The sequence below is a fragment of the Aquimarina sp. MMG016 genome (assembly GCF_018100805.1).
Classification (GTDB): domain Bacteria; phylum Bacteroidota; class Bacteroidia; order Flavobacteriales; family Flavobacteriaceae; genus Aquimarina.
Genome location: NZ_JAGJEA010000002.1, coordinates 346,030 through 403,700, shown reverse-complemented (window position 1 = coordinate 403,700; position 57,671 = coordinate 346,030). Strand labels below are relative to the sequence as shown.

Sequence of the window (57,671 nt, the reverse complement as noted above, 5' to 3'; positions counted from 1 at the left end):
TTCAAAGCCCAATATGATAATTATATTGGAGGAAAATGGACAAGCCCAGTTAAGGGTGAATATTTTGATAACATTTCGCCAGTTGATGGAACCAGTTTTACTAAAGTAGCACGATCGACTAGTGAAGATATTGAACTCGCTATAGACGCCGCCTGGAAAGCCGCGCCAGAATGGAATAACTCCTCTGCTACTTTTCGGAGTAATTGTTTATTAAAAATTGCAGACGTTATTGAAGAAAATTTAGAAGAACTGGCCAGAGCTGAGACCTGGGACAACGGAAAAGCTATTAGAGAAACTCTTGCGGCTGATATGCCGCTGGCTATAGATCATTTTAGATATTTTGCAGGAGTCATTCGTGCAGAAGAAGGTTCCGCAAGCGAAATAGATAATAATACTTTATGCCTTAATATACCTGAACCACTTGGTGTAGTAGGACAAATCATCCCTTGGAATTTTCCTATATTAATGGCTACCTGGAAAGTAGCTCCTGCACTAGCAGCAGGAAATTGTGTTGTATTAAAACCTGCAGAACAAACACCTGTTGGTATTATGATTTTAATGGAACTGATTGAAGGTATATTACCTCCCGGTGTGCTTAACGTAGTAAATGGTTTTGGTATAGAAGCTGGGAAACCACTGGCGTCTAATCCACGTATTAAAAAAGTAGCATTTACAGGAGAAACTACTACCGGACAATTAATCATGCAGTATGCATCAAAAAATATTACTCCGGTCACTCTAGAATTAGGTGGAAAATCTCCTAACATTTTCTTCGAAAGTATCATGGAAACCGATGATGACTTCTTTGATAAGTGTTTGGAAGGAGCAGTTATGTTTGCTTTAAATCAAGGAGAAGTTTGCACTTGCCCATCAAGAATTCTAATACAAGAAAGTATTTATGATCAATTTATTGAACGTGTTATTGAACGTACGGAAGCAATTAAACTAGGGCATCCTCTTGATCCCGAAACTATGATGGGAGCACAAGCATCAAATGATCAATTTGAAAAGGTTATTAACTACATCAATATTGGAAAAGATGAAGGATGTGAGGTTCTTACCGGTGGTAAGGCTGCTTATGTAGAAGGTTTAGAAAATGGATATTATGTGCAACCCACATTATTAAGAGGAAATAACAAAATGCGTGTATTTCAAGAAGAGATTTTTGGGCCTGTAGCGTGTGTCACTACTTTTAAAGATGAAGCCGAAGCTATAGAAATTGCTAATGATACGTTATATGGACTAGGTGCTGGAGTATGGACACGTGATACACATCAAGCATATCAAATCTCTAGAGCAGTCCAAGCAGGTCGTGTTTGGGTAAATTGCTATCATAATTACCCTGCGCATGCACCTTTTGGAGGTTATAAAAAATCTGGTATAGGTCGAGAAAATCATAAAATGATGCTCAATCACTATCGCCAAACCAAAAATATGCTTATATCCTATGATAAAAAGGCACTTGGATTTTTCTAAAAACTAATATTATGATATTGCGTGTAACGGTTACCGATGCTGCAAAAGCTATAATAGAAATCCTACGGAAGGAACACGGGGAATTGATGTTTCATCAAAGTGGAGGTTGTTGTGATGGTTCTTCTCCTATGTGCTATCCCAAAGGAGAATTAATGATTAATGAAACTGATATTTGGTTAGGAAGTATTCACCACTGTGATTTTTATATGTCTCAGGATCAGTTTGAGTATTGGAAACATACTCAACTTACCGTAGATGTTGTAGAAGGACGTGGATCTAGTTTTTCTCTGGAAATCCCTTTAGGTGTTCGGTTTGTAATCAAATCTCGCATGTATACTGAACAGGAAACTGAAATATTGACTCCAGTGCATATTGGAGAGATAAGTTAAGTAGTAATAAAAAACGAGCCTTATGTAATCATATGGCTCGTTTTCTAATATTCAATATTGTTTTATTTACTTATCAAAAACCTTTTGGTTATTAGTTCTTGATTGCTATTTACCTTTAATATATATATTCCGTTATTTAAAGATGATACATCAATCTGGTTTTCTAATAGTTTAGCCTGATTAACGACCTGACCTAAATAGTTTACAATAGCATACGAAGCTTTTCTATCTTGTAATCCTTTTACAAATAAGACACCATTTTGAACAGGATTTGGATATAACCAAAGGTTATTATTTTTTTGTATTATATCATTTTGTTTCAAAATTGAAGGAGCTCCTATATTTACTGTATAATCTTCTACCTCTCCGTAAGTAAAAGTTTCACAAGGAGCTGAAGCTGAATTATATTTCATAGATACACGCATTCTGGTATTACCCGAGAGTGCGGTATTTGGAACATTAAAATTATATGATTGATTCGCACTACTTCTTGTAGAATCGGACATTACAAGTTCTGTAGATTCAAATATACCATTCTGATTAAGATCAATCCAGACACTCCAAAATTCAGTATAGATTGTACCTGTATATCCAACACTTAAAGTAATCGTATTAGAACCATAAGGTACATTCCCTATCAAGGATGTAAAATCACCATATCCTTCATTCGCTCCGGTAACATTATCTATTCCGCCTAATCCTACATAATCTATAAATTCATCATTTACATTATTCCCTTTAGAATCACAATACGTTAGTGTAGTTTCTAATGTAGTAACGTTTATTGAGTTACTTGGTGGAGAACTGTTTCCCGCAGCATCTTTAGCTACTACAGAAAAAGAATATGTTGTATTAGGAGATAAACCAGCAACTACTGTATTATTAGTTGTTGAGTTTGTTAACAAAGTATTTCCTTGGTAAATCTCATATTCCGTTACCCCTATATTATCTGTTGAAGCATTCCAAGAAAGATTTGCGGTAGTAGCAGTGACATTAAGAACTGACAAATTACCAGGAGTCGTTGGTGCTTCAGTATCAGGTGTAGAAGATTGTATTTTAATATTATCGACAGCTATGTCACTTCTAAAACCATTACCTGTAGTTCCTATGAATTGTAATTTAATCACTGATCCTGCATAAGATGTAAGATCAATAGTAGACTGATTCCATGAATTTCCTTGGTTCCCGGTCTGTGACCAGATCGAAGTATAACTTCCTCCATTATCTGTACTTACCAAAACCTCGAGAGTTCCCATATTAGTGCCATACATATGATATCCAAATTCCAGAGATACTCCTAGTAGGTTGGAAAGATCTATACATGGGCTGTTTAGAATCGCAACTTTATTAGGATAACCTGTCGTAGATCCGGAAGCCTCTGTATACATATAAAAAGCTCCATCCTGCCCTGATGAAGGTCCCGTTCCGTTAGAAGGGGTGCCTCCAGAATCACGAGTCCAATCAATATCATCTCCAGACGCATTTGTCCAAACTCCTAAACCAGATTCAAAACTCTCCTTATATGGGAAATTGTTTATTCCTGCACAGGCTGATGTAGAAGTAGTTGTGAAATTGATAGCATTGCTATATGGAGAGCTTGATCCTCCAGAACAATTACTTCTTACCTGGGCTTCATATTGCGTTTCAGCAAGTAAACCTGTAATATTTAAAGTATTATTTGTCGATGGCACTGTTGTCCAATTGGTACTTCCAATAGTACGATATCGCAGATCATACGAAGCTCCTGAGCTGGCTGTCCAACTTAAAGTCGCGGCTGTAGACTGAATATTAGATGCTATCAACCCAGTTGGTGCCACACCTCCTATAGGTGTTAATTGCACATTTTGTACCACTGAAGCATTATCAGAAACAGAAACTCCAGTAATAGTAATTGATTCATAACATTCTGCTTCAAACAAAATATCATATGTCCCACCTTTTATAGGTCTATAATAATCCCCTTCTGGTAGTTCTGTGGGAACCCAGGATTCATAACTTTCTTTTCCGATAATAGTAACTTTTGCTTCTATAGGCTGATTAGTTACTGCATCCGTAACTACTCCTCGTATTCCATAGTTTATCTGATTTAAAAAAGCTATCAACGCATCTCTATTATAATTCCAAAAATTTACTAATTGACTAGAAGCTGGTGTTTTAGCATTTGATAATTCCACAGTTACTTCTCTTCCTTTTTGATTATAGATTTGATAATCTTGTCTTCCTCCCTGTACTTCATACCAATCATAACCATTAGTAATCCCATTATTTAAACCATCAAAATACCCATTTGGACTATTAGCCTGACATAAATCCCTGTATTCTTCAGACACATGTATAAAATAATCCTCATCCGGGTGTGCTCCTGCATAAGTATCCCAAGGATAATTAATTAATTCGATACCTCCGTGAAAATTAGCAGACAACACGAAATGTTTAGAGTCAGCAAAAGCCATAAAAGCTAAAGTCTCTGTCTGATACGAATTACCATCCGGATTAGGACCATCGTCTGGGTCAGGGTAATTTCTATTTAAGTCTACATTATTAGCATTTCCACGTGTTGCATTTGCCACAGATGTATTATTTGCACTATTTCTATAAGTACCATCGGGATTTGCCAACGGGTTAATCCATACTTCATTATTATCCAAAAGGTTCTTGATTTCTGCATGACGTGGGTTACTAGTATCATTATACGCATTGAGTAAATAATCGATAAGATTAAGCATCATAGGGTAACCGGCAATTTCATCACCATGCATAGATGATGTATACATCACTCTTGGTTCTTGCTCATTATCATTAACATTATCCGATAGTTTTACGAATAGAATTGATTTATCACCTTCTGTGGTTGCTCCAATATTTTCTAGCTTACATATTGATGCGTTATTCGTGGCAAAATCGTTCATCATAGATACATAATCTGCATAGGTTGGATATGCTGTTAAGGGAAAAGTAGCTGCTTTAATGGTCAAATCCTTTGTCATTAATCGTTCACCAACTATATTATCTTTTTGAGAAGCTTTAAAAGGAATATTTTTTAGTAAAAAATTAGAAAACTGGTTTTTATTAGCCATCACCTTTACAGTTCTAGTTGCTTCGTCGTAATGAACAATCGATAATTCTTTGGTAATAGTGCTAAGCTCTGATTTATCCTGAATAAAGAAAGTAAAAATTACTTCTCCTTTAATATCGAGGTATTCATTGGCTCGTTCTAAATCATTTTGTTGTGCGATAAGTTTTGTACTAAAAGTGAAGATCACTAATAGTGCAAAAATGAAAACATTTTTCATGGTTTTAAGAGTAGTTTTTAAGTTAAATTGAGTTTAAGATTATTTGTTTTAATTATTGATTAACAGTTCGTTAATCTACAAGGTAATAATAAAATCAGTGAGAATTTTAAACAAAATTTAAACACATAATTATTCTACGGTAAGCACATAAAATTTTGTAATAAAACCATTAATCTTACAAGAAACAAATCCTGTAAATTCAGTTTGATTTTAACAATTTATTAAGTGTTTTGGAAAATTATTATTACATTACGGTGCTAACACTATTCAACTTTATGCTTTTTACGACCAGAATTATCTTACTACTAGGTATATTTTTTCTGAATGCATCATTGTCTGTTACTCCTGAAACTTATATAGGAAAATGGCGTATCCAAGGAGGATCCATTATCGAGATATATGAACAACACAATACTTTTTATGGAAAAATCCTTAAACGTGCAGAACACCCAATATCTAACCTTAATGGTTTAGATAATAAAAACCCTTCTAAAGAACTTCGAAGTCGAAAATTAGTAGGTATAGATATTCTTAATGACCTAAACTATGACGAAGATGGATATTTATCAGGGGGGACAATATATAATGCAGATAGCGGAAAAACCTATACCGTAAAAGTATGGATTGATAATGATGATTTAAATTTATGTTATATCAGAGCTTATAAAGGAATTCTTTTTAAAACTTTTGAAGCCATTAGAGTTAAGGAATAGCGCATATTATCTAATATGACTTCCTGCATTCATATCAATAGTAGCACCTGTAGCATGATCCATCGCTCCACTACACATCAATGCAATTAGTGGAGCTAAATCTTCGGGTTTAGTAAGTTCATTTAGTGCTATTTCATTTAGCACATTTTCTTCTCCATACTTTTTAATAAAACTTTCTGCCATTTGTGTTCTGGTAAAACCAGGTGAAACAATAAAAGATTTAATGTTTTGTTTTCCAAAAGAACGGGCTACGCTTCTTGCCAGAGATACGATACCTCCTTTTGAAGCAGCATACCCTAGATACTCTTCAGTCTCTCCTCTAAAAACTGCTCGGCTAGCTATGTAAATAAATCGCCCTTCTCCTTGTTCCAAAAAATGCTCTATTCCTAATTTGGTCAACAATCCCACTGCGTCTAAATTGATAGCCATGGTCTTTCTCCAAACAGAAAACCAATCTTCTGTAGTTTTTTTGGTCGAATGTGGAAGAAATACACCTGCGTTCAAAATAACAACATCTATTTTCCCAAAAGCTTTTCGTACTTCCTTGAAAAGTGAAAGCACTTCCTCTCTCTCAGATAAATCTGCCTTAAATACTTTGGAGCCTGTTTCAGGATACTTAGATATTAAATCTTTGGCAGAGGTTTTGTTTCTATTATAATGAACAGCTACAGTGCCTCCCATTTGCATTAAAAAATTTGCGATACCTTTTCCTATTCCATCAGAAGCTCCTGTTACTAATATTGTTTTTCCTGATAAATCTATATCCATCAAAGTTAGTTTTAGTATAAAAATAGAATAATTGAGTCTAAAATACAGTACCAAAACCTGTCCTATTTACTGTTTTTAGCAGTAATATTTGTTAAAACAAGTTAAAATAGTACCTTTTTATACATAGTACTGTAACGAAATTGAATTTAATACGTCATATAGATAAATATCAATCTTTAAAAACAACAATTATGAGAACTTTAGACAGCAATCAAATCACAAAAAAATCAAACAATACTAAAGGATATATCTGGAATACTAAAAGAAGATACAGATAAGATTCTAAAATCATTAAAACAATTCATCAACCTGTCCGCCTATGGTGGATCAAAAATCAACAATCATGAGAACCTTAGACAACAACCAAATCACAAAAAAATTAAATAATACTAAAGGATATATCTGGAATACTAAAAGAAGATACAGATAAGATTCTAAAATCACTAAAACAATTCATCAACCTGTCCACCTATGGTGGATCAAAAAACAATAATCATGAGAACTCTAGACAGCAATCAAATCACAAAAAAATCAAACAATACCAAAGGATATATCTGGAATACTAAAAGAAGATACAGATAAAATTCTAAAATCATCAAAGCAATTCATCAACCCGTCCGCCTATGGTGGATCAAAAAACCATCAATATGAGAACGCTAAAAAATATCAAAAATAGATTAAGGAATACTTTACATAAGCAAAACTCGCTTCTTGATCGAACTGTTAATTTATATGATCGAAAAGACATATTATATGTAGAGCGTAAACGTTATGCATATTAAAAAAGAGAGAAGGCTGAATTTATATTGAATTCAGCCTTTATATTTTATTAACATCTCCTACTACAATCCAAATTCTTTTATCAGCTTCATTTTTCCATCTTCCGAAATCGTGAACATAGGTTGATATAGAGAAGCCTGCTTTTTCTAACTCTTCTGTTACATACTCTGATGATATAGTATGCTCATCTACTTGTTCATCACGAGATTTATTGAGCATATGTTTTTTAAACTTCTCAATAATTACAACTTTACCATTTGGTTTTAAAGATTTTTTGATGTGCTCTAGGATATCCCTATAGTCTTTCATTTCATGATAGGTATCCATGACAATAACGGCATCTAATTTTCCTTCAGGTAATTTAGGATTATCATAATCTCCTAAAATGGTTTCGACATTAGTCAGATTTCTTTGCTTTACATGTTCATCTAATCTATCTAACCGATCCTGTCGAACATCAACAGCATAAACCTTACCGGATTCACCAATCGTATTTGCCAAATGGATTGAAAGATAGCCTTCATGACAACCTATATCTGCAACTACATCACCTGTTTTGATATTTGTAATTTCGAAAATTTTAGCAACATTCATCCATTTATCACGCTCATTCCAATCATTTTCTTTGTATTGAGCACTAACAGTAGTAATGAACAGTGATACAATTGCTAAAATTGTATACTCTGAGGGTACATTCATAACTTTTCCTAACTGATTATGTACTGAATTTACTTTATAAATCAATACACTCAGTAGATTTTATGAAAAGTTTAGAGGTTTTGGTTAAGAATTAATCAATAAAAACCCTGTCATTTCCTAAGAATTCAGGAGTTTAGATAGAAATTACTTTTAACTCTTCTATTACTTTTACAGCATGAATAGTTTGTTCTGGAATAGTGATCCAATCTCCGGCTTTTACAAGTAACTTTTGATCACCTAAGATCATTTCTGCTTTTCCTTCAAGAATATGAACTTGCTCAGTATGCTCAAGGTGTTTATGTGGTTTTACTCCTTTTTTGATCCAAATCACAAAAGTCGAAGCATTCTTGTCCGAATAGATTTTTTTAACCAAAATATTATCGAATTCTTCATCTGGTTGAATAGAATTAACATCTTTAAGAAGGCCCTGTGCCTGAATGTTACAGAGTGACAAAAACGATACAATGCATACAAAAAATATCTTCATTCCTTTTATTCGTCTTTAGCATCAAACTTAGCTCCTACAGGTGCTCGATAACCAGCAAAAGGAAGTTTAAGCAACTTGCTAATCTTAGCATTAGAGTCTACATCTGGATACGTATCTACACCATATATCAAATCTTCATTACGGATTTTGGCAAAAGTACCAAACATACGATCCCAAATAGAGAAGATATTACCATAATTAGTATCTGTATATGGTAATACATAATGATGATGAACCTTATGCATATCCGGAGATACAATTACTAAACTAATAATATCATCTAATTTTTTTGGTAACGAAATATTAGCATGATTAAATTGTGACAGTACTACTGATAAAGACTGATATAACATAATGATTCCGATAGGAGCACCAACAATAAAAACAGCTAATGTTGTAAAAACAAAACGTATAACACTCTCACCTGGATGATGACGATTAGCAGTAGTAGTATCTACATGATTATCCGTATGATGAATTAAATGAAACATCCATAGTGGTTTAACCATATGCTCCACATAATGCGCCAACCAAGCTCCAATAAGATCCAATAACGCTACACCTAATAATATAGTTGCCCATAATGGCAAATCTAACCATTGAAGTACACCAAATTTAGTAGCAACCGTCCAATCGCTGGTTTTTAGTAATATAAAAGCTAGTACGAAATTGATAAGAATAGTGGTTAACGTAAAAAAAATGTTTGGCCAGGCGTGTTTAAATTTCTTGTAATCAAATCTAAACAAAGGAGCAGCATACTCCACTAACCAAAAAAAAGCAATACCTCCCACTAAAATTAAACTACGATGAGAAGAGGGTATTGTTTCAAAATAATTCATGATTGTTTCCATACAGCAAAATATCTTTTTTCTAAGAATTATACAATTTTTTAACTAATTACAAAACTAGCTATTCAATAATGACTGAAATTCTTCAAGATATTTACCAATATGATAACCATCCATTAATCCGTGATGTACATTAATTGCTATAGGCAAGTTGATTTTTCCCTGCTCTTTGGTATATTTCCCGAAAGAAATTTTTGGGATACTATCTTTAAATTGAAAATGTCTGGCGTGAGTCAACCCACTGAAGTTATACCAGGGAATTGATGAATAATGAATTGTATCAATACGCTTAGCATTATCCGTATGTCTAAGCCCTGTGCTATTTTTGACTTCATCAATCTCTTTTTGAGCTTTCGCTACAAATAGATCAAAATCTTCTTCATATTCCATAAACGAAAAACCAAAAGTATGATCTTCTCTGCCAATAGTTGGTGATGCATGAATTTTATCATAAACATACACTTGATCATCTTCTATTCGATATCTGAATTCTTCAATACTATTAGCAGCTTTGATTGATTTATGTAGGTAATAAAGAAAATAAGGATACCCATTATCCTTTATGTTTTGGTATCCTAAAGTAAAATCCACTGTAGTAGTAATTCCAAAAAAAGGTTCATCAAAACCTCCAAAAAACTCGAAGTGCTCTTTTCTGTTCCATGTAGTTAGATCCAGTTTAGTTCGCATTACAATACTTCTAAGAGTTGGGTAGCTTTGGTAAAACTTCTAAAATTAGGATGTTTTATCTCTTCATTCACCATTTCATGAGCCCAGGTAGTATGAAAAGGAATATGAAAAGCGTGAGCACCAATATTCAAAACAGGTAGAATATCAGATTTAAGCGAGTTACCCACCATAAGAAACTCACTTTCAGTAACATCAAGATGTCTTACAAGTTTTTGATATTGTTTTTCTGTTTTATCAGATACAATTTCTATGTGATGAAAATACTTTTCTAAGCCAGATTTAATCAATTTTCTTTCCTGATCCAGTAAATCCCCTTTGGTAGCCATTACTAAACGATATTTTTTAGATAATTGATTTAATGTTTCATCTATACCGTCAATTAGTTCTACCGGCTCCTGAAGCATTTGTTTACCTTTATCTATGAGCTTTTCCACCAATTCGATTTTCATACTACCATTAGATATCTGGATTGCAGCCTCAATCAAAGAAAGCGTAAAAGGCTTGATACCATAACCATACAATGGTAGGTTTTTCATTTCTACTTCAAAAAGTAATTTATTTACTTCTTCTTTAGGCAAATACTCCTCCAACAATTCACATAGCTCTTCTTCTGCTTTTCTGAACAATGTTTCGTTTACCCAAAGAGTATCATCTGCATCAAATGCAATCGCTTTAATTCTGCTTAGTGGCATTTTTTAGGAGTATTTGAGTTTGTTAGCGGTGAGTTTATGAGTAGACGCACTTCATAGTTTTCTTAGATTTTTTTCACTACTCAAAGCGAAGCGCCTTCACAACTCATAAACTATCGTACTAATTTTTTATACTTAATTCGTTTCGGCATTAGATCTCCACCTAAACGTTTCTTTTTATTTTCTTCATAATCAGAGAAACTACCTTCAAAGAAATATACCTGAGAATCTCCTTCAAAAGCCAGAATATGGGTACATATTCTATCCAAGAACCAACGGTCGTGAGAAATCACCACAGCACACCCTGCAAAGTTTTCCAAACCTTCTTCTAATGCCCGCAATGTATTAACATCAAGATCATTAGTAGGCTCATCAAGAAGCAATACGTTACCCTCTTCTTTTAGAGTCATTGCTAGATGCAGTCGATTTCTTTCTCCACCAGAAAGGGTAGATACCTTTTTATTTTGTTCACTTCCTCCAAAATTAAAACGACTTAAATATGCTCTAGAATTTACTTCCTTACCTCCCATCATTACTAAATCCTGCTCATCACTAAAATTCTGCCAAATAGATTTATCCGGATCAATATTGGAATGTGCTTGATCTACATATGCGATTTTAGCTGTTTCTCCAACAGTAAAGGTTCCTTTATCAGGTTGCTCCTCTCCCATTATCATCTTAAAAATAGTCGTTTTACCAGCTCCATTAGGTCCAATAATACCTACAATTCCAGCTTGAGGAAGTTTAAAATTAAGATCTTCATATAAAAGCTTATCTCCGTAAGCTTTACTTATTCCTGATGCCTCTAATACATTAGTACCTAATCTTGGACCATTAGGGATATAGATTTCTAATTTTTCGTCAAGTTGTTTTTGATCTTGACTCATCAACTTATCGTAATTCTTTAAACGTGCTTTTTGTTTTGTTTGCCTTCCTTTTGCACCTTGACGTACCCACTCTAATTCTCTTTCGAGTGTTTTCTGACGTTTAGAAGCAGACTTACTTTCCTGAGCTAAACGTTTGGACTTTTGATCTAACCAGGAAGAATAATTTCCTTTCCACGGAATCCCTTCTCCTCTATCCAATTCTAGTATCCAACCTGCTACATTATCTAAGAAGTACCTATCGTGAGTTACGGCAATAACAGTTCCTTTATATTGTGCTAAATGATGCTCTAACCAATGTACAGATTCAGCATCCAAGTGGTTGGTTGGTTCATCTAATAATAGAACATCCGGTTCCTTTAGTAATAATCGACAAAGTGCAACTCTTCTTCTTTCTCCTCCAGAAAGAACACTAATCTTTTTATCAGAATCAGGAGTTCGTAAAGCGTCCATTGCGATCTCCAGCTTAGTATCTAGCTCCCAAGCATTACTAGCATCAATCTGATCTTGTAGTACAGCTTGTCTATCCATAAGTTTCTGCATTTTATCTGCATCACTATAGACTTCTTCTAAGCCAAACATATCATTGATCTTATTGTATTCATCCAGAACTGCAACAGTTTCTGCAACTCCTTCCTTTACAACTTCTATTACAGTTTTATCCGGATCTAATTGTGGTTCTTGCTCTAAATATCCAACAGAATAATCCTGAGAAAACACAACATCTCCCTGAAAATCTTTATCCACTCCTGCAATAATCTTAAGTAAAGTAGATTTACCAGAACCATTAAGACCAAGGATTCCGATTTTAGCTCCGTAGAAAAAACTCAAGTATATATTTTTAAGTACAGGAGTATTTGCACTTTTATAAGTTTTGGTAACCCCAGACATGGAGAAGATTACCTTTTTATCATCTGACATAAGCCCCTAAATTGTTTATGGTTAGTATATTTATTGTATAATATTAAACTCTTCCTTTTAGCGCATTAAACACCCAAGCATTTGCTAAAAATCCAACTCCAACTGCTGCAAATCCCCAACCGGAAACATCTCTATATCTAAATGCTCCAAGAGCAATTAGTCCTAATCCAGCAAGAATCATTATAAATGTAGCCCAGGCTAAAACAGTGTTCTTATTCATTCCCATAAAATATTATTTAGTACTATTAAGAAATGCAAATATCGGTATTTTATCGTCAAAAATTAGGCTTTTAAAGACTTCTTGGAATGCTTTACAGCATTACTTACTGCGAGACAGCAAGTTAGGAAATATCTATAAATTAAAAAACGGATATTTAACTTGTAAATACCCGTTTTTAATATCCGCAAAAATATATTTTTAATTAGATGGTCTGTTATCTACTCTTGATTCCAGAACAGATTCTATAGCATTTGGTATGTTTTCAAAAAGATCATAACCTGTTAAACTTTCTATCGAATTTACCGAAGTTCTAAATTGAGTCCAATCATTACTTATTCCCTGATCATTAGGAACATTAATAGCAATTAGCCTAGTAGCAGTTGTTACACGATTAACATCGTTCGTACCATTAGGTAAAACTAATGCTACTTTCCAAAAAGAGTCAGGTACAGTAATATTACCATTATCAATTGTACTTGCAAAACCGTTACTTCCCGTTCCTCCGCTACCTGAAACTCCGGAAACGATATGTATTTCATTTCCTTCTACAATCAAAGACCTCAAGTAGTTTTCAAAATTAACCCAAGTCCTGCGATTATTATCTGGTGCTTGCGGGGCAATATTAGTCATGTAGAATGTATTCTCATTAGAATCCTGGCTTCCGTTTCTATCTGCCGATGGGCAAAGATGTCCTCTGTCAAACCCTGAACCAGTATAATCACTTGTTGTTGCTCTAAAGAAATTGCTAGGTAAATCTCTATCTTGCTTAAAACAATTACATCTTGGAGTACTGCCTGTCCAGGCTGTACTTAGATGCCAACTTACCCAATTGGCAGTTCCTCTGCTGTTATTATAGGATAATACAAAGTCAGGTTTAGAAAGATAATAATTATTGGCACTTGACCCAGCATTAGATGGGTTCCCAAAGGTAATATTACTATCCTGTGATGGAGAACCATTTCCTCCACCGCCTGTAGTATTAGTAGAAATCTCAAAATTATCAATATTGATTCTATTAGAGCCACCAGAAGTTTTATATACACCATATCGTACACTACTAGTTTCATTTACATTAAAAGTAACAGTGTTTAATGTTGTAGAATTTGTAGTAATGGTTGAACCCGCATAGTACCATGAAGAACCATTATCATAAGATGCAATTAACCTCCAGGTAGAATTACCATCATTACCATATTTAGCATGACGGATTCTAATAGTCTGTGCTCCGTTATCCATATCAAAAGACATAATGGCGTAGCCGCTATTTCTAATACGAACGGACTTAGAACCAAATTTTCTATCATTTGATAAAGTTCCAATTAGAGCATCATTGAGATACCAGCTTCCAGAAGATACATTAATGCCTGCCCCTGCATAACTACCTTTTACACCCGATTCATAAGTCTCTGTAAAACCCGAAGTGCTTTTTCCAGAAAAATTGTGCTCGTGTGGTCCTTCATTATTATAAAAGTAAGTAGCTACTTTGAGTTCCCCTTCAATTTTTAATGGGATAGTTTCTATTTCTTCATAAATAGATTTATCATCGGTGCTACAACTTATAATGAATAGTGATAATACAAGAAATGACCAAATGTAATTAAGATTAAAAAGTTTCATAGATGAGTGAATTAGTTAAATGTTTTATAAAAATTGTTCAGAATGTACTCACTAAACTAGATGGCTCATGTTAATATTGTAATAATAAAATGTTAGTAAACCGTTATAAATCAGTGTATTTACAAGTTTAAAGGTTAACATCTATGAAACTTTTTTTCATTATTACTTTAGTATTAGTACATCTTGTAGTAAACATTTATAAACTGACTCTTTTTTGTATTTTCGTGCAAACAATACACACAATGGATTTAAACTTCAATAAGAACGAAGACCACAATAAACTCTTAGTGTCTGAGCTACGTAGAAGACTTAGCATAGTTAAACTGGGAGGAGGCGAAAAACGTATAGAAAAACTTCATGCCAAAGGCAAAATGACCGCCAGAGAACGAATTAATTATGTACTGGATGATGATGCTAAAGCCATCGAAATAGGTGCTTTTGCCGGAGAAGACATGTACGAAGAGCATGGGGGTTGTCCCAGCGGTGGTGTTGTTATTAAAATTGGACATGTAAGTGGTAAGCAATGTATAGTAGTTGCTAATGACGCTACGGTAAAAGCAGGAGCTTGGTTTCCGATTACCGGAAAAAAGAATTTAAGAGCACAGGAAATAGCTATCGAAAACAAGTTGCCAATTATCTATCTCGTAGATAGTGCCGGTGTATATTTACCTATGCAGGATGAAATTTTTCCAGACAAAGAGCATTTTGGAAGAATATTCAGAAACAATGCGGTAATGAGTAGCATGGGGATAACTCAAATCTCAGCTGTCATGGGGAGTTGCGTTGCGGGAGGAGCTTATCTACCCATTATGAGTGATGAAGCATTAATTGTAGATAAAACAGGAAGTATTTTCCTTGCAGGAAGCTACCTGGTAAAAGCTGCTATCGGCGAAACCATTGATAACGAAACACTAGGTGGGGCCACCACACATTGTGAAATCTCAGGGGTTACGGATTATAAAGCTAAGGACGATAAAGACGCCTTAGATACTATTAAGAATGTTATGTCCAAGATTGGTGATTTTGACAAAGCCGGATATAACCGAGTGCAACCTCTTAAACCAAAAGAAAACCCTGAAGATATTTATGGTATTCTTCCTAAGGCAAGAAATGAGCAGTACGATATGATGGAGATTATCAAGCGATTAGTTGACGGCTCGGACTTTGAAGAATATAAAGCCGGCTATGGTCAAACGATCATTACCGGATATGCCAGAATTGACGGTTGGGCTGTTGGGATTGTTGCTAACCAACGTAAAATTGTAAAAAACAAAAAGGGAGAAATGCAGTTTGGTGGGGTGATTTACTCTGATTCTGCAGATAAAGCTACTCGTTTTATTGCCAATTGTAACCAAAAGAAAATTCCATTAGTGTTTTTACAAGATGTAACCGGTTTTATGGTCGGTAGTAAAAGTGAACATGGCGGAATAATTAAAGATGGTGCTAAGATGGTGAATGCAGTTAGTAATAGTGTTGTACCAAAATTCACAGTGGTAGTCGGCAACTCCTACGGAGCCGGAAACTATGCAATGTGTGGTAAGGCTTATGATCCCAGGTTAATCTGTGCTTGGCCAAGTGCAGAACTAGCCGTGATGGGAGGAGCCCAAGCAGCTAAAGTATTATTGCAGATAGAAACTGCATCCTTAAAAAAGAAAGGAGAAACAATTTCTGAAGAAGATGAAAAAGCTTTGTTTAATAAGATCAAAGCTAGGTACGATAAACAGATATCACCATATTATGCAGCAGCCAGAATCTGGACCGATGGGATCATTGATCCTTTGGATACCCGAAAATGGATATCCACCGGTATTGAAGCAGCCAACCACGCTCCTATCGAAAAACCATTTAATCTTGGTATAATTCAGGTTTAAGATATTTTTTGTTAATAAATAAGTGATATCTAAAAGTCTTAAATTCTTTGTACTTTCGTTAATAAAGCCCCAATAGTTTACACAGTTAAACTGTTGGGGTTCGTTTATTAAAAATATTGCTAATACCCTATGCCAACCAAACAAACTCTTTTAAAAAAGATCTATGCTCTTTTGGCTAGTCTTCTATTCATTTTTTCTGGTTATTCTTTTCATATCGAAAATATAATCCAACATCAAAAACAGACTGATAAAGATTATATTTTTGACGAAAAGGATACTAAAAAAGTAGAAAGTTTTTTACTTAGTATTTATGCTAAAGACACAACTTTGGCTAAAGCTTATTATAAATATTACTTAGAAAGAAGCATTCAAAAAAATGAAAGCCGTTCTCAATTCATATCGCATTATTACTTAGGTGATTTAGCATATGTAAATGGTGATTTTGCAACATCTGTTGGACATGGTAAATCAATGTTACGTTTAAGCAAAACCCTCAATAATAACAACTATAAAATAACCGCGTTAAATCATCTTGGCAATGTTTATTATAAAATTCGAGAGTATGAAAATTCTCTAGAACAATACTTGGCAGCATATCATATTTATAAAGAAATTGATATAAATGATCCTAAACTAGGATTATTAGTCAACATAAACATCATAAGAACCAGAATTCATAGATATGAAGAGGCACTGAAATCATATGTAAAGATTATTGATATTCTAAAAAAGAAAGATCATACAGATCTCCCTAATTACTCCGGAATTTATCTTTCGAGTATTTTGGGTGCAGGTGTTTGTCATTACCATCTTAGAGAATATGATAAAGCCATATCATACTATGAACAAGGATTTAAATTAGCAAAAAGGTATAATTCTGAACATTACGAAATAAATTTTCATATGACTTCAGGAGAGGCATATACTGCAAAAGGAATGTATACTGATGCCTTAGAACATTTATATAAAGCCAAAAATAAAATCAGATCTTCTAGTACAACTTTTAATCCTGCATTACATACTACAAATTTTCATTTAGCAACAGTGTTTTTTAAAAAAGAAGAATACATAAAAACATTGGATTATTTATCAGAAAGTTTTGAAATCATTGATTCTCCAAAAAAGGAAATTCAAGTAGAGAAAATAAACGAGATGTATGATCTGGCATACAGAGCTGCAGAAAAACTTGGGGATAAAGAAAAGCAAATCGAATATAGCTTGGCTTATCGCCGTATTATTGACTCTCTACATTTGGATGATATCAGAACAAAAGATAAACTCTATGATCAGGACATTGAAGAGTTAGAAGAAAAAAACCAAAATCTCTCCAATCAAAACGTAACTTATATTATAATTTCACTAATCGCAATAGTAATAATTGTTGTTTTATTAATATATAATTTTAGAAAACAGCAAAAGAACAAAAGATTGTTCGAAGAACTTCAGAAAAAACAGCAGTACAAGGATTCTGATGATGTTCCAACTTCTAAAAAAGATTTTGTTACTGATAAAAAAGCAGAAGTGCTATTCAAAAAATTAAATGAACTAGAAGTAACCGATTTCTTTTTAAAAGAGGATTGTAATCTGTACAACACGGCCAAATTAATAAACACCAATACTACGTATCTATCTAAGATTATTAATGAGTATCAACAAAAATCATTTAATGATTTTATAAATGAGCTAAGGATTCAATATTGCTTAAAAAAACTAAAAACCGATAAAAAATTTAGATCCTATACGATCAAGGCTATTGCTGGTGAATTAGGATACAAAAGTGTTAACACATTCGCATCTGCTTTTAAAAAACAAACCGGATTGACGCATTCTTTCTATTTAAAACAAACACTAAAAAAAGAAAAAGTAACCGAAGGCATAAATGCTGGATAAAATAGTGTCAATTTTATAAAATTGATCAATTACTCAATAAATAAATATCTTGAATAGCTTCTAATTATCTTATTTTACAAAATGTTCATACAACCAAACTTAAAAAACTCATGAAATCCAAACTTGCTCTTATTTTACTATTAGTATATTCCACCATAAATTATGCTCAAACTTCTTTCTCAAGTAATGAAAAATCATATGGTTATAGTCTTGATTGTGAAAATAATCAACTTGATATATTTATAGAATTAAAAGATAATAATAGCAGTCTGACTCTGCCAAACTTTAAAACCCTTATAACTCAAGAAGGTGAATATGGGTCAATAGATTTAAATATTTGTATAAAAGATCTAAGGGCAGTTCCCATCCCCGAAGAATACCAGCTCGATATTAATTTCCAAGGTTTACAAACTACGTTAGAACCCGTTAAAATACCACCACCACCTCCTCCTCTTTCTAATCAACAAATAGCACCTCTCGATAATAAAACTCAAAAAAGATCTCAAAGTATAGGGTGTGATCACTTTTTACGTATTTCTCTACCAGAATATGCATATGGAGAGAATAGACCTTTTGATGCTGGTTTATATTCTGGTGATTATGAAATGGACCTTTTACTACTAAAAGATAATATAACGGTTGTTAGCGAGCAAGAAAAAATACCCTTTACTGTATATAGTATGGAAACTCATAAAGATTTTAAAAGTAATATAGACGGTGTTTCCATTAACGCTCTTAATGACAAAGTTCTTGTGGAAGGTTATTTTTATAATGAGTTAGGTGATCGAATATCAGACAAATTTGATTACAGAATGCACCTTTACGTATCGAACGATGATAACTTTGACACCAATGATCTTTTAAGAGGAAATATAGTTTCAAATAGAGATGATGGTTTTTGGTTTGAACTCACCAAATATCAATATGACTGGTATTTGAATAATAATATGTATCTAATATCTGTGATAGATCCATTGAATGACTACGAAGAAATTTGCGAAAATAATAACTGGCACGCATATAAAGTAACCAAACCTTATGAACTACTTTCGGAAATCAAACCTAATTTCTCTATACTTGATGCTAGAATTTATAAAGATCAACCAGAAAAAGTTACCTTATCTTGCACGGTTGCGAACTCTAGATTTACAGGTATAACAGGACCTTCTGAACTTAAGGTTGGTGTTTATTATAAAAGTAATGAAGGAGAAGAAGTTCTAATAAATACTTTGGACGCCGGTAATCTCCAACCTTTTGAAAAAAGAGTTATCTCCTTACAAATGAATGAGAATTATTACGGAGCTTGGTATTCTGGAAAAGAACTCATTTTCAAAGTAGATCCAGAAAATCAATATCCTGAAGCTAATGAGCAGAACAAAATAGATAATATTAAAAAAATCATTAATACCAATGTTTCTTTTGATGCTCGTAATAAGGTTTCTATACAACAAGATTTCTCCAACAGGGCAATCAATTTTTCATTTTATGCTTCTATTCCTAATCAAAAAATTATAATTAATATATACAACGCAGAAGGAGAATACGTAAAGTCCATTGGTTTTAGTCTTGAAAATGATGAACCAGGTACATTTGAATTCACTAAACATGTTTTGCAAGTAGGACTCGAGGATGGTTTGTATTATTATTCAGCACACTTTGGAGAATATGATCCTTTAAGTGGTAATTCTTGGGAATATTCATACCAACAAATTTATAACCAATACAACGGTAGTTTTTATAAAGGAGAAGCACCTGATTTACAAATCGATGACGTGAGATTTGAAAAAACACCTGATAATAATTGGGTATATATAGAGGCTACGGTTACCAATAAGGGAAATATAGCTTCAACCCATACAAAACTTGATTTTTACCGAGAAAATTATCCCAGGGAATTTATAAAAGCAGAATATGTACCAGCTCTTGATCCCGGACAACAAGCTAAGGTAACTTTAAGGGTCTCTTGGCAATACTATTCAATAGCCCTGCGTATGAAAAAGATGATTCTTATACTAGATCCAGATGATAGGGTCGAAGAAATGTATGAAACCAACAATGAAAAAAACGTAAACATTCCTAATTTTTTTCAAGAAGATACTTATGTTACAGTTTCGCCTAATCCGTTCTCTAATAATGATCAATTAAACTTTGATTTTAAAACACATTTTAGAAATACTGATATTAAACTAAATATTTATAACCAACAGGGAATTCTACAATACCATACCCAAAATTTCTATCCTCGACCTGGTGATCAAAAAATCACAATTTCACCTTCTCAATTTAGAAATAGCGGAATTTACCATTACTCCTTTTTAATAGGATGGAATAATAATTATTACCCTTTTACTGGCACAATCATCAAACATTAGTCTTTATGCTTTAGATGTAATATAACTTTTTATACTAATATCAATGGCCTTACTCGTAGTAAGGCTATTTTTTGTTTTCATATAGTTTCAAATTCTTCTAATCTTAAATGATTGATATTCTTTTTAATTCAAATGACCTCAAATTTATAAATCCGTGCATAGACACAATTTTATGTGATGCTTTTTGATCTAATTTTATAGAAACAACAATTTCCAGTTTTACTGGTAACAGTTATTTCACAAATCAAATGTCTAATTAAAACGTATTAAAAATGTTAAAAAACATCTTAGATCTGGAAGGAGTGCAACCACTCGATCAAAATGAAAAAAAATCTGTTCAGGGTGGAAACACCGGAATCCCTTGTAATGATTTCTGTCAAGGAGGACTATGTATTATGGGTAATTGTTATTATGTAGCGAAATAGATAATGATGCTATAAGCAGTTAAAAATCGCCTTCTCTTATGTTGGCGATTTTTTTGCTTAAGTTTTACGGTCTTATCAATTACTCCAATGTATATTATCTGTTTGCTAATAGTTTTTTTGACGATCAAAAAAGTCAAATTTATAAAACTGGGGTTACTTCTCTTTTATTTTCAATGATTTGCCGATAGTTTTATCAATGTATTCTAGCCGGCAGAATCACAAATCATTTTTTAATTAACACGTAATTATGAAAAGTCTATTATTAAAAACCTTATCCGTAATTCTACTATTAGGATTACTAAGCTGTCAACAAGAAGACGATGAATTTCTTGAAGGAGAATTATCGTTAGAACAGGAAACCACGATATCGAACTTAGAAAAAAGTGGTGCTGATTTTATGGTGGTATGTTCTATAGAAGGGATTCCTCCTGGATATGTTGTAGAAGAATATTTTACCAATGGTAGTTGTCCTAATTTCAATCTTTTTTTAGGAAGATATAACGCCGCAATTGTAACAAGAGATGGTACCCCTAAAATATTTAGTGCAGGTGCCGGTTGTGAGGATAATTATTGTATTTGGATAGTTGGTGATAATTTTGAAAGTGGTTGTTATGTAGATGTAAGAAGCACAACTGGTTCTAATATCATCGGAAACTACAGAGCACCAGAGCGAACATTAACAACCAACGCACAAGGTCAGCAAGTAATTACATTCCGACTAAGGTCTGCTCAGGAATTTTATGAATTTGCACGTCGAGGATTACGAATTTGGGTAGTAAACCCGGTAGCCAGAAAATGGGCAGACGGGAGAACGGTAAGAAGGCCTAGAGACATTATTATCGATCCTCCATGTGACCCAATTTGTCCATAAAAACAAGTTTGATTATTTGTTATGAAAGAATCGTAAGCTTGGGAAACTTACGGTTCTTTACTACTACTTCCTAAAGAAAATAAAGGATAGTAAACCCTAAGTAAGGAGTTAATAACGGCGGAAACCGAAAAGCCATAGAAAGAGTAGGTAATTAAAAATAAAATTATGTTAGACAATATTTTAAACCTCAAAGGTGTAAGTCAATTAAAGAAAAGTGAACAACAAACCATTAAAGCCGGAACCTATTATGGCGGAGACTGTTTAAGATTATGTGGCGGTATGTGTTCATTTGGTAATTGTTATCATCATATCGATTAATTCTAAAAAGTCCCTAAAGCAATATAATTGTTTTAGGGGTTTTCTATTTAAAAAAAGTGGGTATTACAATTATAAAATCAACAAAATGGTAAATAAACTTTCCAAAATAAAAGGAGTTTCAATACTCAATAAAAAATGTCAAAAATCAATTCAGGGTGGAATAAATAATACTATGACAAGAAAATGTACAACTGATAGCGATTGTTCATCAGGTATCTGTGGTGTGATTAAAATCATTAACGGAAGACCTATTCTATTATCAATCTGCGCTTTCTAAATAAAAAAAACTTCTACCCTCATTGATCGCCTTAAAATTTTAAGGCGATTTTTATTATTCTTCCTATGTTGTTTTTATTTAACAACTCATTTTAAGACAAATCTTACTTCATCTTGATGTTAATAGTGTCAATTTTATAAAAATGACACTACTACTCTTTTGTTATCAGTGTCTTACCCATAATTTTACAATCGTTTTCTGACCGGCAGAATCATAAATTATTTTATAACATAAACCATGTTTAATTGGAATAATGACTAAATAAAAATTACTAAAGGTCATTATAAATCTAAATTCTAAAACAAATCACACAATGAAAAAAATATCAATTTTATTATTCGTCGCTACATTAACCGTATTCTATTCTTGTGAACAAGAAAGTCTTGAAAATATAGATGAGCAACTTATCTTAGATGAAGAACTCGATACTGAAGCTAATGCCAAATGGTTTGGTTACTGTAATAGTTTTAAAGGTAAAGTACATTTTATTCAAACTATAATTCCTGTTTTGGATGGTAGTCCTCATCAGGCCTCATTTACCGGTAAGCTTATTTTAGAACACTGCCCAAATGGTGATAATTCGTGTAGTCAGGTAACACAACTAAATGTACGGCATAATCAAAATTTTACATTTTATGTCTTCGGTGCCGAATTTTCTGATAACGATCGTTTTAGAATAAAAATTATTCCAAATAATGATGGCAACCTGCCTACCGATTATACCAGACTTTACTTTAACTCGGTTTATAAACCTTTGGAAATAGTTAATCCCTTTATTAATCCTGTAGGGTCGGATGGTGTATCTGTTTATAATCAAATAGCTATTGATTTTCCTTTTCAATGTAATGAGGAAGACTTCAACTTATAGAACAATCAATCTATTTAAAACATAAATTATGAAAAAGCATGTCAGTTTTTGGGGCTTATTATTAGGAATTCTTTTAATGATAGGCTGTCAGCCTGAAGAAGATATCTTTATAGAAAGTGAACAGTCCATAGAAGATTTCACCGAACTTAACTCTGAAAAAAACAATACTGAATCTCTTATAGTATGTTCTACCCAAGGAATACCTCCTGGTTATGTCCTGGATCACTATCTTAATGTACAAGGTTGTCCTAATCAAAATCTATTCTTAGGGAGGTATAATGCTGCCTTGGTACGAAAAATAAGAGAAACACCACAAATACTCAGAGCAGGTGCAGGTTGCGATGATAATTTTTGCATCTGGATTGTTGGTGATAATTTCGAATCTAATGCCTATGTAGATATTAGAACTACTGCAGGTTCTAGCATTATTGGCACCTATCGTGGATCAGACCGCGTACAATATGTTAATTCACAAGGACAGGATGTAATTACACTACGATTAGGATCAGCTTTCGAAAGAAACCAATTTGCAAATAATGGACTTAGGATTTGGGTAGTAAATCCGGTTGCCAGAACGTGGGCTGACGGTAGAACAGTTAGAAGACCTCGGGATATTATCATTGACCCACCTTGTGATCCAATATGTCCATAAAATAACTTTGATTATTTGTTTTGAAAGAATCGTGAGCCTGGGAAACTTACGGTTCTTCACTTCGACCTTCTCTAAAAAAATAGTCCATAAGGGCGTAACCTGAAAAGCCGCAATAGAGTAAGGGCAATAATAATTTATAAAAACTCATGAAAAAACTATCAATTATCAGCCTGTTATGTATGTCAATTCTTTTGATCACTTCTTGTGAAAAAGATGCTATTGATGAAGTACCGTTTGCAAAATTTGAAAGTACTAGTCCTACCATAGGAGAGGATGTTACTGATCCTAGTTGTTATACGCTTGAAGCAAAGTATGACAAAGATTGGTATGACTTTGGTCAAGCATTCATCAAATTAAAAGTCACTATTTATTTTGGAGGATTTGGCCCTGGTTTGTATCTCGGTGAATATACTGTTCAAGATCACCAAACTATAAAACTGGAAATTCCGGAAATATATCGTGATAATTATCAATTTTCAGCCCAAGATCGCTTTAAATTTGAAGTAACGAGGTTTGGTACTAGTAATAGAAGTTATTACAGAGACTTACTTCTTGTTAACCAACTTGGAAATAGTAAAACCTATTTCCCAATGGTTATTGATGGAGATATTAATACTTATCAAATACAATATGCTGCATTAAAAATTAATTCTTGCCAACAGTAACTATTTTATAATGAATATTTATACCCTTCTGCACTGAAAGTACAGAAGGGTTCTTTATAACAAATTGTTTTCTGTCATTTATGAAAACTAAACCAAAACTATTTTGGAGCGGATCTTATACTAAAGTAAGATTTGATATAGATACAAATAGTGTTGTTTATAATCCAAGTAGTTATTGATTTTTCTGAGGTATGTATATAATTAAAAACTTATTTACAACTAGAAAACGAGGCGTTTTAATTAACATTTTGCTTTTTTGTTTAACTAAAAATTAACAAACCATATCATACTACAGACTTCATAATGTTGTTAAAAAAATAAAACAATATCATGATGAACAAACCATTTTTTAAAGTAAAAATATTAGCCACTATTTTTACTGCTTGCTTATTGATCGCCAGCTGTAGCGATGATGACAATAACAATCCGCTAAATCAATCTATATCTAAAGAAGATGTACAGAAAAATTTGGATCTCGAAAAAGCGTCTGCTTTTGTAGATAATTTAATTATGGATCAATCTTCTGATTTGGTTACGCCAGGTAGATCCGGTAAAAATAGCAATGAGTGTATTGATGTAGCTTTTGCAGATGGATCATATGCTATCACGTTTACAGATTGTAATATCGATGGAAATACGATAAACGGAAAAATAAATGTTAGCTATACCATAGCCGATCAAGCCATTACATCCTCTATTTCTTTTGAAGGTTTTACATTTAATGACTCTAGTATTGAAGGAAATAAAACAACCGAATATTCTGCTAACTTTACTGATCTTACTTTTATGTATTCGGTAACATCAGATTTAGCTATAAATATTCCTAATGTGATTACCGGGACAATCAAAGGAACTAAGAAATTTGAAATTTCGGGAGGATTAACAGAGAACACTATTATAATCACTGGTAACTGGGATGTGACCATCAATGGTGAATCATATTCGCTAGTTATTGATCCATCCTTAAGAGGAACTTCGGTTTGTGGGTATATCGTAGAGGGAGTACTTACTATTACAGAAAATGGTTCTTCTGCTTCTATAGATTATGGAGATGGTATCTGTGATAACATTGCCACAGTTACGTATCCTGATGGTACAAGTGAAGAAATAGAGCTTTAGCTTAAAGTTATTCCGGAAAAGCATCCTTAATAGTAAAATTAGGGATGCTTTTTTATATCTAAACCTATCGTTTTGGTATCGTAATTAACTCTGTTTGTCTTTCATTCACATATCTAAAACCTTTTGCCCCCCAAAACCCAGCTTCTTCTAACATAATTCTGATGTCCTTTTTCCACTCAGGAATAGTAACTGTCGTGTTTAGTTCTATAGCATAGACCGTATTTTCATACAACGGATAATCTCCAGGTCCTGGAACACCACCCTGAGAATCCCACATGCCAATGGTTGGACCAGAAGAATGACCATATAATCCTAAGGGGTGGGTATAAATAGCCGGTTTAAGACCTTCTGCCTTTCCTTGTGCTAAGGAATTTAATAGAATTTCATTTCCGGTTTTTCCTGTTTCAAAGTTTGCAGTAAAAATATCTTGCACTCGATTTCCATCCTTAAAGGCTTTGACTAAAAATTCAGGAGGAGAAGTTTCTTCATTCTTAAGAATATATGCATGTTGTTGGCAATCCGTATTTAATCTCAGGTATGTAATTCCAAAATCACAATGAATTAAATCACCTTTAGAAATGATTTTATCATCAGGACGATTAGAAAAAGAAACGATATGACTTTCTAGGTTTTCTCCAGCTCTTTGTATATCTACGGTAGGATGAAACCAGGTGTCTAATCCCATATCAGTAACTTTTTGTCGCAACCACCACTCTACATCATCTGTGGTAGTAGTTCCTGGTTTAATAACAGCGGTACTAAAAGCTTCTGCTATAATGTCATGAGTGATTTTTACCAGTTGCTTATAAATTTCCATTTCCTGCTCAGTTCTGGATTCGATCCAGGCAATAGCTAGTTGCTCAGCAGAAGTAATTTTTGGTTTTAACTCATCAGGAAGCACATTCATAAATTCCTCATAATCTGTTTTCACGATACCATCAACAATCCCAAAATCTTTAGAATAATTAAGCCCTATTCTTTCCGGGTTCCTTTCGGTAATAATATCTACAAGAGCTTTCCATTGATCTGGTTGTTTTTCTTTATCCCAGGCAGAGTCTATATTCTTACCTACATTATATCGAGCTACAGCCAATTTTTCGATCTTATTATTCTTTTTATCTCTATAAAAAACAAATATAGTTCTACGGCGAGCATTTAACCAGCTAGATGGCAACATGGTTTTTAGGACAGGATCTTCATTATATTCTCTGGAAATCAATATCCACATATCGAATCCGGTACGATCCATCAGTTGAGGTAAGAGGTTATTAAACCGATCTGCTAAAACCATATCAATAACATCAGCCCGTTCTCTCTCCGGAAGAACCTGAGATTGAATAGTATATGTAATTAAAAGTAGGGTAATTAAGAGTTTATTCATGAGTAATTGGTGAGATGATTAGTGTTTACTTTAAAAACTAAAAGTATTATAAAAAAGAGACTCTTGCAATATGAAGTAAAGATCTCTTACAAGTATAGAAAATCTTACTCCTAATCAAGTACATCAAAACCATAAAAAAACTGAAAAACTATAGAAGAATTATGATATTAAAAATCCTATTATTGTAAACTTTTTTTTCAGGACGATGCAATACTTCTGATCCTAAATTAATTAGAAAAATTAAACCTGCCACAGGGCAAACACCAGCGGCTTATATTAGAGAAATTCGATTACAATCTGCAAAATATAAGATCGAATATAATGTACGAGCCAGTATTAGTGAGATCGCACATGAATTGAGTATGAACAACCTCTCCCACTTCACTCAGGCTTTTAAAAAAAGGTTTGGAAAAGTACCATCTGAATATTTTAAAAATACTGATTAAAGTAATGACCGAAGCAGGAGTAATTGAGGATGACATTTTAGTAAAAGGTGATTAAACCTTTAAGTCTTAATCCTCACATCGCAAACACCTTTTACCTCCACCCCCTCGCCTATTTAATAAATTGGTAGTCCTAAACCCTAAAGGTTGCCATAACAACAATTACTCACATTAGTTTTTATCCTTAAAGTAATCTGGCCTCCAGGCTAAACCGCCAAAAATGATTTTAAGAGTATCCTTGAGTGAGCGACTCTTTTTTACATCTTTCCAAATGTTTTTATATTCCATAAAATTGATTTTTACGGGGTTGTTTGTATGTATATTTTTGGTTAAACCATAAACTACTTTTTCTTCCTCTTTCTGATAGGTACCGAATATTCTGTCCCAGATAATTAAGAACCCTCCGTAGTTCTTATCTAAATATTTATGATTCGAACCATGATGCACACGATGCACAGAGGGGGTATTAAATATTTTGTCTAACCAACCCAATGAACCAATATGCTCTGTATGAATCCATGTTTGAAATTGTGCGACTAGTATTAATCCTATAATGGCCTGAAATGGTGAAAACCCAATCAAAACCATCGGAACTAAAAATATCCACTCAAATAAGCCTTCAACAATACTTAGTCTAAACGAGATAGTTAGGTTATAATCCTCAGAAGAATGATGTACACTATGGCTGGCCCATAAAATACGGTGTTCGTGTTCTAGTCGGTGCATCCAATAGTATGTAAAATCAGCAACAAAAAATGCTGCGATCCAAGTATATATATTTAAAGGAATTGGATAAAAAGCCATCAGAGAAATGGGTATTAAAAACAGAACTCCAATAGAACCAACGATCGTTTTTTCTAATAACTGATTCATGATAAAAATTGAGAAATTGGCCAACGAATCATTCCAACGTCTTTTCTTAGAAGTTACCAAGTCCAGAAGTACTTCAATAACAATTAATCCTAAATTGAACACAAAAAAATAACCAATAAATGTCATGATTCCTGACTCTTCAAATAACGATATTAGTTTTGCGAAACTCATAGCTATACATATTTTTATTTATAATCTTTATGAGCGCAAATGTAGCGTCATCAACCCGCCATAGTATCTTTCCTTATAAATCAAGACAAAGTTTTCGCTTTATTTTATTGAGATTTTACTAACTCTTGAAGAAAAAAAATATTTTTGCCTTAGCATAAACAAAAAAGTATACTTAGTATCTGTTTTTAGATAATACATAGTAACCTATTTTAGATATGAATCTTTTAGATATATCTCCTTTATTAAGCTCCATACTTGGATTATTTCTGGGCATCTTTATAATCTCCAGAACGTCCGGATTGGGTAGCGATAAAAGAATTCGGTATGTGTTGAGCGCTTTAGTATTTTTATATGCCTACACCTCTTTTGATTATTATTTATTGCTTAAACTGGATATCAATAGTGTGTTTTCCGGGGGTGCCTATGTATTGTATCATCTTATTGGTCCTCTCTTCTACTACTTTATTTTGTTATTTACCAAAACAGAAGTAAACCTTAAAAAAGGGATGCTAATACTTATAGGGTATACCGCTATACGATGGACGCTCTTCACACTTACCTTAGAATATAATTCTGTAAAAGATATTATAGCTACTACAGATACCTATGGTATATGGTTCTGGATAGAGATAGAATATATTATTACCACCGCGGTAAATATTGTTTTATTGGTGTTGGGGTATTTAAAACTAAAGAATACGCCACTCTATCTAAATTTAGATAAGTCCCTAAAACTAAATTATCAATGGGTTAAAATAGTAATCATTTTATGTATCCTTCTTCAAATCATTAGCGGTTTTAATACGGTTCTAAATACTGATACCCTAGAAAATCTCGAGTTTTATGCTAAAACCGAAACACTTTTATTGGCTGTCTTCTTCTTTATTCTGGCATATTCAATCATGCACTTCCCGGTGTTTGCGTTTACAGGTGCTTTTGAAGATTTACCGGAAGTAACCAAAAAAAAGTATGCAAAGTCTTCTTTATCGGACTCTTCAGAGCTTTTTAACCAAATCGAAAGTATGGTAAGCGATGAAGAACTGTATCTGGATTATGATATTAAGCTCAATACCCTGGCGGATAAACTGGATAAGTCGGTACATCATATTTCACAAGCCATTAATCAAAATGCACAAACAGGGTTTTCAGACTACATTAACAAGTATAGAATTGAAGCTGCCAAACCTATGCTGCTGGTCCCTAAACCCAATACTATTTTTGCTATTGCACTAGATGTGGGTTTTAATAGCAAAGCGGCATTTTATACAGCCTTCAGGAAAAATACTAACATGACGCCCACAGAATTTAAAAAAAAGGGCAGCGCTATGAAATAAGATCAACATACTGAATATTAAATAATTATAATTTTTAAAAGTGTCTTCCCTGTGAATCAAGACACTTTTTTTTGTCCAATATTATAGGGAGAAATACATAACCCATCATCCGAAAATACTTTTGGGGCATTAAAAATTTATAAAAATTACAAAAACAAAAATTATGATTATTAAAATGAGAACAGTGGTTATGATGTCTTTAGTATTGGCATGTACTTTTATTACTAACGCCCAAAACAACGACCCTTTTACCTTTGGTATAAAAGCAGGTGCTAGCCGTAGCGATATCACAGGTATCAATTCAAAGGCTAAAATTGGCCCCGTAGGTGGATTTTTTACACAATACAAATTTTCAGAGCCTTTAGCAATACGTTCAGAGGTATTGTACAATGCGTTTGGAGCAAAACCCAAAGGAAATGATGATATCAGACTTAACTACATTCAGGTACTTCCTGGATCTCTAAGGCTATATCCTATTCACAAACTAGCCATTGAAGCAGGGCCTTATGCCAGTTATTTATTGTCTACCAAAGGTATGGATAAATCCAATCTTAGAAAATTAGATTATGGTGCCGCCTTTGGAGTAAGTTATGATATTACTTCTCAATTAGAAATTGGCGCGAGATATAACCTAGGGCTTCGTGACATTACTAAACCCGTGGGAAAATCAAAGAATAAAGCTATACAAGTAACACTTTCCTATAGTCTATAAGGTCGGTTACTTCTTTTGAAGTTCCGAGCGACTCCTTTACCATAAGATTTTTTATAAAACTCAAATAATATTTACTACAGATGATAGAACATAAACAGAGAATACATGGGTATGACCTGGCCCGTGCCATTGCAGTATTTATCATGATTGTTGTCAACTTTAATTTGGTACTCGCCAGTCCTGACCATGATGAAAGTGTGTTGGCTAGTATGTTACAATTTTTACAAGGTAAAGGAGCCGCTCTTTTTGTAGTGCTGGCTGGCGTAGGGATTTCTTTACTAATAAAGAAAAATCTACTTACAGCAGACAGCATTGGGCTAAAACAAAAAAGAATGCTGCTATATAAACGTGCGGCATTCCTTTTTGTATTTGGTTTGTTTTTTAGTTGGATGTGGCCCGCAGACATATTACACTTTTATGGGTGTTATATTCTGATTGGTGCTATAGTGATGACAAGACATTCAGCATATCTATGGATACTCGCATTGTTGCTGATTATCCTATACCCCTATATGCTGTATATTATTGAGTATGAAGAAGGATGGAATTGGGTAACCGTCGAGTATACCGATTTCTGGAGCATCAGCGGCTTCTTTAGAAACTTCTTCATCAATGGCTTTCATCCTGTAGTACCTTGGGTCGCATTTCTATTAGCCGGTATATGGTTGGGTAGACAAAATATGAGTTCTAAACCCCGAAGAAATCTCATCCTATGGGTATCTGTTACCATTTTTATCCTGGTGCAAATGATTTCAAAACGGTTGATTGACGCTTCTTTAAGCTATACCAATTTTTCGTTAGACGAAACCGTTGCCCTGTATGGAACGAGTCCTATGCCGCCGATGCCCTTATTTATGATTTCAGGGATTAGCGGGTCTTTTGTTCTGATTATCCTATGCATTTGGATAACCGAGATAGCTAATAAAACGCATCAACTCCACTTCCTTATTAAAACCGGTCAAATGGCATTTACCCATTATATAACTCATATTGTATTAGGAATTGTTGCGGTAACCCTATTCTTTGGCGAAAACAATTTGCCCCCTGTCCAAGCCCTTCTTCTTGCGCTCACATTTTGCGTGGCTAGCACAATATTCTCGCATTTATGGGGTAAAAAATTTAAAAAAGGACCTATGGCAAAGGCTATACGATTTATTACAAAAACATAAAACACATATTAAAAAATGAAAATTAAAATAACAATACTATGTTCTGCAATGACTGTACTTGCCATACTTATGACAACGAATACATTTGCCCAAAATAACAAAGCAACGTTGTTGGTAAACAAGTGGTATATCCACGCATATAACATCAAAAACCAAGGCTATCCCCCCTCAACAAAAGAAAGGCATGACTTTATTCACTTTAAAGCAGACAAGACATTTATATCCAAAAGCGAAGGGATGATGGAAGAAGGAACGTATGTGGTAAACAAAGCCAGTGGATATATAAAGCTTACTGATAACAACGGAGAATCTATAAAAGCATTTATTGTTTTAATAGATAATGACACACTAATCCTTCAATACTACAGTAAGGAATTAAGAGACCTGGAGGTAGTGTATAAAAACAGCATATAAACAAAGCTCATGAAAAATCGATGTTTGGTATTAGTGCTGCTCTATTGTGGGATAGCCTCTTTTTCGCAGGAAACCGTCAAAGACGAAATAGGTAATAATGTTTGGTATGATACCTTTGGGTTTAAGAAACTATACAGCAATAATTATAGGGGTTGGAAAGTAAGCTATGTAGGATTTACCGATAGCGATGATGATTTTATTATTCCTGTCGAAATATCCTTTGGACAAAACAAAGCTAAACCTGATATATTAGCTCGTAAAGGGTATACAACTGCAGATATATATAATATCTCACCTGGGTTCAACGGGTTTTTAAAGATATATCCGGGTGTGTATCTTGAATTAGGTTTGAATATACCCATAGGTATTGAAGCCCTTGTAAATCTAGAAGATCAAAAATCATATCGTTTTCTAGTGGGGCTTAGTGCTAATCAAGGGATTAAAATCATCCCTTGGAAAAACTATGGTATGGTAATGGGAATAAGTATGTTTCAAACGCTACAAACCTCTAAGGTATATTCCACGAATATTGGATTTGCGATTGAGTTAGGTATAAGCTTTGGAAAATCAGGTTAAATGATGGTATACTATCTGTGTTTTATTAAACTTTTAATTTACTATCTCGCACGGAAAACATTTCCACGCTATCTGGTTTCGGTTTATTACTTAGCTAAATGTAAATGTTTTGCTTTTATCTTTTCTCTATTAAATGCCAAATTTTATATGTAGCGGACTTTGTTATAATTCACAGACCTTTCGGTTTAGCACAAACGTCCCTATATTTTTATACCTTGTTAGCTGCTTTTGTTTAGTATGTCTATCAAAATTCCAACAAGAAAAATTAGAATAGAGCCCGTAGTTGTCCCAAAGATGTATGCAAGTAAACCTTTGAAATAACTCCAAAAACTTTTTTTATTGAAGAAGTTTCCAATTGCCCAAGCTGAATATAATAAAGCAACTAAATATGCAAGACTGTTAACGTCAAAACCTGTTCCGATTTCTATTATTCCAAAAATTGTAAAAATTAAATTTCCTACACCAATTGTAAAAAATACCAAAATGAATATTTCGTAAATATTGAATTTGGATTTTAGATAAAACAACCTAATCCAAAAACCTATAAAGAAACCTAAAATAATGTTAACAATACCAAAGTTTTTTCCAACCCATTCAAAGGCTTTTTGAACACCTACACTATCTATATTATCAGGTGCTGCTCCAGTCTGGAATCCAAAAAACTGTTGACTTATTACAAAGAAAAGTGAACTAAAAATCAAAAATATTATTGGTTTTACAAGTCTTTTTCTATCATACATTAAAAATTCACGAACTGTTTTACCCGGTCGAATAAATAATTCTTTAATTGTATAAAATATACCCTTGTCAAAATTTAAAACACTACTAATTTCATTCCAAATGTATTTTCCATCAATTCTTTCTAAAGTACTGAGGTTCTTTATTTCTTGGGATTCATCATTTTCTATGGTTTCATTCATTCTGTTTATTTTTTAGTATAATGCGTTTTCGGCAATTGCAGCTAACGCCTCTTGTATGTTTTGTTTGCTTCCGGAAGGGAGCATATGTAATATGCAAACTGTTGTGTATTCGTTTTATTTTTTTGGTTCCATATAGTCTCCAAAATTATTTATATAATCGTCTAAATTTTCCTCTAGCATTTTTCGATATTCATCAACAAAATAATCTAGAGTTTCTTTTTTCGCCGATTTCATCTCTTCTCCGTTATTCCATCCACAGGCACTGATCCATGCATTAAACCTAGCCACACTATACATCATTGAAGCACTTACCTTTCCTCTGCTTTCAGTTTTTAATTGATCGTTAGATAAATTGATATGTTCATCTGCTCGCTCATAAAAGTTCTTGTCAACTTCGTCCATTCGAAAATTATTATTGCTTTATATAACCGTCTTTTTTCATCAATTCATATGCTTTATCCAAATCTTGTTTGGATTTTGGCTTATCTAAATAGTATGGTAATTCGGTTTTTTCGTCAGTTAATTTTATTATTTCCCCATCCCCGATTAAGTCTTCAATCATTAAGATCATATCTTTATCTAGAGTTGTAGGAACTTGTCCGCGACCATATTTATTAGCCATCCAAATAATATATTCTTCTATAGTTTTTTGTCCGTCAGCATCAAGATAAATCTGTTGAGGCCATTCATCCATGGTTATAACTCTTGGAGATTTGTTGTCAAATAGATGAATCATCTCTTCATTTAGCCAGTCCCATTGCAATGTTCGAATAAAATATTTGTGTTTTTTCTCATAACCATTCAAAAATTCAAAATTTGGTAATTCTTTAGGTTTTTTTTTAAAATTCCGAACATTATTAGAGTTTTAATGATGTACAATGTTTAATATATGTGTCTTATCAGAGTAAAACGTTACCTTGCCATCGACTTTTTCTTCGCAAATTTTATAAATTTCTCTTCATAAAATTTTTGCGACATAGTAAATATACAAGAACCTTTGGGTTATCACGTAACTGCCTTAACATAGGATATCGTGTTGTGCTTTAGCAATATTTTAGTTTAATATTTTATGCATAGTATTAGAGGGAGTATCACAGTCTTTATCAGTTAACCATAGACCGAAAACTTGATTTAGCACTTCTTTGATTATACGCCGAATTCTTATTTTAGGCTCTTTAGTTTTCTTGAAATTGATTTCAGTATTAATATGAAATAAGATATCTACAGTTTCAGTATGATACTCATCAAGGTCGGATATTTGATTCGTCCCTTTCTCCTAAAGGATTCCACTCATTCAATACTTCCTTTATTTTTTCTATATGCTCTTCGTTCATTTTTATCCATTTGAGACAAATTGAGCACGGGCTTTTCCGTCAATTTTTATACCCTTTGCCATACAATATTTTTTTAATTCGTTCAAATCTACAGTAAAATCGTTGACAATAAAACCTTGAGAGACTAGTTCTTTTTTAGTTTTTAAATAGGCTTTATTCCATTCTTTCCAAGTATTATGCATACTTTCCCTATCATCAATTAATTCTAAAAACTGCTTCCAATCTTTTTTCCTATAGTACGCTAAGTTTACTATTCCAGACATGTCATTTTTAGTTTTGATCACAGATAACGTTTAGTATAACCGTCAGTTACGAGTTAATATGCGTTAATTTTCGATTTAGCGCAGGCTTTAGCAATTCCGCGTGGATTCGGATGTAGTCGAATCCGCCGTAATTGCGTTTATACATTGTTGTGTGTAGCTATTTATCAATTATTATTTTATCAAATTTTTCGTAACTAAATTCCTTTGGTTTTAGTTCTAGCAAATAGTCAAACACTTCATTCATTGAGCTTACAAAAGAATAACGTTTTCTTATTTTTTCATCCTCAATTTTTTTAAAGTCATTTTTGAAATCCTCTATTTCATTTTCACTCAAGATTGCGTAGCCAAGATGTTTAGATTTATATTCGTATAAATAATACGGATGGTCTATTTTATTCAATTCTCCGGTTAAACATTCCCAAATTGTTATATTCTCTAGAGTGTATATTAGTCCATCTTTTTTAAACCCAATTCTTTCAAGTAATTCTTGGGAAATCCAAGTGTTCCTATATCCGTATGTTTTTAATTGAAAATCATAAATATTTATTTCTTTATTTATGATTAGTGAATGAACTAAATATCCATCTTTGGTTCTTTCCAGTATTCGTACAGGAAAATAATTATTCCGCAAAGGATTGTATAATTCAATATATTGATTCGTTTCAAATATATTCATCGGTTTGTTTTAGTTACACACAACAATAGAATAAAGAACATATGTCCATTACATTCCTTGTGTTTTTAGTTATTAATTATTTATACTTTTAATGTTCTTAACTAATGTAACAGCTCCACAAAGTCTCCAGACTTTGAGGTAATTCTTCCTTTAACAATGCGTCTACTTATACATCAAAATTTTGGGATGACGTTCTAATACGTGCATAACCAAATAACATAGTGGGGTAAATTTTACTATATAAATATATAGTAAAAAAGTGTACCACAAAATAAGTTATGGGGAAATATCAACTTTTTTAGCAACAAAGTTGGGTATACGCATACTTTTTATTTCAACTCAATGCGGGTGCTTTGAATTCCTGCTCTACAGCCGGAATGACAAAATGGAGTATAAAATGATCCGCTATCGGTAAATCTTTTGCCAGTATATTTATAAAACACCCATCCCTATATCCATCACTCCGACTCGCCTACAACTAACGTTGTATCATCCTCAAGGGAAAGGAATCAAAAAGTCTCCTTTCGGAAGGGAAATTTAGAGGGATGTTATAACATAATCTTATATAATCCGTCAACATCATAACTGATAAAAATCATTGTAACACCCTGAATAAAAGCATAGATTTATTGTCGATATGATGAAATAATATCTCATGAAAAGAAGAATACTTATAGCGACCGACTTTTCCGAAAACGCACAAAATGCTATTGATTATGCTATCCAACTATATAAGCAAAACGCCTGTGAATTTTATATCCTAAACACCTATAAGATTGATGCTTTCACCATGGAACTTGCTGTAGCAAGGGACATAGAAGAGGCTAAACAAAAATCCATTACAGGATTAACAAATATTCTGGACAGGCTATCGATTGTTAACAATTCTAAGAATCATCACTATCATATGGTTTCAGAATGTGGTTCTATAATAGAAACGATGAAAGAGGTCATTGAGAAGCAAGATATCGATATTGTTATTATGGGAACCAAAGGAGATACAGATTCCAGAACAAAAATATATGGAAGCCAGACCGTACTAGCCATGGAACAAATTAGAAACTGTCCGGTGTTAGCTATTCCGGCAAAGGCAACCTATACAAAAATAAAGGAAATCGTTTTTCCAACGGGCTATAAAACCCCTCATAAGAAAAGAGAATTTCAATATTTGATCGATATCGCAAAAAATACAGGTGCAGCGATACGTATTTTACATATTCTGGAAAAGAATACACAACTTGACAAAAACCAACGTCATAACCAAACACTGTTAAAAGAATATTTTGAAGAATTAGAATACTCTTTTCATACAGTACAAGATACGAATGTGCAATCAGCGCTGGATACTTTTATTGAGGATCGAAATATTGACCTGGTGGCCTTTATGAATAAAAAGCATAATTTCTTTAGTTGGATGTTGTCTAAACCCATGGTAAAACATCTAACATACCATTCCACTATTCCGGTACTGGCATTACACGATGTAAAAAACTAATAAACGATACAGCTACTTATAGCTGCAGCAGTATACATATGCATTATCTCAACGAAACTCACATCCTGCTTTTTCTTTTGCAAATCCTTATCCTTCTTGGTTGTGCAAGAACGCTTAGTGTACTCTTTGAAGCTGTTAAAATTCCTGCCATAGTTGGAGAAATACTAGCCGGTATCCTATTAGGCCCTACACTTCTAGGCCGAGTTTCTCCTTCTTTACAGCTCTGGCTTTTTCCTGTAGACCAGATACAATCAACCATGCTAGAAACAGTCTCTTGGCTTGGTGTGTTCTTTCTATTACTTTCTTCAGGTTTTCATGTGGATATTAGAACGGCAATTCGTAGCGGTCGTGCTGCTATGCTAATTGGCATTGTAGGTGTTCTGTTTCCTATATTGATTGGTTATCCTGTGTTTAGTACTTTTGATCCGATCTATTGGGGAGACAAAGCAAACGCACTCTCATTTGCGCTGTTTTTGTCAGTAGCCTGTTCTATTACTGCCATATCTGTAGTGGCCCGTACCCTTGATGATCTTGAAATCAGTAAAACTCCAAAAGGATCCCTTGCCCTTTCATCCTGTGCTATCAATGATATTTTTGGATGGTTTTTATTCACTTTGGTTATTTCATTGGTGACACCACATACGTTGAGCACCGTGGAATTAATAGGATCCATTATAGGTATCATAGGGTTTGTGGTCTTAAGCTCTACTTTTGGGGCTAAATTGTTAAGCACTGCGTTAAAACGTGTAGAAGCAACTTCATTAACCCAGCCGGCTGCAGCACAAACCTTAATTATAAGTTTGGGGTTGCTCTGTGGAGCGATCACACAATGGTTGGGCATTCACGCAATATTGGGATTCTTTCTTGCCGGTACAATCGCCGGAAGTGCAAAAGGGGTATCAGATGATCTTCGTAATAGTGTTTCTGATACTTTACACGCTATTTTTGTACCGCTATTCTTTGCTACCCTTGGTCTCAAAATCGATTTTTTAGCAGGTATGGTACTATGGCCTACAGTTATCTTTTGCACAGTGGCAATTTTGGGTAAATTTGTAGGTGCCTGGTTAGGAGCTAGACTTGGTAAGCAGTCTCAACAAACCTCAATTTTAATGGGCGTTACTTTCATTCCCGGAGGTGCAATGGAAATTGTAGTAGCTACACTCGCACTAGAATTACAGCTAATTGGACAAGCCATATTTGTAGCTATTGTATTTGCAGCGCTGGCATCTTCAATTCTGGCTGGCCCGCTAATCGGTATCCAAAAACGCCGCATGAGACTTGTTCATAGAAATGACAATTAATTGGGATTCACTTCAAGAACACTTACTAAATTGTAATTCGCTTTGGATTCCGCATCAAGCCTGCCTGTCAGCAGACAGCAGCGGAATGACAAAATAGTGTGGTAAAACGATCCCTTACTTACATAAATACATGGTAGAACAACTCACCCACTCATCTCACACATACTCCCAAACTCCTACTACCCCACTTTCCTCAATATCGCCAACGGTGGGCTCTGTAGTACACTTTTAATGTTACTTAATCCAATGGCTAATACCACCAACACAATCCCCGGTAAAAATAACAGGAATGGGACACCAGAAGGTATAAAGGGTTCTTCAAATAACAATGTGGCTAATAATTGACTGCTAACCAGGGACAATATAATTCCTGCCAGACTACCCAGGATTCCTAAAAACAAATATTCTAAGGCTGTGATCCGAAGGATCTGTTTGCTTTTGGCACCCAGTGTACGTAATAACACACTCTCTTTGATACGTTGGTATTTACTGGTACGCACCGAGCCTATCAATACGATAAGACCGGTAAGTATGCTAAAAAACGCCATAAAATTAATCACCCAGGAGATCTTTGTTAAAACATCCTCAATCACTGTATAGATCTGCCGTAGGTCAAAGACCGTAACATTTGGGAATTTACTTACCAAATCCCGTTGCAAAGCGGCCGACTTTTCATTATCGGGCACATAAGTGGTAAGAATATTAAATTGTGGTGCTTTCTCTAATACGCCTTTAGGAAAAACAACCATAAAATTCAGCTGTAGCTGTGCCCAGTCTACTTTTCGGATGCTTCCCACCGTGGTTTCCATCAATACGCCTTGTATATTAAAGACAATTTCGTCTCCTACCGCCAGGTTAGCGTCTTCCGCAAGACCTTCTGAAATGGAGATGGTAACAGGATCACCCGGTTTAATTTCCTCCACCCAATTTCCTTCAATCACAGTTTCCGAAGCAATTAGCGAATCCCTAAAGGTGGTTCTAAATTCATGATTCAGCACCCAATCATTAATCGTAGAGCTGGTATCTTTTCTAATCTCGTTGGTCAGTTTTCCTTTGATGTTATGCATACGCATGGTCACAATCGATAGGTTATCGATCACTTCCAGGCCTGCAGGAGTTATAGTAGATATTACATCTTCCCGCTGTGCTGGTTGCACATCTACCAAGATAATATTGGCCTGCCCCGAACGGTTGTCCAGCGCTGTTTTTGCCAACAGGATGTCTTTGGTAAAATATAAGGTGCTAATCAAAAAGGTACCCAGTCCAATCGCCAGAATAAGCACCATTGTCTGATTGTTGGGTCGAAAGAGATTTAATAAACTTGTTCTGGCCGTAAATCCCCAGGCCGTTGGAAAATAACTCTTGATCGCCTTGATAAATAAGGCAGAGATCCCTGCCAGGATTCCAAAAGTGATAAAAATACCCAATACAAAAGCCAGTGCAAAGAGTACATCACCAAAGATCCACATAGAGAACAACAGCACAAAAACAAAGATCGCCCCAAAAGTGAATATCCGCGCCTTTCTGGATCGTATCGGCGTCTCTTCAGACACTCGTAAAACTTCTAATGGTGAGACATACCAGGTACCCAACAAAGGTAACAACGCAAATAGCACCGACATAAAAACACCAAGCAATATCCCCATAATAATAGGTTGTGGTGCGGTCGAAATCTCAATATCAAAGGGTAAGAATTCTTGTAACACAGCAGGGAGTACATATTGTAGTCCGATTCCCAAAACCGTCCCCACAATACCTCCTATAAGCCCCATCGCAGCAATTTGTATCAGGTAGATCAAAAAGGTTTGCTTCCTACTCGCGCCTAAACATTTTAACACGGCTACATCGGTTAGCTTTTCTTTGATATAAATATGAACTGAACTCGCAATACCGATACATCCTAATAACAAGGCTATAAATGCGGCTAGATTCAGGAACTTGCCAAGATTTCCATAACTACGCCCTATTTGCCTACTGGTACTGGTATGCGTGTCAAGGTCTGCATTTTCGGCATCCAGGACAGGGTCTATGGCTTTCTCCAGCTGATCGAGATCCATATCCGGAGCTACAAAAAAGTATTGATATTCTTTTCTACTGCCCATTTGTAACAGTTCGGTCTGCGCTACATATCGATATGGAATCAACACCGTAGGAGCCACAGATGATGAGAAGCCCGAACTACCCGGCATAGAATTAATAGCACCGATAATCGGCAAGGTAATAATGCCCAGTTTGATCGAATCCCCTGGTTTGATATTATATTGCAGCATTAGCGTAGCATCTACCAAAGCGCCTCCTTTTTGTTGATACTCAGCCGCAGCTGTTGAGGGTTCTGTAGCTAAAGTTCCGTAGAACGGAAAACCTCCTTCCATACCACGAACCTGTACCAATTTGGCAGCTCCGTTTTTTGGAAACGCTGCCATAGATGGAAAATTAACTTCATAAGCATCCGGACCTAAGGAGTCGATGATCGCCTGTACTTTTTCATTAGGCAATTGCCTGCTATCAATAAGATAATCGGCACCCAATAACGATTTAGATTGCCGCTGGATATTCTCCTTCAGATTTTCGCTGAATAATTGTATCGAAACCACCGCTGCAATACCCAGAATGATCGACGCCATAAATAGCAATAACCTGGAGATACTAGCTCTTCCATCGCGCCATGCCATCTTGAACAACCAAGAGATGCCGGCTTTTGAATATGTCTGCTTTTTACTCACAGCGATACGGTTTTCTCATTGGATATAATCTTTCCGCCTTTTAATCGAAGGATCTGTTGCGTTCTGTTAGCCAGGTCCAGATCGTGAGAGATGATCACCAGGGTGGTTCCGGCTTCTTTATTCAGTTCAAACAATAATTGTATCACCTTTTCGCCGGTCTCTTCATCTAAATTTCCGGTTGGTTCATCAGCAAACAATATAGAAGGTGAAGTTGAAAAAGCTCTCGCCAAAGCCACTCGTTGTTGTTCTCCGCCTGATAATTGAGAGGGATAGTGATGAAACCGATCGCCCAGCCCTACTTTTGTCAGAAGTTCCATACCCCGCTTCGCAGCATGTTTAACACCTTGTAACTCTAAAGGTACAATCACATTTTCCAGCGCAGTTAAGGAAGGTAATAACTGAAAATCCTGAAATATAAAACCAACTTCCTTATTTCTTAATTGTGCACGTTCATCCTCATCCAGCTCTTGTAGATTCCTGCCGCATAACTCCACTGTACCGGAATCGGGTTGGTCTAATCCTGCACAAAGGCCTAACAAGGTAGTTTTACCACTCCCGGAAGGGCCTACAATAGAAAAGATAGCTCCTTCTTCAACGTCAAACGATATATGGTGTAAGACCGTTAGTTTTTTAGAACCACTGCTATAGGTCTTCTCTAGCTCATGGATCTTTAATATCTTTGACATGTAGACTTCAATTAATTTAATAGGAAATGATAAACAGGAAAAATAAGCAAATGATTTTAGATTTATTCACCGGCTGTAGAACGATTTCCTTAAAGTTTTGTTATTTTTTATTGCTGAGTACGCTGCTCTCCTGCGGAAAAGACACTTCTAAAAAAGACGCTGTTAAAATTGAAGAATCTGCTAAAAGTGAGATTACCCAAACCAATACAGCTGATACGAAAACCATTCTGTGTTTTGGAGATAGTTTGACAGCCGGCTTTGGATTGGATGATATTAATGAGGCGTATCCTGCTATTTTACAGGCTAAGATTGATTCTTTGGACTTAGCATACACTGTAGTCAACTCGGGAGTGAGTGGAGAAACTACTTCTGGCGGAAGAAGCCGTATTGAATGGGTTCTTAATCAGAAAGTGGATATCTTTCTCTTAGAATTAGGAGCAAATGATGGATTGCGTGGGGTTCCCTTAACGGAAACGAGAACAAACCTACAAGCAATTATTGATGCAGTACGAAAGAAAAACCCGAACACCAAAATTATATTAGCCGGTATGCAATTACCTCCTAATATGGGACCTGAATATACGACAGAGTTCAGAACGATCTTTCCTGATCTGGCCAAGGAGAACGAACTAGCACTAATTCCTTTTCTATTAAAGGATGTTGGTGGTATTGAGGAGCTAAATCATGCCGATGGCATTCACCCGACTACTGAAGGACATAAGATCCTAGCGAACAATGTGTGGGAGGTTTTGGAAAAGGAACTACAATAAAAATTGTGTCCAAGGTCGTGTTAACAGCCTGTTTTGTCTAAATATCGACAAAGCTTTGTTTAAAATATAATTAGGCTACCATGCAAATTATAAAAGATGCTTCAATTATAAAACTGAAGCACCTTATACTTTTGTAATTAATAATTACTTATCGAATTATTGAACAATTAGTTTTTTCGTGATTTCTTCACTTCCTTCAGATTGGATTTTTATAACATAAATCCCTGAACTAAGCCCTAGACTTCTGGCAGATAAATTATTGACACCTTTATCTAATCTGGTCTCATACTTTTTCTGCCCTAACAGCGTATAAATGCTTACCATAGTTTCTTCGGTACTTTCATAGTTTACGTGAAGAGAGAATTGATCTCTTGTCGGGTTCGGAGTCATTGTAATCGCTCCTAAACCTTCATCCTCATTACCAAGTATTACTTGCTTAACGTCCAATTCAGCAATCACTCGTTCGACAGATATACCATTACAAGATCCTTCATATATTTTTACATTAGAAAAAATAGAATTGTTTCCTGACCCAACATCATTATCATTTATAAATACCAATCTATCCATAGATCCGGTATAGAAATTTCCAACAGGAATGACATAGGTAGTAGTACCGGATGAATAATTATCAAAATTAGTTACCCCATAATTTTGGGTACCATGCACTTTGAAATAACGTGAAGATGTTAGTGAATTGTTGTTCTCAAAACCTACTGCATGAATCTCTCCTTCTGATGTACTGCTAAAATCAAACTCAATTACTGTATTGGGAGTTACTGTATAATTGATAGGGATATATTTCCAAGTATTATTTGATAGCAATAAAGCATCTCCACCATTTTCTATAGAGAAATCCCCTGCTCTATCTTGATTAGAAAAAGAAGTAATTGCAAAATCATTAAAATCAATACTATCACATGTTGGTCCTGGGTCTACAGTACCATTCTGGATGGCGATAGCATCAATCGCAATATCACTTTGCCATCCGCTACTACCGGAACCAGTAACGACATTAAATCGCAACTGAACACTTGCTTGGCCAGCATATGCAGCCAAATCTATACTTGCAGCATTCCAACTATTACCTTGATTTCCATTTCTATTGAATACATTGATCCAGTCTCCTGTATTATCTGTTCTAGCTTCAACAACCAAACTATTAATTGCACTACCAAACATATGATACTGGAAATTTAGCCTTGGTGAAGGTATAGTACTAAAGTCTAAGCATGGGGAATTCAATATTGCTCTTTTATTAGGAAAACCTGTTCCATTACCAGATGCTTCTACATAAAGATAAAAACTGCCATCTGCTCCATTAGATGGTCCTGTATTATTAGAAGGTGTACCTCCTGAATCTCTGGTCCAGTTTAGATCATCGTTACTGGATTGGGACCACTGCCCTAAACTACTCTCAAAACTTTCGTTATAAGGAAAAGAAGAAATATCTCCGGAACATGTATCAACCGGAGGAGGAGGTGGTGAGGTTCCATCTATTTCTCCATCAATATCAAATCGAGAAAAGAAGTTCCAAATTTCTTGAGAAGTATTTATATTACCCCCGTTCCAGCTATGTCCTTTTCCTTGAACTCTTATAAATTCTGCAGTTACACCATTATCTCCATTATCCCATATAGAACGTGTAGATCCACCACCTAACTGAATTACATCTGGTGTAGAATCTCCGTTGTTTACTGCTGCCCAATATTCCATAACATCTTGTATAGGTTCGTTAGTTCCGTTACCATTAATAGAAATAACATTATCATTAGAACCTGTTATTTGTAATACAGCGGTCGGATGCTGTGGTTGACATTGATTGTTATCGATCCATACTCTTGTCATACTTCCGGCAACAGAGGCTACAGCAGCAATTCTTGGGCTTAATTCACAAGCTAACCTATAGCTAAAAAAGCCACCATTAGAAAATCCGGTTGCGTAAATTCGCTTTTCATTAATATTATAATCCTGCTGAATTTTATCGATCAAAGCATCGGAGAACCCAAGATCATCTTCGTTACCTCCAAAATTATTATTTATTGCCCATCCGGGAAGAAAACCTAAACCTTGTGGTGTAACAAATATAAATTGATTGTCTTCTGCTAATTGCTGAAAATTACTTTGATTATACTGTATATCAATATTGTTTGTAAAACCATGATAGTTTAAAATTAACGGAGCCGGTTTATTAGCATCGTAACTTGCGGGAACGTACAGACGGTACTGTCTTGTTCTTCCATCGTTTTGTATTGTAGCATTAATTACCTGTTGCGCATATGAAGCAAAAGTACTCAGAAACGTAATGGTAAATAGCCACAAAAATTTTTGTGTAAAGCTTAGTTGAGTTTTCATTTTTAGTTTTTAAGATTAATTCATTTGTGTTAAACAGTTTAAAAAATATTATGCGTGAATAATATTTTTATTAAACCGCAAATATATCCAATCGATTATCTAAATATCAATTTTTATCTTAAATTATTACAATATTCATAATTCTGTTATATAAAAAATAACATAAATACAATTTATATATGCTTCGAATTTGCTGTTGATTGATAAAAAATTTCTAAGTATTTAATAAAACTTACTAAAAACTTATATTCGCGGCATGTGGATGTATTTAGGCCTATTGGCAGCACTTTTTTTAGGATTACACAATTTATGTAAAAAGCATGCGGTACAAGGAAACGAGGTTTTTCCTGTACTTCTGGGAACAATAAGTTCAGGTTTTTTGTTATTGCTTCCACTTTTTATAGGTTCTATTTATTTTCCTGAATATACCACAGAACTAGGATTTCATATTACCAATATTTCCTGGAAAACTCACGGTTTTATTTTTATAAAATCAATGATAATGACAACATCCTGGGTTCTGGCGTATCAAGCTTTAAAGCATTTGCCAATAACTATTGTTACTCCAATACGATCAGCGGGTCCTTTTTTCACCTTCATAGGTGCCATTTTAATCTATCAAGAGAGACCTAACTTTTTACAATGGATAGGTTTTTTCCTTATTATTTTTTCGGTGGTACTATATTCTAAAATAGGTAAAAAAGAAGGAATATATTTTAAAAGAAATAAGTGGATATTTGCCATTATTGGTGCTACATTTTTAGGAGCTTCTAGTGGTTTATATGATAAGTTTTTAATCCAAAACTTAGTGTTAAATCCACAAACGCTACAATTTTGGTTCTGCTGGTACACCATACTAATATTATTAGGAATTTTATCTATAACATGGTTTCCCAATACTGAAAAACGAAAAAAGTTTACCTGGCGTTGGACTATTCTCGCAGTTGGAATTCTACTACAAACAGCTGATTATTTTTATTTTAAAGCCTTACAGGATCCTGATGCGCTAATTATGCTTTTATCAGCCATTAAACGTAGTCAAATACTGATCGCTGTGGTTGTTGGCGGTCTTATTTTTAAAGAAAAGAATAAGCGTAAAAAGTTAATCCCATTATTTGGTATTATGGTAGGAGTATTTTTAATTTTATATTCCTAAACTAATAAAAATAAAGAATAGTATCATCTATTCATATGCCTGCTTCACCCCTGTTAATCTGCAACAAGAAAATTAGTTACCAATGCATTTCTATAGCTATAAATCGTTGTTAATTAGGATGAATTTAAGAAAGAATATTGTATATTAATATTCTATAAAAATGCTCAATTTCACTAAAATATTGTTACTTTTTTTTGCACTAGTTGTGTTATCAACACGTACTTGTGTTCAGGATACGAGCACCTCTGAAGTAGAAGATATTATAATACCAATTGAGATGAAAACAAATCAACTTACTTCTGATGAGCCCTCATTTGAAAAGTGCTCAGCCATAACTCGCGGAGTCCTAATCACTCACTGTGGTAGCTGTCATCAAAGTTCTTTAGAATCGCACAAAATTGGCGCTATTCAGATTTTCGATCTGGATATGGGAGCCAATTGGCATACTTCTTTATCTGAGGAGCACCTGCAAGGTATTGCTGGACGCATTAAAAACAAGAGCGCTGTTACTCAGAAACAAAAAGAAGCTATCGATGTTTTCTTACAATTGAAGGAGTCTCAATTGAAGAATTAGATTATCATTTGACTAGCCCAAAGAATTTTCTTCTATATATAATCTAAAGCCAAACACTTGGAGTTCGCCTTGTATAAAATCTAAATCCTTGGATCTTATAAAACCCATATTTTTATACATTCCCCAGGCTACTTGCATTGCTTTAGTAGAATGAATGATGACTTGAGGAGATTGTTGATATTTTGCCTTTTTTATACATTCATTTGTCAAGAGTTTACCAATACCGGCTCCTCGTGCCTCAGGGTCCACTGCTAACAACCTAAAGCCTGCAGCATTTTTTTCGTTGGTTGCAGTTCCTCCTGAACCATAATGTTTCATATCACCAAAATACACAACACCACCTTTAATTTGATTATCAGAAGAAACCGCAACAAGTAATTCTGTCATCGGTTTTTGGGTTAAATTTCCTATACTGGCAAGCATTCTATAATAATCTGGTTGTTCAGACTCTTTTGGAAACCCATCCAATTGTGAGTATACCTTAACCATTAATCTTCCTATCTCATCAAATTCTGAAGGTTTCGCATTCCTTACCATATAATCTTGTATTCCCATAGATTGTGATTACTTATATCTACTAAAAGTTAATACACTGCATATAACTTATTTCCATTCCTGCTTGGCGGTTTCCAGATCTTTTCTGAATTTTTTATTTAAATACATTGCTGTAAGCATTTTATGGGCTAATACTCTTGCAGCTTCTTCATCACTTGGATAATGAATACCCATAATTTCTCTAGATTCTCCAACTTCATAAGCAACATCAAGAAATTCCTTTCTTTTCTCAGGTATTAGTTCACTCCAGGCAAAAGCTTGAATATATGCCCATAATGTGTGACCACTAGCAAATGAGGGAGAAGAAATTCTAGCCAATGGTTTTAGTTTTGGTTCTAGATGATACGGTCTAGCTCTCAACAAATGATATTTCACCGTAAATTCCATTAATCTCATATCTCTAGTTATTCCTTTTAATAATTTGGCTGTTGCCGGATAGTTTTCTGCCCTTATATTATCCCCCATCACCGTTATTCCATGGTAAAAAAGGTATTCAAGATTCTGTTTATGTCTTGGATGATTTTCTAAAATATTAGCATGAGGCCAATACCCTATTGGAGCTAGTACATTAAAAGCTCTATCTTCTTGTGCTTTTGTTCTTTTCTTTTGCCATTCTAATAAATAGGCTAACTCAGCTTTTGTTTGATCAGAACTATTTGCCGGGTAATGCATACTTTTCTTTAGCTCATCTACCTGACTTAGGGATAAATACTCAGGTACAATCATTGTATAAATGAGTGAACCACTACTAAATTTTTCGGAAGGGAAAGAAATTTTATCCAATGCTGCTCTATCAGAATTAGGGTTTGCATTCAGTTTTTTCAAAGATTCGTAATGTTTTTCAGAAGCTTCTAAAGGATGTATTTCTTGTGCTGAAATCATATAAAAACAACACAAAATAAATGTAATAGATGATAGTAAGACCCTTGTATTATTTCGTATTGTTTTCATAATATATATTTTACAAATCGTTTATTAACGATATACGAACATACACTAATTCATAAATACATACAAAAGTTTAACAAAAAAATATCAAAGCCTAATTAGCAAAAAACTTTGGCTACTTACTGAAGTATAACCCGAAATCTTCCATCAACTCACGGTTCAGATAGTAATATGTAAATTTATCTTTACTCTCTGTAATAAAAAGACCAGAATCTTTTAGGATTTTTACGTGTTGGGAAATTGTTGATTGAGAATAATCAAACATGTTTACTAAATCTTTATTGCACGTAACATTATCCACACCTTCTCCTCTATTCTTTGTATTCAAGTATCTTACAAGTGCCACCCGAAGAGGATGCGCTAGTGCATTTGCTATTTTGGCAATTCTGTGATCTTCTTCATTTATATAATCACTAGATATTTCGCTCCTGATTCTCATCCTACAATCATTTATAACAAATATACTGTATATATGTTAGCCAAAGTCATGGTGTGATTTTTAGCCTTTTAAAAACTGGTAATTCCACTATTTTTCCTCTATCTTTATTAAACAGCTGAAACTTTCTGATTTGTAATATTTAATACACTAAATAATATAGATGACTTCAAATTCCAGATCATCTCAGTCTACGCATAAGTTTGGTACTTTTCTGGGGGTTTATATGCCCAGTATTCTCACTATATTAGGACTGATCATGTACCTACGTTTTGGTTGGGTTTTGGGCAATGTAGGTTTGGTAAAAACTATCATGATTGTTTTAATGGCCAGTTCAATCACTTTTATTACTGGATTGAGCGCATCGGCGATTGCCACCAATATTAAAGTAGGTGTTGGTGGAGAGTATTTCATGATTTCACGTAGTCTTGGGTTAGAACCAGGAGGAGCTATTGGTATACCTCTTTATTTATGTAGAACACTTAGTGTAACTTTTTATTGTTATGGTCTTTCAGAAGCAATTCTTGCATTGTGGCCCGTCACTGAAGCTGCATTTTCTTCCTATATATTAAAGTTGATGACCATTGGTTTTATCATAATCATTACTATTTTATCCGGAAAAAGTGCCAAACTTGTATTAACTTCTCAAATTCCTATTATGATCCTTGTAGGCGCTTCAATTTTGGCCCTTATGATAGGTATACTAAGTAATGATCTACAATCTCCCATTATAGAAACAACGTATCGAACAGCACCTGAAGGGTTTTGGTATGTGTTTGCAGTTTTTTTTCCTGCGGTCACAGGGTTTACAGCTGGGATTGGTATGAGTGGAGACCTAAAGAATCCACAGAAATCAATTCCCAGAGGAACTCTTGGTGCTGTAGTTTCCGGAGCTGTAATATATCTTATTATACCAATTTTATTAGCCATAACAGGAGCATTAACCATAGAACAAATGTCAAATCCTGAAGCTGGTGTTACAATCTGGGCCCGTCTTGCAATTTTTGGTCCTTGGATTGTATACCCTGCAGTTTGGGGGGCGGTTTTATCCTCTGCCTTTGGAAGTATATTAGGCGGCCCCAGGATTCTTCAAGCTTTATCCATGGATGGTTTGGTTCCTAAATTTTTGGCCAAACTCTCCAAATCCGGGCAACCTACGATTGCTACCTGGATAAGCGGAGTAATTGCAGTAGCTGCTGTCTTTTTAGGAGGGTTAAACACTATTGCTCAGTATGTTTCAGTGCTGTTTCTTACGCTATACGTTGCAGTAAATATTAGTGCAGCTATCGAGCAGTTGATTAAAGAACCATCTTATAGACCTACGATCCATGTTCCTTGGTATGTCTCTATCCTTGGCGCCATAGCTGCAATGTTGGTGATGTGGTTGATTAACCCATTAGCCTTTGCCTTTGCCTTAGGACTAGAACTACTTATTTTTCTATATCTTATTAGTAAAAAACTAGAACAGCAATGGGGAGATGTATCTACGGGGTTATGGATGCACCTAGGACGATTTGCTCTCCTTCGATTAAATGCTAAAAAAGTCCACCCCAGAAACTGGAGACCTATAATCATACTGTTCACTCGTGATATCAATGAATATATAGAATTAGTGAAGTTCACCGAAATGTTAGGACAGAATAGCGGGCTTCTTACGATCTCCAAATTGATTACTCCAGAGGATAAAAATGAACTTCTATTAAGAAATGAGATTGCGTACCAAATGCAGAAAGATTTAGCTTTGGTAGGGCTCCAGGCTCTAACTGAAGTACATGTTGTAACCGACTTTAAGCAGGGTATGAATCAGGTAGCATCAGGCCATGGGATTGCAGGAATCAAAACCAATACTGTGGTTTTTGGATGGTCTTCTACCCAAGATGGTAAAATCAAAGAATTAGAAATCATTAATGATCTGGCTCAATCCGGTAAAAATATTTTAGTTGCTCATCTTAATAAACCTTTCCTAAAAAAGATCCATAGAAGAATTGATATATGGTGGCGTGGTAAAGAGAATAATGGTGACCTAATGGTACTGCTGGCTTATTTGATTCAACTAAATGATAAATGGAGGAAATCCTCAATTCATATTTTCTCCGTTACACATTCTAATGATGAGAAACGGATTCTAGAAGATCATATTCAATTCTCGATCAGAGAAGCTAGAATTAATGCAAAAGTCTCCGTGATTTTAGCCAAACCAAAAGAGCAGGTTTTGGATATATTATTTTCTGAAAGTAAATCGTCTGATCTTGTATTTTTGGGTTTAGCAAGATCAAAAAATGAAATTAAAGAACGTGTTGCATTCATTGACAATATCTTATCAAAACTGAATCATGCCGTACTTGTACAAAACAATAGTATGGAAAGTGAAATACCTATCATTTTTGGCACAAAAAATATATAAAATTTAGGTTTTTGTTGTTTGTTGATGCTTAGCATGATTTTTCAAATTGAGAGACTTTTGAAAACCTAATACTTCAGGATACAATACTATCACAAATACTTGACATTGATTTAAATGTAATCATTAATTTGATCCATTAGGATTATTAGCTATGTGTTTTTTTACTTTTAAAACGATCAAATGTATAGACCAAATAACCTAAGACTAGATTAAGAAGTCCAAAGCCCGTTTCTAGAGGTTTTGCATATACTAGGTAAAGTAATACCCAAATACTTAGGATTAGAAAGATAATTTGTGGAATTGGAAAAAGAGGGCTCCTAAAACCTTTTTTAATTGTATTTTTTCTTCTGGCTACAAATACTCCAGCAACGGTTAAAGCAGCAAATAGCTGTAGTACAAAACCGCTATAGATTATTACTTGCTCAAAAGTCCCAGTTATTATTAGCATTAGTGTTATAGCCGTTTGAAACCAAATTGCACGTATAGGAACGTTGTTTTTAGTCTTTACAGAAAACCATCTCCATAGTCTATGATCTTCTGCCATAACTTGAGTTACACGAGGACCAACCCAAACCATAGCACTTATACAAGATATAAGCATTAAGGCAATACCAAAACTGAGTAGTGCTCCTCCATATTCTCCAAAAAGCGAAATAGCCGTAATCTGGCCGATCTCTAATTGTCCTCTGATCGCTTCCAGTGAATTTTGTCTTAAGAATATGAAGTTTAGGAATAAGTAAAGTATGCTTACTACGATGGTACCTAATAGTAATGCTCTTGGTAAGTTTTTCCGGCTATCATGGATTTCATCTACAATATAAGCAGCTGCATTCCACCCGGAATATGAAAAAGTTACATATACAAATGATACTGCAAAAGCAGGTAGCATTAATTCTTCCTTCCAACTGGAATCCCAAAGTAAGGCAGAAGTAACAGGAGTTTTTGTTAATCCAAAATATATCAATATTAAAATTAAGAAGACTTTTAGCAGTGTAGTACTATTTTGTAAAATGCTACTCCTTTTGATGCTAAGTGAATGAAAAAAACTGATAATCAAAATTGTACCTATTGCCAAAAATATACTCGAAACTTCCAAATAAGGGGCGATATATTCCCCTAATGCCATTCCTGAGAGTGCTATAGGTGCTGAAAAACCTATAGTAAGAGAGACCCATCCGGATAAATACCCTAATATAGGATGAAATGCTTTGGAAAGAAAATGATACTCTCCACCTGATCGTACCCAATAAGTTCCTAGCTCTGCATAGCTCAGAGCGCCACATAGGGCCATCAAAGCTCCAAGTGACCATAAAATAATAATAGACCATGTATTTGTAGTATCTACCAACTGAAATCCTAAACTGGTAAATATGCCTGCGCCTATCATATTTGCAATAACTATTGTTGTTGCGGTGAAAAAACCTATAGAATTAGCTTTTGACATTTAATGATCACGGTGCTTCTTAGTTTCCCTGGTAAAAGGAACAAAACGTACAGGGATCAGATCTTTGGTTATGATTTTGTTTTCTTCTTTCTTAAGTAAGACTAATTGCCTAACTGAATTATTCCGACCTACTGGAATAATCATACGTCCTCCATTTTTTAATTGATCAATTAATGGTTGAGGAATGGATTCTGCTCCAGCCGTTACTATAATGGCATCAAAAGGTGCTTCTGCTGGCCAACCATGATAACCATCTCCCCATTTTACTTTGACATTAGTATATCCTAATTTCTGTAGCCGATCTTTTGCGATTAAAGCCAAATTTTTAACGATTTCAATAGTATATACAGAATCTACAACTTTTGCCAACACTGCCGCCTGATACCCCGAACCTGTACCAATTTCTAATACCTTATCAGAAGGATTTAATCGTAGGGCTTGTGTCATAAAAGCTACAATATAAGGTTGAGAAATGGTCTGACCATCCCCAATAGGTAGAGGGCCATCTCTGTATGCTTGTGATTTCAGATTTTTGGGTACAAATAAATGCCTGGGGACATCTTGCATAGCATTAAGTGTAGCTTTATCCTTTATATCTCTGGCTTTTAATTGTGTCTTTACCATCTGCTCCCTTTTCTCTATATAATCAACTTGACTGAAACCAGTCGTACAAACAAAATATAATATGACAATGAATATTCTACCCACTATTAGTAATATTAACGTAAACACATTGATTAATATCAAGTTACAATAATACTATCTAAAATTTTAAATTTTAATAAACTTTAGCAACTGTGTCTTCAAAATATAGTATCCTTCAACTTCAATTGATGTAATACATTAAATACAGGTTAAAAAAAGGTTATTACATACACTTAATATGGTCTTTCCTTTGAATCTAAAAAAAGATAAAATAATAAAGAATTGCTGACTCAATTTATGTTAAATTTAGAGAAATTAACCTCTTAAATTTTAACACAAATGAAACTAAAACTCGCATTACTAACTGTGTTTTTTATGGTCACTTTTATGACCCAAGCGCAACAAACCGGAACAAAAGCATTCTATCATGGAAAAGTCTCATCAGTAGAATATGTTTCCTCAATTTCATCAAGACCTAATGACTTAATTCCTCCTGATAATTCCATTAGAGAAGCAAAGGATAAGAGATCATTAGGGAATCAAATTATTTCTGGTAAAGATCCTCAAACGGAAAATGATTATTTTTTTAGAAATAAAAATGCAATGGAGCAAAGTGTAAAAAGGGCTCCTGCTAGTCTAGTTTTTGATACATACACATCAAATTCGCAACCTACAGATCCTTCTATTGCAGTAGGGCCTAACCACGTAATTGTTGTTTATAATACTGGATTTATGATCTATGATAAATCTGGTAATCAATTGGTAGGGCAAACATCTCCTAATCCAGCTATTTTTCCATCCGGTGGTTGCTGTGATCTTACAGCATCTTATGACAACGCAGCGGATAGATGGGTACTTTCATTTTTAGGATCAGGGGCTCAGGTAGCAATTTCTGACGGACCAAACCCAGTAACATCAGGATGGTATGTATATAATATTTCAGGGATACGGGATTATCAGAAATTATCTGTATGGAGTGATGGATATTATATTACCGAAAATACGGGTGGTACAAATAAGCTTTGGGCTTTAGAAAGGGATGCCATGTTAGCTGGAGATCCAAATGCACAAATTCTTGGGTTTAATCTTCCTGGAATCGTTACTAGCGGTTTTTTTAGTCCTCAAGCTCTTAATGTTACTGACGGTAATTTACCTGCTCCTGGAGGAGCGACCATTGTTTATCTTCAGGATAATGCCTGGAGTGGTGTATCGGTAGATCACATTAAGGTGTGGACTGCTAATGTAAACTGGAATAACCCAGGAAGTTCTACTGTTTCTAGCCCACAAGAAATCGTAACTACACCGTTTATTAGTATATTTGACGGAGGAAGCTTTGTTAATTTATCACAACCAAATGGTGGTACTTCTATTGACGCGTTGCAAGCAACAATTATGAATCAAGCTCAGTTTAGAAAATTTGCTACTCATAATTCTGCAGTATTTAATTTCGTAGTGGATACAGATGCCGGTTCCGGAGAACTTGCAGGAATTCGCTGGTATGAATTTAGACAAAGTGGAGATAATCAACCTTGGTCCTTATACCAAGAAGGTACGTATACAGCTCCAGATGGAAGACATGCCTGGCATGCAAGTTTAGCAATGGATAGACAAGGTAATATAGGTATGGGATACACCTCTATGTCTGGTCCTACTACTCCATCGACAGTACGAGTAAGCTCTTATTTTACAGGTCGATTAAGTTCAGATCCTTTGGGCACTATGACCAGTGCAGAAGAACTTATAGCTAATGGAACAGGTAATATTCCTGGTACGCGATATGGAGATTATAGTAAAATAGATGTAGATCCATCTGATGATTCTTCATTTTGGTTTATTAATGAATATGTAAATGGTGGCAGAAGAGGTGTTGTTGGTAAATTCCAAATTGAAGCTGGAGTTCCTGACACACAAGAGCCTACAGATCCTACTAACTTGGTGGCCGGTAATATTACATCCAGTGGAGCAACGCTTAACTGGACTGCATCATCAGATAATGTTGCAGTGGCTCGTTACAATATTTCAATTGATGGTACCTCAGTAGGTACATCTACAACTACTAGTTTTGATGTTATAGGATTATCTCCTTTAACTTCTTATAATGCTTCTGTTACTGCTGAAGATGCTGCAGGAAATGTTTCTGGAGCTGATACTACATCATTTACTACTCTAGAAACCGGAAGTGCTACGTATTGTGATTCTGCAAGTACTAATGTAAATGATGAATTTATTAGCAATGTACAATTGAATACAATTAATAATAGCTCAGGTGCTCAGTTTTACTCGGATTTCACTTCTATTTCTACGACACTAAATGAAGGTCAGACGTATACAGTGCGGGTTACTCCAACCTGGACAGGTACTGTTTATGCAGAAGGTTATGCAGTATGGATTGATTACAATAACAATGGAGATTTTGATGATGCAGGAGAATTAGTATGGTCAAAATCACCTTCTACTAATACGAATAATAGTGGGTCCTTTACCGTTCCGACCGGAACTTCAGAAACAGCAGTAAGAATGAGAGTTTCTATGAAATACAATGCGATTCCGACTTCTTGTGAAACTTTCACCTACGGTGAAGTAGAAGATTATACTGTGATCCTTGGAACAGGTGGTGGCGGACCTGGGCCATCAAACGAAATTGCTGCCTACTATTTTGAAACTGGATTTGAAGGTTGGATAGATGGTGGAAGTGATTGTGCAAGAATTAATAATAGTGCTCGTGCTTTTGAAGGAGATTTTTCTATTAGACTTCGTGACAATAGTTCTTCTTCTAATGCGGTGTCCCCAGTCCTTGATTTAACAGGAAATACGCAAGTAACAATTGAGTTCCATACCTTCGCTAATGCCATGGAAAATGGTGAAGATTATTTTGTGGAGTTTTTTAACGGCTCTTCATATGAAGTAATCGGGCAATATGTAACTGGTACTGATTTTACAAATGGTACATTCTTTACTGATACTATTGTATTGGATTCGGGAACATATAACTTTAATGCTAATAATCGATTCAGAATACGTTGTGATGCGAGTGTGAATAACGATCAGGTTTATTTTGATCAAATTATTATCTCTGGTGATAATGCCAGAACAACTACAGGTTCCGGTAGCACAGAAAATTCTGATGATATAGCAGAAGTTGTGTCATTTACCCGAACAGCGGAAAACAATATTAAACTATACCCAAGTCCAGCAACTTCTGTATTAAATATAGAGATTAAGAATGAGAGTTTTGATGAGGTCATTATGATCTCTTCAACAGGTGCAATTGTTAAAAAGATAAACCCTAAGGTAGATTCTTTATCTGTAGATATATCTCAATTTGCTTCTGGAATGTATTTCGCAAGATTTACTAATTCTGAAGGATTAGCAATTACTAAACGATTTATTGTTAAGAAGTAATATAAAAAATACTTGTTAGCCAATAAGTATCAAAAAAGGCTGTCCATATGATATATGAACAGCCTTTTTATATAAGTAACACCTTAAAAATGGAATTTTCAGTTAATAGTTGATATATCATTTCCATTGTAAGAGCGATAAACCAAGTCCAAATGTAGTTTGAAGATGATTGTAGTCAATAAGACTTTCTCCATATCCATGAAACACCTGGGCATGAATCTGAAGTTGACCAATAACCCTTACAGCATAATCTAATCGTAAACTACCTCTATTTTTATTACCATCTCGTAGAGAATGTTTAGCCAGTAAACTTATATCATGTCTGCCTTTAGAAAAAGCAGTTAAAAGCTCTACTCTACCTACATAATCTTCTATTCCAGGATTATTATCTTCTATTGCGTCTTCTGGTAATCGCCACCAAGGTCGTAACATAAAGCTCCAGGAACTATTTTCCCATCCCAACTGAAGTATTATTCGATTCCAACTTCTCGATAAAGGATTTGATCTTCCATTGCTTTGATGATTTATTCCGATACCTGCTAATACTCCATTAAATCCTAAAAATTTATAAGGTGTTGGAAATACCAGCATCAATTCTGGTTCATAATTTGTTTCTCGAAACGGTCTTGAGATATTTGCACTATATAATTGCCATCGTGAAGACTGAGTATATCCTATCCAAAGGTCTCCACCTATTTTTTTTCCAAATAAG

At 34.5% G+C, this 57,671-nt stretch carries 52 protein-coding genes (2 of these 52 only partly in view); 26 read left to right on the top strand and 26 right to left on the bottom strand.

From position 1 onward, the window contains the following. Together J8M14_RS04725 and J8M14_RS04720 are read left to right on the top strand one after the other, a co-directional pair. On the top strand, positions 1–1,476 hold the 3' portion of the coding sequence (locus J8M14_RS04725; RefSeq protein WP_211073426.1) for an aldehyde dehydrogenase family protein. 48 nt of this gene lie to the left of the window's left edge; only the last 1,476 of its 1,524 coding nucleotides appear in the window; its start codon lies off the left edge, out of view; the stop codon is at positions 1,474–1,476. 11 nt (positions 1,477–1,487) lie between these two features. Continuing rightward, a complete protein-coding gene (locus J8M14_RS04720) occupies positions 1,488–1,865 on the top strand; it encodes a DUF779 domain-containing protein (RefSeq protein WP_211073425.1) in 378 nt (125 codons plus the stop codon). A 62-nt stretch (positions 1,866–1,927) separates the two neighbouring features. Here the strand turns inward: J8M14_RS04720 and J8M14_RS04715 are convergent, their stop codons facing one another. Then, entirely contained in the window at positions 1,928–5,158 is a 3,231-nt protein-coding gene (locus tag J8M14_RS04715) for a M14 family zinc carboxypeptidase (protein ID WP_211073424.1), read from the bottom strand. 275 nt (positions 5,159–5,433) lie between these two features. Here J8M14_RS04715 and J8M14_RS04710 point away from each other — a divergent pair, with 275 nt between their 5' ends. Beyond that, positions 5,434–5,871 carry a DUF2147 domain-containing protein gene (locus tag J8M14_RS04710; protein ID WP_211073423.1) on the top strand — a complete coding sequence of 146 codons (438 nt, stop codon included), beginning with the start codon at positions 5,434–5,436 and terminating at the stop codon, positions 5,869–5,871. 6 nt (positions 5,872–5,877) lie between these two features. Here the strand turns inward: J8M14_RS04710 and J8M14_RS04705 are convergent, their stop codons facing one another. Further along, positions 5,878–6,639 carry an SDR family oxidoreductase gene (locus J8M14_RS04705; RefSeq protein ID WP_247672548.1) on the bottom strand — a complete coding sequence of 254 codons (762 nt, stop codon included), beginning with the start codon at positions 6,637–6,639 and terminating at the stop codon, positions 5,878–5,880. A 647-nt stretch (positions 6,640–7,286) separates the two neighbouring features. Between J8M14_RS04705 and J8M14_RS23260 the strand changes: the two genes are divergently transcribed. Next, positions 7,287–7,421, top strand: a complete 135-nt coding sequence (locus J8M14_RS23260) for a hypothetical protein (protein ID WP_282100234.1) — start codon at positions 7,287–7,289, stop codon at positions 7,419–7,421. Positions 7,422–7,458: 37 nt separating this feature from the next. Here the strand turns inward: J8M14_RS23260 and J8M14_RS04700 are convergent, their stop codons facing one another. From J8M14_RS04700 to J8M14_RS04665, 8 genes are all read right to left on the bottom strand, one after another. After that, entirely contained in the window at positions 7,459–8,163 is a 705-nt protein-coding gene (locus J8M14_RS04700) for a class I SAM-dependent methyltransferase (RefSeq protein WP_247672547.1), read from the bottom strand. Positions 8,164–8,251: 88 nt separating this feature from the next. Further along, complete coding sequence (locus tag J8M14_RS04695; RefSeq protein WP_211073422.1) at positions 8,252–8,605, bottom strand: cupin domain-containing protein; 354 nt, start codon at positions 8,603–8,605, stop codon at positions 8,252–8,254. 5 nt (positions 8,606–8,610) lie between these two features. Continuing rightward, on the bottom strand, positions 8,611–9,456 hold the full coding sequence (locus tag J8M14_RS04690) for a sterol desaturase family protein (protein ID WP_211073421.1): 846 nt from the start codon (positions 9,454–9,456) through the stop codon (positions 8,611–8,613). 54 nt (positions 9,457–9,510) lie between these two features. Then, a complete protein-coding gene (locus J8M14_RS04685; RefSeq protein ID WP_211073420.1) occupies positions 9,511–10,140 on the bottom strand; it encodes a chloramphenicol acetyltransferase in 630 nt (209 codons plus the stop codon). Then, the gene (locus tag J8M14_RS04680) at positions 10,140–10,832 is read right to left on the bottom strand and encodes an HAD family hydrolase (RefSeq protein ID WP_211073419.1); all 693 of its coding nucleotides are present in this window, start codon (positions 10,830–10,832) and stop codon (positions 10,140–10,142) included. Before J8M14_RS04680 ends, J8M14_RS04685 begins: the two co-directional genes overlap by 1 nt. A gap of 110 nt (positions 10,833–10,942) precedes the next feature. Continuing rightward, positions 10,943–12,634, bottom strand: a complete 1,692-nt coding sequence (gene ettA, locus J8M14_RS04675; RefSeq protein WP_211073418.1) for an energy-dependent translational throttle protein EttA — start codon at positions 12,632–12,634, stop codon at positions 10,943–10,945. Between the two features lie 43 nt (positions 12,635–12,677). Further along, positions 12,678–12,860: a CAL67264 family membrane protein gene (locus J8M14_RS04670; protein WP_211073417.1), complete on the bottom strand. Its 183-nt coding sequence runs from the start codon at positions 12,858–12,860 to the stop codon at positions 12,678–12,680. 192 nt (positions 12,861–13,052) lie between these two features. Then, positions 13,053–14,471, bottom strand: coding sequence for a DNA/RNA non-specific endonuclease (locus J8M14_RS04665; protein ID WP_211073416.1), 1,419 nt, complete (start codon positions 14,469–14,471; stop codon positions 13,053–13,055). 242 nt (positions 14,472–14,713) lie between these two features. Between J8M14_RS04665 and J8M14_RS04660 the strand changes: the two genes are divergently transcribed. The 10 genes from J8M14_RS04660 (at position 14,714) to J8M14_RS04615 (ending at position 25,799) form a co-directional block, all read left to right on the top strand. After that, entirely contained in the window at positions 14,714–16,342 is a 1,629-nt protein-coding gene (locus J8M14_RS04660) for a carboxyl transferase domain-containing protein (RefSeq protein WP_211073415.1), read from the top strand. 129 nt (positions 16,343–16,471) lie between these two features. After that, complete coding sequence (locus tag J8M14_RS04655; RefSeq protein WP_211073414.1) at positions 16,472–18,232, top strand: AraC family transcriptional regulator; 1,761 nt, start codon at positions 16,472–16,474, stop codon at positions 18,230–18,232. 110 nt (positions 18,233–18,342) lie between these two features. Continuing rightward, positions 18,343–20,604: a CARDB domain-containing protein gene (locus J8M14_RS04650; protein WP_211073413.1), complete on the top strand. Its 2,262-nt coding sequence runs from the start codon at positions 18,343–18,345 to the stop codon at positions 20,602–20,604. Positions 20,605–20,876: 272 nt separating this feature from the next. Beyond that, positions 20,877–21,029 (top strand): hypothetical protein, encoded by a 153-nt coding sequence (locus tag J8M14_RS04645; RefSeq protein ID WP_211073412.1) that lies wholly within the window; start codon positions 20,877–20,879, stop codon positions 21,027–21,029. A 247-nt stretch (positions 21,030–21,276) separates the two neighbouring features. Next, a complete protein-coding gene (locus tag J8M14_RS04640; RefSeq protein WP_211073411.1) occupies positions 21,277–21,900 on the top strand; it encodes a hypothetical protein in 624 nt (207 codons plus the stop codon). A gap of 165 nt (positions 21,901–22,065) precedes the next feature. After that, entirely contained in the window at positions 22,066–22,218 is a 153-nt protein-coding gene (locus J8M14_RS04635; RefSeq protein ID WP_211073410.1) for a hypothetical protein, read from the top strand. A 590-nt stretch (positions 22,219–22,808) separates the two neighbouring features. Continuing rightward, the gene (locus J8M14_RS04630; protein ID WP_211073409.1) at positions 22,809–23,363 is read left to right on the top strand and encodes a hypothetical protein; all 555 of its coding nucleotides are present in this window, start codon (positions 22,809–22,811) and stop codon (positions 23,361–23,363) included. 28 nt (positions 23,364–23,391) lie between these two features. Then, on the top strand, positions 23,392–24,015 hold the full coding sequence (locus J8M14_RS04625) for a hypothetical protein (RefSeq protein WP_211073408.1): 624 nt from the start codon (positions 23,392–23,394) through the stop codon (positions 24,013–24,015). A gap of 146 nt (positions 24,016–24,161) precedes the next feature. Then, complete coding sequence (locus J8M14_RS04620; RefSeq protein WP_211073407.1) at positions 24,162–24,680, top strand: hypothetical protein; 519 nt, start codon at positions 24,162–24,164, stop codon at positions 24,678–24,680. 333 nt (positions 24,681–25,013) lie between these two features. Beyond that, positions 25,014–25,799 carry a hypothetical protein gene (locus J8M14_RS04615; RefSeq protein ID WP_211073406.1) on the top strand — a complete coding sequence of 262 codons (786 nt, stop codon included), beginning with the start codon at positions 25,014–25,016 and terminating at the stop codon, positions 25,797–25,799. 64 nt (positions 25,800–25,863) lie between these two features. Here the strand turns inward: J8M14_RS04615 and J8M14_RS04610 are convergent, their stop codons facing one another. Beyond that, on the bottom strand, positions 25,864–27,180 hold the full coding sequence (locus tag J8M14_RS04610; RefSeq protein ID WP_211073405.1) for a M24 family metallopeptidase: 1,317 nt from the start codon (positions 27,178–27,180) through the stop codon (positions 25,864–25,866). Positions 27,181–27,794: 614 nt separating this feature from the next. Continuing rightward, positions 27,795–28,667: a sterol desaturase family protein gene (locus tag J8M14_RS04600; RefSeq protein WP_211073404.1), complete on the bottom strand. Its 873-nt coding sequence runs from the start codon at positions 28,665–28,667 to the stop codon at positions 27,795–27,797. Between the two features lie 215 nt (positions 28,668–28,882). Between J8M14_RS04600 and J8M14_RS04595 the strand changes: the two genes are divergently transcribed. The 5 genes from J8M14_RS04595 (at position 28,883) to J8M14_RS04575 (ending at position 32,872) form a co-directional block, all read left to right on the top strand. Then, positions 28,883–30,001 carry a helix-turn-helix domain-containing protein gene (locus J8M14_RS04595; RefSeq protein WP_211073403.1) on the top strand — a complete coding sequence of 373 codons (1,119 nt, stop codon included), beginning with the start codon at positions 28,883–28,885 and terminating at the stop codon, positions 29,999–30,001. Between the two features lie 163 nt (positions 30,002–30,164). Next, on the top strand, positions 30,165–30,713 hold the full coding sequence (locus J8M14_RS04590; protein ID WP_211073402.1) for a porin family protein: 549 nt from the start codon (positions 30,165–30,167) through the stop codon (positions 30,711–30,713). Positions 30,714–30,793: 80 nt separating this feature from the next. Next, a complete protein-coding gene (locus J8M14_RS04585; protein ID WP_211073401.1) occupies positions 30,794–31,882 on the top strand; it encodes a DUF418 domain-containing protein in 1,089 nt (362 codons plus the stop codon). A 15-nt stretch (positions 31,883–31,897) separates the two neighbouring features. After that, positions 31,898–32,296: a lipocalin family protein gene (locus J8M14_RS04580; RefSeq protein WP_211073400.1), complete on the top strand. Its 399-nt coding sequence runs from the start codon at positions 31,898–31,900 to the stop codon at positions 32,294–32,296. Positions 32,297–32,305: 9 nt separating this feature from the next. Then, positions 32,306–32,872, top strand: a complete 567-nt coding sequence (locus tag J8M14_RS04575; RefSeq protein WP_211073399.1) for a hypothetical protein — start codon at positions 32,306–32,308, stop codon at positions 32,870–32,872. 218 nt (positions 32,873–33,090) lie between these two features. On the opposite strand, the gene J8M14_RS04570 is transcribed toward J8M14_RS04575, so the two are convergent. The 5 genes from J8M14_RS04570 to J8M14_RS04550 form a co-directional block, all read right to left on the bottom strand. Continuing rightward, positions 33,091–33,792, bottom strand: coding sequence for a DUF3667 domain-containing protein (locus tag J8M14_RS04570; protein ID WP_211073398.1), 702 nt, complete (start codon positions 33,790–33,792; stop codon positions 33,091–33,093). A gap of 114 nt (positions 33,793–33,906) precedes the next feature. Beyond that, complete coding sequence (locus tag J8M14_RS04565; protein WP_211073397.1) at positions 33,907–34,194, bottom strand: DUF3144 domain-containing protein; 288 nt, start codon at positions 34,192–34,194, stop codon at positions 33,907–33,909. 10 nt (positions 34,195–34,204) lie between these two features. Beyond that, complete coding sequence (locus tag J8M14_RS04560) at positions 34,205–34,597, bottom strand: hypothetical protein (RefSeq protein ID WP_211073396.1); 393 nt, start codon at positions 34,595–34,597, stop codon at positions 34,205–34,207. Positions 34,598–35,128: 531 nt separating this feature from the next. Next, positions 35,129–35,389, bottom strand: a complete 261-nt coding sequence (locus tag J8M14_RS04555; RefSeq protein WP_211073395.1) for a hypothetical protein — start codon at positions 35,387–35,389, stop codon at positions 35,129–35,131. A gap of 157 nt (positions 35,390–35,546) precedes the next feature. Then, a complete protein-coding gene (locus J8M14_RS04550; RefSeq protein ID WP_211073394.1) occupies positions 35,547–36,065 on the bottom strand; it encodes a hypothetical protein in 519 nt (172 codons plus the stop codon). 655 nt (positions 36,066–36,720) lie between these two features. Here J8M14_RS04550 and J8M14_RS04545 point away from each other — a divergent pair. Together J8M14_RS04545 and J8M14_RS04540 are read left to right on the top strand one after the other, a co-directional pair. Continuing rightward, positions 36,721–37,560 carry a universal stress protein gene (locus tag J8M14_RS04545; protein ID WP_211073393.1) on the top strand — a complete coding sequence of 280 codons (840 nt, stop codon included), beginning with the start codon at positions 36,721–36,723 and terminating at the stop codon, positions 37,558–37,560. A 77-nt stretch (positions 37,561–37,637) separates the two neighbouring features. Continuing rightward, positions 37,638–38,861: a cation:proton antiporter gene (locus J8M14_RS04540; RefSeq protein ID WP_211073392.1), complete on the top strand. Its 1,224-nt coding sequence runs from the start codon at positions 37,638–37,640 to the stop codon at positions 38,859–38,861. Positions 38,862–39,040: 179 nt separating this feature from the next. Here the strand turns inward: J8M14_RS04540 and J8M14_RS04535 are convergent, their stop codons facing one another. Both J8M14_RS04535 and J8M14_RS04530 read right to left on the bottom strand, forming a co-directional pair. Further along, positions 39,041–41,533: an FtsX-like permease family protein gene (locus tag J8M14_RS04535; RefSeq protein ID WP_211073717.1), complete on the bottom strand. Its 2,493-nt coding sequence runs from the start codon at positions 41,531–41,533 to the stop codon at positions 39,041–39,043. Between the two features lie 47 nt (positions 41,534–41,580). Then, a complete protein-coding gene (locus J8M14_RS04530; protein ID WP_211073391.1) occupies positions 41,581–42,270 on the bottom strand; it encodes an ABC transporter ATP-binding protein in 690 nt (229 codons plus the stop codon). A gap of 50 nt (positions 42,271–42,320) precedes the next feature. Between J8M14_RS04530 and J8M14_RS04525 the strand changes: the two genes are divergently transcribed. Beyond that, positions 42,321–43,040, top strand: coding sequence for an arylesterase (locus tag J8M14_RS04525; protein ID WP_247672546.1), 720 nt, complete (start codon positions 42,321–42,323; stop codon positions 43,038–43,040). A gap of 156 nt (positions 43,041–43,196) precedes the next feature. On the opposite strand, the gene J8M14_RS04520 is transcribed toward J8M14_RS04525, so the two are convergent. Next, positions 43,197–45,395, bottom strand: coding sequence for a T9SS type A sorting domain-containing protein (locus J8M14_RS04520; RefSeq protein WP_211073389.1), 2,199 nt, complete (start codon positions 45,393–45,395; stop codon positions 43,197–43,199). 256 nt (positions 45,396–45,651) lie between these two features. Here J8M14_RS04520 and J8M14_RS04515 point away from each other — a divergent pair, with 256 nt between their 5' ends. Continuing rightward, complete coding sequence (locus J8M14_RS04515) at positions 45,652–46,551, top strand: EamA family transporter (protein WP_211073388.1); 900 nt, start codon at positions 45,652–45,654, stop codon at positions 46,549–46,551. A 160-nt stretch (positions 46,552–46,711) separates the two neighbouring features. Next, positions 46,712–47,125, top strand: coding sequence for a hypothetical protein (locus J8M14_RS04510; protein WP_211073387.1), 414 nt, complete (start codon positions 46,712–46,714; stop codon positions 47,123–47,125). Between the two features lie 12 nt (positions 47,126–47,137). Here the strand turns inward: J8M14_RS04510 and J8M14_RS04505 are convergent, their stop codons facing one another. From J8M14_RS04505 to J8M14_RS04495, 3 genes are all read right to left on the bottom strand, one after another. Next, a complete protein-coding gene (locus tag J8M14_RS04505) occupies positions 47,138–47,680 on the bottom strand; it encodes a GNAT family N-acetyltransferase (protein WP_211073386.1) in 543 nt (180 codons plus the stop codon). Positions 47,681–47,728: 48 nt separating this feature from the next. Further along, positions 47,729–48,631, bottom strand: coding sequence for a phosphatase PAP2 family protein (locus J8M14_RS04500; RefSeq protein ID WP_211073385.1), 903 nt, complete (start codon positions 48,629–48,631; stop codon positions 47,729–47,731). Positions 48,632–48,743: 112 nt separating this feature from the next. Beyond that, the gene (locus tag J8M14_RS04495; protein ID WP_211073384.1) at positions 48,744–49,067 is read right to left on the bottom strand and encodes a metalloregulator ArsR/SmtB family transcription factor; all 324 of its coding nucleotides are present in this window, start codon (positions 49,065–49,067) and stop codon (positions 48,744–48,746) included. A gap of 160 nt (positions 49,068–49,227) precedes the next feature. Between J8M14_RS04495 and J8M14_RS04490 the strand changes: the two genes are divergently transcribed. Continuing rightward, positions 49,228–51,468 (top strand): amino acid permease, encoded by a 2,241-nt coding sequence (locus tag J8M14_RS04490; protein WP_211073383.1) that lies wholly within the window; start codon positions 49,228–49,230, stop codon positions 51,466–51,468. Positions 51,469–51,613: 145 nt separating this feature from the next. Here the strand turns inward: J8M14_RS04490 and J8M14_RS04485 are convergent, their stop codons facing one another. Continuing rightward, positions 51,614–52,912, bottom strand: a complete 1,299-nt coding sequence (locus J8M14_RS04485; RefSeq protein WP_211073382.1) for an amino acid permease — start codon at positions 52,910–52,912, stop codon at positions 51,614–51,616. Next, positions 52,913–53,620: a protein-L-isoaspartate(D-aspartate) O-methyltransferase gene (locus tag J8M14_RS04480; protein ID WP_348772824.1), complete on the bottom strand. Its 708-nt coding sequence runs from the start codon at positions 53,618–53,620 to the stop codon at positions 52,913–52,915. A 276-nt stretch (positions 53,621–53,896) separates the two neighbouring features. On the opposite strand from J8M14_RS04480, the gene J8M14_RS04475 reads away from it, so the two are divergent. After that, positions 53,897–56,959 (top strand): GEVED domain-containing protein, encoded by a 3,063-nt coding sequence (locus J8M14_RS04475; RefSeq protein WP_211073380.1) that lies wholly within the window; start codon positions 53,897–53,899, stop codon positions 56,957–56,959. 117 nt (positions 56,960–57,076) lie between these two features. Here J8M14_RS04475 and J8M14_RS04470 read toward each other — a convergent pair whose 3' ends face one another. Continuing rightward, on the bottom strand, positions 57,077–57,671 hold the 3' portion of the coding sequence (locus J8M14_RS04470) for a phospholipase A (RefSeq protein ID WP_211073379.1). The gene runs 299 nt beyond the window's last position; only the last 595 of its 894 coding nucleotides appear in the window; its start codon lies beyond the right edge, outside the window — the gene reads right to left on this strand; it ends in the stop codon at positions 57,077–57,079.

What these genes read in the sequence shown, in the direction of transcription:
- J8M14_RS04720 (WP_211073425.1), top strand. Translation starts at nt 1,488, where the DNA reads ATGATATTGCGTGTAACGGTTACCGATGCTGCAAAAGCTATAATAGAA.
- J8M14_RS04715 (WP_211073424.1), bottom strand. Translation starts at nt 5,158, where the DNA reads ATGAAAAATGTTTTCATTTTTGCACTATTAGTGATCTTCACTTTTAGT.
- J8M14_RS04710 (WP_211073423.1), top strand. Translation starts at nt 5,434, where the DNA reads ATGCTTTTTACGACCAGAATTATCTTACTACTAGGTATATTTTTTCTG.
- J8M14_RS04705 (WP_247672548.1), bottom strand. Translation starts at nt 6,639, where the DNA reads ATGGATATAGATTTATCAGGAAAAACAATATTAGTAACAGGAGCTTCT.
- J8M14_RS23260 (WP_282100234.1), top strand. Translation starts at nt 7,287, where the DNA reads ATGAGAACGCTAAAAAATATCAAAAATAGATTAAGGAATACTTTACAT.
- J8M14_RS04695 (WP_211073422.1), bottom strand. Translation starts at nt 8,605, where the DNA reads ATGAAGATATTTTTTGTATGCATTGTATCGTTTTTGTCACTCTGTAAC.
- J8M14_RS04690 (WP_211073421.1), bottom strand. Translation starts at nt 9,456, where the DNA reads ATGGAAACAATCATGAATTATTTTGAAACAATACCCTCTTCTCATCGT.
- J8M14_RS04685 (WP_211073420.1), bottom strand. Translation starts at nt 10,140, where the DNA reads ATGCGAACTAAACTGGATCTAACTACATGGAACAGAAAAGAGCACTTC.
- J8M14_RS04680 (WP_211073419.1), bottom strand. Translation starts at nt 10,832, where the DNA reads ATGCCACTAAGCAGAATTAAAGCGATTGCATTTGATGCAGATGATACT.
- ettA (WP_211073418.1), bottom strand. Translation starts at nt 12,634, where the DNA reads ATGTCAGATGATAAAAAGGTAATCTTCTCCATGTCTGGGGTTACCAAA.
- J8M14_RS04670 (WP_211073417.1), bottom strand. Translation starts at nt 12,860, where the DNA reads ATGGGAATGAATAAGAACACTGTTTTAGCCTGGGCTACATTTATAATG.
- J8M14_RS04665 (WP_211073416.1), bottom strand. Translation starts at nt 14,471, where the DNA reads ATGAAACTTTTTAATCTTAATTACATTTGGTCATTTCTTGTATTATCA.
- J8M14_RS04660 (WP_211073415.1), top strand. Translation starts at nt 14,714, where the DNA reads ATGGATTTAAACTTCAATAAGAACGAAGACCACAATAAACTCTTAGTG.
- J8M14_RS04655 (WP_211073414.1), top strand. Translation starts at nt 16,472, where the DNA reads ATGCCAACCAAACAAACTCTTTTAAAAAAGATCTATGCTCTTTTGGCT.
- J8M14_RS04650 (WP_211073413.1), top strand. Translation starts at nt 18,343, where the DNA reads ATGAAATCCAAACTTGCTCTTATTTTACTATTAGTATATTCCACCATA.
- J8M14_RS04645 (WP_211073412.1), top strand. Translation starts at nt 20,877, where the DNA reads ATGTTAAAAAACATCTTAGATCTGGAAGGAGTGCAACCACTCGATCAA.
- J8M14_RS04640 (WP_211073411.1), top strand. Translation starts at nt 21,277, where the DNA reads ATGAAAAGTCTATTATTAAAAACCTTATCCGTAATTCTACTATTAGGA.
- J8M14_RS04635 (WP_211073410.1), top strand. Translation starts at nt 22,066, where the DNA reads ATGTTAGACAATATTTTAAACCTCAAAGGTGTAAGTCAATTAAAGAAA.
- J8M14_RS04630 (WP_211073409.1), top strand. Translation starts at nt 22,809, where the DNA reads ATGAAAAAAATATCAATTTTATTATTCGTCGCTACATTAACCGTATTC.
- J8M14_RS04625 (WP_211073408.1), top strand. Translation starts at nt 23,392, where the DNA reads ATGAAAAAGCATGTCAGTTTTTGGGGCTTATTATTAGGAATTCTTTTA.
- J8M14_RS04620 (WP_211073407.1), top strand. Translation starts at nt 24,162, where the DNA reads ATGAAAAAACTATCAATTATCAGCCTGTTATGTATGTCAATTCTTTTG.
- J8M14_RS04615 (WP_211073406.1), top strand. Translation starts at nt 25,014, where the DNA reads ATGAACAAACCATTTTTTAAAGTAAAAATATTAGCCACTATTTTTACT.
- J8M14_RS04610 (WP_211073405.1), bottom strand. Translation starts at nt 27,180, where the DNA reads ATGAATAAACTCTTAATTACCCTACTTTTAATTACATATACTATTCAA.
- J8M14_RS04600 (WP_211073404.1), bottom strand. Translation starts at nt 28,667, where the DNA reads ATGAGTTTCGCAAAACTAATATCGTTATTTGAAGAGTCAGGAATCATG.
- J8M14_RS04595 (WP_211073403.1), top strand. Translation starts at nt 28,883, where the DNA reads ATGAATCTTTTAGATATATCTCCTTTATTAAGCTCCATACTTGGATTA.
- J8M14_RS04590 (WP_211073402.1), top strand. Translation starts at nt 30,165, where the DNA reads ATGATTATTAAAATGAGAACAGTGGTTATGATGTCTTTAGTATTGGCA.
- J8M14_RS04585 (WP_211073401.1), top strand. Translation starts at nt 30,794, where the DNA reads ATGATAGAACATAAACAGAGAATACATGGGTATGACCTGGCCCGTGCC.
- J8M14_RS04580 (WP_211073400.1), top strand. Translation starts at nt 31,898, where the DNA reads ATGAAAATTAAAATAACAATACTATGTTCTGCAATGACTGTACTTGCC.
- J8M14_RS04575 (WP_211073399.1), top strand. Translation starts at nt 32,306, where the DNA reads ATGAAAAATCGATGTTTGGTATTAGTGCTGCTCTATTGTGGGATAGCC.
- J8M14_RS04570 (WP_211073398.1), bottom strand. Translation starts at nt 33,792, where the DNA reads ATGAATGAAACCATAGAAAATGATGAATCCCAAGAAATAAAGAACCTC.
- J8M14_RS04565 (WP_211073397.1), bottom strand. Translation starts at nt 34,194, where the DNA reads ATGGACGAAGTTGACAAGAACTTTTATGAGCGAGCAGATGAACATATC.
- J8M14_RS04555 (WP_211073395.1), bottom strand. Translation starts at nt 35,389, where the DNA reads ATGTCTGGAATAGTAAACTTAGCGTACTATAGGAAAAAAGATTGGAAG.
- J8M14_RS04550 (WP_211073394.1), bottom strand. Translation starts at nt 36,065, where the DNA reads ATGAATATATTTGAAACGAATCAATATATTGAATTATACAATCCTTTG.
- J8M14_RS04545 (WP_211073393.1), top strand. Translation starts at nt 36,721, where the DNA reads ATGAAAAGAAGAATACTTATAGCGACCGACTTTTCCGAAAACGCACAA.
- J8M14_RS04535 (WP_211073717.1), bottom strand. Translation starts at nt 41,533, where the DNA reads ATGGCATGGCGCGATGGAAGAGCTAGTATCTCCAGGTTATTGCTATTT.
- J8M14_RS04530 (WP_211073391.1), bottom strand. Translation starts at nt 42,270, where the DNA reads ATGTCAAAGATATTAAAGATCCATGAGCTAGAGAAGACCTATAGCAGT.
- J8M14_RS04525 (WP_247672546.1), top strand. Translation starts at nt 42,321, where the DNA reads ATGATTTTAGATTTATTCACCGGCTGTAGAACGATTTCCTTAAAGTTT.
- J8M14_RS04520 (WP_211073389.1), bottom strand. Translation starts at nt 45,395, where the DNA reads ATGAAAACTCAACTAAGCTTTACACAAAAATTTTTGTGGCTATTTACC.
- J8M14_RS04515 (WP_211073388.1), top strand. Translation starts at nt 45,652, where the DNA reads ATGTGGATGTATTTAGGCCTATTGGCAGCACTTTTTTTAGGATTACAC.
- J8M14_RS04510 (WP_211073387.1), top strand. Translation starts at nt 46,712, where the DNA reads ATGCTCAATTTCACTAAAATATTGTTACTTTTTTTTGCACTAGTTGTG.
- J8M14_RS04505 (WP_211073386.1), bottom strand. Translation starts at nt 47,680, where the DNA reads ATGGGAATACAAGATTATATGGTAAGGAATGCGAAACCTTCAGAATTT.
- J8M14_RS04500 (WP_211073385.1), bottom strand. Translation starts at nt 48,631, where the DNA reads ATGAAAACAATACGAAATAATACAAGGGTCTTACTATCATCTATTACA.
- J8M14_RS04495 (WP_211073384.1), bottom strand. Translation starts at nt 49,067, where the DNA reads ATGAGAATCAGGAGCGAAATATCTAGTGATTATATAAATGAAGAAGAT.
- J8M14_RS04490 (WP_211073383.1), top strand. Translation starts at nt 49,228, where the DNA reads ATGACTTCAAATTCCAGATCATCTCAGTCTACGCATAAGTTTGGTACT.
- J8M14_RS04485 (WP_211073382.1), bottom strand. Translation starts at nt 52,912, where the DNA reads ATGTCAAAAGCTAATTCTATAGGTTTTTTCACCGCAACAACAATAGTT.
- J8M14_RS04475 (WP_211073380.1), top strand. Translation starts at nt 53,897, where the DNA reads ATGAAACTAAAACTCGCATTACTAACTGTGTTTTTTATGGTCACTTTT.